The organism is Methylobacterium sp. J-092 (assembly GCF_022829325.1).
Taxonomy (GTDB): Bacteria; Pseudomonadota; Alphaproteobacteria; order Rhizobiales; family Beijerinckiaceae; genus Methylobacterium.
Window position 1 is genome coordinate 1 of record NZ_JAKSXU010000053.1, and the last position, 56,004, is coordinate 56,004.

54 protein-coding genes, 5 pseudogenes and 1 riboswitch (1 of these 60 only partly in view) are annotated in these 56,004 nt (G+C 68.5%); of the genes and pseudogenes, 35 read left to right on the forward strand and 24 right to left on the reverse strand.

The annotated features are described in order from the left end of the window. Window positions 1-472 (reverse strand): annotated as a pseudogene (locus MKK60_RS04025) (transposase); the annotation flags it as partial. A gap of 818 nt (window positions 473-1,290) precedes the next feature. Between MKK60_RS04025 and MKK60_RS04030 the strand changes: the two are divergent. The 4 genes from MKK60_RS04030 (at window position 1,291) to MKK60_RS04045 (ending at window position 6,054) form a co-directional block, all read left to right on the forward strand. Further along, window positions 1,291-1,665: a capsular biosynthesis protein gene (locus MKK60_RS04030; RefSeq protein ID WP_243984012.1), complete on the forward strand. Its 375-nt coding sequence runs from the start codon at window positions 1,291-1,293 to the stop codon at window positions 1,663-1,665. A 4-nt stretch (window positions 1,666-1,669) separates the two neighbouring features. Next, window positions 1,670-3,277, forward strand: coding sequence for an aminoglycoside phosphotransferase family protein (locus tag MKK60_RS04035; RefSeq protein WP_243984013.1), 1,608 nt, complete (start codon window positions 1,670-1,672; stop codon window positions 3,275-3,277). Next, window positions 3,274-4,029, forward strand: coding sequence for a capsular biosynthesis protein (locus MKK60_RS04040; protein WP_243984014.1), 756 nt, complete (start codon window positions 3,274-3,276; stop codon window positions 4,027-4,029). Before MKK60_RS04035 ends, MKK60_RS04040 begins: the two co-directional genes overlap by 4 nt. 153 nt (window positions 4,030-4,182) lie before the next feature. Continuing rightward, complete coding sequence (locus MKK60_RS04045) at window positions 4,183-6,054, forward strand: WavE lipopolysaccharide synthesis family protein (RefSeq protein WP_243984015.1); 1,872 nt, start codon at window positions 4,183-4,185, stop codon at window positions 6,052-6,054. Between the two features lie 175 nt (window positions 6,055-6,229). Here the strand turns inward: MKK60_RS04045 and MKK60_RS04050 are convergent. Continuing rightward, window positions 6,230-7,143, reverse strand: a pseudogene (locus MKK60_RS04050) (IS3 family transposase); the annotation flags it as partial. Window positions 7,144-7,215: 72 nt separating this feature from the next. Between MKK60_RS04050 and MKK60_RS04055 the strand changes: the two are divergent. Then, window positions 7,216-8,259: pseudogene (locus tag MKK60_RS04055) on the forward strand (IS110 family transposase). Window positions 8,260-8,519: 260 nt separating this feature from the next. Here the strand turns inward: MKK60_RS04055 and MKK60_RS04060 are convergent. Further along, window positions 8,520-8,801, reverse strand: a pseudogene (locus tag MKK60_RS04060) (transposase); the annotation flags it as partial. A 329-nt stretch (window positions 8,802-9,130) separates the two neighbouring features. On the opposite strand from MKK60_RS04060, the gene MKK60_RS04065 reads away from it, so the two are divergent. The 4 genes from MKK60_RS04065 to MKK60_RS28395 all read left to right on the forward strand — a co-directional run bounded on the left by MKK60_RS04065 (window position 9,131) and on the right by MKK60_RS28395 (window position 12,917). Beyond that, on the forward strand, window positions 9,131-9,529 hold the full coding sequence (locus tag MKK60_RS04065) for a transposase (RefSeq protein ID WP_409567362.1): 399 nt from the start codon (window positions 9,131-9,133) through the stop codon (window positions 9,527-9,529). Further along, entirely contained in the window at window positions 9,465-9,599 is a 135-nt protein-coding gene (locus MKK60_RS28640; protein WP_409567363.1) for a hypothetical protein, read from the forward strand. Before MKK60_RS04065 ends, MKK60_RS28640 begins: the two co-directional genes overlap by 65 nt. A 771-nt stretch (window positions 9,600-10,370) precedes the next feature. Next, window positions 10,371-12,479 carry a hypothetical protein gene (locus MKK60_RS04075; protein ID WP_243984016.1) on the forward strand — a complete coding sequence of 703 codons (2,109 nt, stop codon included), beginning with the start codon at window positions 10,371-10,373 and terminating at the stop codon, window positions 12,477-12,479. A 315-nt stretch (window positions 12,480-12,794) separates the two neighbouring features. Next, window positions 12,795-12,917, forward strand: coding sequence for a hypothetical protein (locus MKK60_RS28395; protein WP_279603970.1), 123 nt, complete (start codon window positions 12,795-12,797; stop codon window positions 12,915-12,917). 15 nt (window positions 12,918-12,932) lie between these two features. Here the strand turns inward: MKK60_RS28395 and MKK60_RS04080 are convergent. Beyond that, window positions 12,933-13,602: pseudogene (locus tag MKK60_RS04080) on the reverse strand (IS630 family transposase); the annotation flags it as partial. Window positions 13,603-13,778: 176 nt separating this feature from the next. Between MKK60_RS04080 and MKK60_RS04085 the strand changes: the two are divergent. After that, window positions 13,779-14,321 carry a TetR family transcriptional regulator gene (locus tag MKK60_RS04085; RefSeq protein ID WP_243984017.1) on the forward strand — a complete coding sequence of 181 codons (543 nt, stop codon included), beginning with the start codon at window positions 13,779-13,781 and terminating at the stop codon, window positions 14,319-14,321. Between the two features lie 10 nt (window positions 14,322-14,331). Here MKK60_RS04085 and MKK60_RS04090 read toward each other — a convergent pair whose 3' ends face one another. The 3 genes from MKK60_RS04090 to MKK60_RS04100 form a co-directional block, all read right to left on the reverse strand. After that, a complete protein-coding gene (locus MKK60_RS04090) occupies window positions 14,332-15,867 on the reverse strand; it encodes a malonate--CoA ligase (protein ID WP_243984018.1) in 1,536 nt (511 codons plus the stop codon). A 46-nt stretch (window positions 15,868-15,913) separates the two neighbouring features. Beyond that, window positions 15,914-17,317, reverse strand: coding sequence for a malonyl-CoA decarboxylase (locus MKK60_RS04095; protein WP_243984019.1), 1,404 nt, complete (start codon window positions 17,315-17,317; stop codon window positions 15,914-15,916). Window positions 17,318-17,499: 182 nt separating this feature from the next. Then, complete coding sequence (locus tag MKK60_RS04100; RefSeq protein ID WP_405043614.1) at window positions 17,500-17,730, reverse strand: hypothetical protein; 231 nt, start codon at window positions 17,728-17,730, stop codon at window positions 17,500-17,502. Window positions 17,731-18,029: 299 nt separating this feature from the next. Between MKK60_RS04100 and MKK60_RS04105 the strand changes: the two genes are divergently transcribed. Further along, entirely contained in the window at window positions 18,030-19,211 is a 1,182-nt protein-coding gene (locus MKK60_RS04105) for an MFS transporter (RefSeq protein ID WP_243984020.1), read from the forward strand. Here the strand turns inward: MKK60_RS04105 and cobD are convergent. After that, window positions 19,204-20,232, reverse strand: coding sequence for a threonine-phosphate decarboxylase CobD (gene cobD / locus MKK60_RS04110; RefSeq protein ID WP_243984021.1), 1,029 nt, complete (start codon window positions 20,230-20,232; stop codon window positions 19,204-19,206). The genes MKK60_RS04105 and cobD overlap by 8 nt on opposite strands. On the opposite strand from cobD, the gene cbiB reads away from it, so the two are divergent. Continuing rightward, window positions 20,212-21,201 carry an adenosylcobinamide-phosphate synthase CbiB gene (gene cbiB / locus MKK60_RS04115; protein ID WP_243984022.1) on the forward strand — a complete coding sequence of 330 codons (990 nt, stop codon included), beginning with the start codon at window positions 20,212-20,214 and terminating at the stop codon, window positions 21,199-21,201. The genes cobD and cbiB overlap by 21 nt on opposite strands. Here cbiB and MKK60_RS04120 read toward each other — a convergent pair. The 4 genes from MKK60_RS04120 to cobU all read right to left on the reverse strand — a co-directional run bounded on the left by MKK60_RS04120 (window position 21,135) and on the right by cobU (window position 25,288). Beyond that, window positions 21,135-22,514 carry an MFS transporter gene (locus MKK60_RS04120; RefSeq protein WP_243984023.1) on the reverse strand — a complete coding sequence of 460 codons (1,380 nt, stop codon included), beginning with the start codon at window positions 22,512-22,514 and terminating at the stop codon, window positions 21,135-21,137. The genes cbiB and MKK60_RS04120 overlap by 67 nt on opposite strands. Before the next feature lie 176 nt (window positions 22,515-22,690). Continuing rightward, window positions 22,691-24,127, reverse strand: a complete 1,437-nt coding sequence (locus tag MKK60_RS04125) for a cobyric acid synthase (RefSeq protein ID WP_243984051.1) — start codon at window positions 24,125-24,127, stop codon at window positions 22,691-22,693. A gap of 34 nt (window positions 24,128-24,161) precedes the next feature. Beyond that, on the reverse strand, window positions 24,162-24,764 hold the full coding sequence (gene cobO, locus MKK60_RS04130; protein WP_243984024.1) for a cob(I)yrinic acid a,c-diamide adenosyltransferase: 603 nt from the start codon (window positions 24,762-24,764) through the stop codon (window positions 24,162-24,164). Further along, a complete protein-coding gene (gene cobU, locus MKK60_RS04135) occupies window positions 24,761-25,288 on the reverse strand; it encodes a bifunctional adenosylcobinamide kinase/adenosylcobinamide-phosphate guanylyltransferase (protein WP_243984025.1) in 528 nt (175 codons plus the stop codon). The genes cobO and cobU overlap by 4 nt, the downstream gene beginning before the upstream one ends. A gap of 67 nt (window positions 25,289-25,355) precedes the next feature. After that, a riboswitch (cobalamin riboswitch) is annotated at window positions 25,356-25,637 on the forward strand. Window positions 25,638-25,673: 36 nt separating this feature from the next. On the opposite strand from cobU, the gene MKK60_RS04140 reads away from it, so the two are divergent. From MKK60_RS04140 to cobJ, 10 genes are read left to right on the forward strand one after another with little or no spacing between them, the layout of a single operon-like run. After that, a complete protein-coding gene (locus MKK60_RS04140) occupies window positions 25,674-25,850 on the forward strand; it encodes a CbtB-domain containing protein (RefSeq protein ID WP_147728670.1) in 177 nt (58 codons plus the stop codon). A 22-nt stretch (window positions 25,851-25,872) separates the two neighbouring features. Beyond that, entirely contained in the window at window positions 25,873-26,622 is a 750-nt protein-coding gene (locus MKK60_RS04145) for a CbtA family protein (RefSeq protein WP_243931939.1), read from the forward strand. Then, entirely contained in the window at window positions 26,615-26,983 is a 369-nt protein-coding gene (locus MKK60_RS04150) for a DUF1636 family protein (protein WP_147844509.1), read from the forward strand. Before MKK60_RS04145 ends, MKK60_RS04150 begins: the two co-directional genes overlap by 8 nt. Window positions 26,984-27,001: 18 nt before the next feature. Then, the gene (cobW, locus tag MKK60_RS04155) at window positions 27,002-28,036 is read left to right on the forward strand and encodes a cobalamin biosynthesis protein CobW (protein WP_243984026.1); all 1,035 of its coding nucleotides are present in this window, start codon (window positions 27,002-27,004) and stop codon (window positions 28,034-28,036) included. A 3-nt stretch (window positions 28,037-28,039) separates the two neighbouring features. After that, window positions 28,040-28,702 carry a Uma2 family endonuclease gene (locus MKK60_RS04160; RefSeq protein ID WP_243984027.1) on the forward strand — a complete coding sequence of 221 codons (663 nt, stop codon included), beginning with the start codon at window positions 28,040-28,042 and terminating at the stop codon, window positions 28,700-28,702. Between the two features lie 7 nt (window positions 28,703-28,709). Then, window positions 28,710-32,090 (forward strand): cobaltochelatase subunit CobN, encoded by a 3,381-nt coding sequence (cobN, locus tag MKK60_RS04165; protein ID WP_243984028.1) that lies wholly within the window; start codon window positions 28,710-28,712, stop codon window positions 32,088-32,090. Beyond that, a complete protein-coding gene (gene cobG / locus MKK60_RS04170; RefSeq protein WP_243984029.1) occupies window positions 32,087-33,526 on the forward strand; it encodes a precorrin-3B synthase in 1,440 nt (479 codons plus the stop codon). Before cobN ends, cobG begins: the two co-directional genes overlap by 4 nt. After that, a complete protein-coding gene (locus MKK60_RS04175) occupies window positions 33,523-34,155 on the forward strand; it encodes a precorrin-8X methylmutase (protein WP_243984030.1) in 633 nt (210 codons plus the stop codon). Before cobG ends, MKK60_RS04175 begins: the two co-directional genes overlap by 4 nt. After that, a complete protein-coding gene (locus MKK60_RS04180) occupies window positions 34,155-34,949 on the forward strand; it encodes a precorrin-2 C(20)-methyltransferase (protein WP_147728991.1) in 795 nt (264 codons plus the stop codon). The genes MKK60_RS04175 and MKK60_RS04180 overlap by 1 nt, the downstream gene beginning before the upstream one ends. After that, entirely contained in the window at window positions 34,946-35,701 is a 756-nt protein-coding gene (gene cobJ / locus MKK60_RS04185) for a precorrin-3B C(17)-methyltransferase (RefSeq protein ID WP_147728990.1), read from the forward strand. Before MKK60_RS04180 ends, cobJ begins: the two co-directional genes overlap by 4 nt. Here cobJ and MKK60_RS04190 read toward each other — a convergent pair. Next, window positions 35,677-36,441 carry a cobalt-precorrin-6A reductase gene (locus MKK60_RS04190; RefSeq protein ID WP_243984031.1) on the reverse strand — a complete coding sequence of 255 codons (765 nt, stop codon included), beginning with the start codon at window positions 36,439-36,441 and terminating at the stop codon, window positions 35,677-35,679. The genes cobJ and MKK60_RS04190 overlap by 25 nt on opposite strands. On the opposite strand from MKK60_RS04190, the gene cbiE reads away from it, so the two are divergent. The 4 genes from cbiE to MKK60_RS04210 are packed head-to-tail and all read left to right on the forward strand — an operon-like array spanning window position 36,440 to window position 40,327. Continuing rightward, window positions 36,440-37,684, forward strand: a complete 1,245-nt coding sequence (gene cbiE / locus MKK60_RS04195; protein ID WP_243984032.1) for a precorrin-6y C5,15-methyltransferase (decarboxylating) subunit CbiE — start codon at window positions 36,440-36,442, stop codon at window positions 37,682-37,684. The genes MKK60_RS04190 and cbiE overlap by 2 nt on opposite strands. After that, window positions 37,681-38,217 (forward strand): cobalamin biosynthesis protein, encoded by a 537-nt coding sequence (locus MKK60_RS04200; protein ID WP_313901110.1) that lies wholly within the window; start codon window positions 37,681-37,683, stop codon window positions 38,215-38,217. Before cbiE ends, MKK60_RS04200 begins: the two co-directional genes overlap by 4 nt. After that, window positions 38,214-39,014: a precorrin-4 C(11)-methyltransferase gene (gene cobM / locus MKK60_RS04205; RefSeq protein ID WP_147842243.1), complete on the forward strand. Its 801-nt coding sequence runs from the start codon at window positions 38,214-38,216 to the stop codon at window positions 39,012-39,014. Before MKK60_RS04200 ends, cobM begins: the two co-directional genes overlap by 4 nt. After that, the gene (locus MKK60_RS04210; RefSeq protein WP_243984033.1) at window positions 39,011-40,327 is read left to right on the forward strand and encodes a cobyrinate a,c-diamide synthase; all 1,317 of its coding nucleotides are present in this window, start codon (window positions 39,011-39,013) and stop codon (window positions 40,325-40,327) included. The genes cobM and MKK60_RS04210 overlap by 4 nt, the downstream gene beginning before the upstream one ends. A gap of 77 nt (window positions 40,328-40,404) precedes the next feature. Here MKK60_RS04210 and MKK60_RS04215 read toward each other — a convergent pair whose 3' ends face one another. Then, window positions 40,405-40,818 carry a helix-turn-helix domain-containing protein gene (locus MKK60_RS04215; protein WP_147727032.1) on the reverse strand — a complete coding sequence of 138 codons (414 nt, stop codon included), beginning with the start codon at window positions 40,816-40,818 and terminating at the stop codon, window positions 40,405-40,407. Window positions 40,819-41,225: 407 nt separating this feature from the next. Here MKK60_RS04215 and MKK60_RS04220 point away from each other — a divergent pair, with 407 nt between their 5' ends. Further along, on the forward strand, window positions 41,226-41,564 hold the full coding sequence (locus MKK60_RS04220; RefSeq protein WP_147842240.1) for an antibiotic biosynthesis monooxygenase family protein: 339 nt from the start codon (window positions 41,226-41,228) through the stop codon (window positions 41,562-41,564). Window positions 41,565-42,107: 543 nt separating this feature from the next. Further along, window positions 42,108-43,613, forward strand: coding sequence for an exopolysaccharide biosynthesis polyprenyl glycosylphosphotransferase (locus MKK60_RS04225; protein WP_243984034.1), 1,506 nt, complete (start codon window positions 42,108-42,110; stop codon window positions 43,611-43,613). A gap of 28 nt (window positions 43,614-43,641) precedes the next feature. Here MKK60_RS04225 and MKK60_RS04230 read toward each other — a convergent pair whose 3' ends face one another. Further along, entirely contained in the window at window positions 43,642-44,142 is a 501-nt protein-coding gene (locus MKK60_RS04230; RefSeq protein WP_243931927.1) for a Fur family transcriptional regulator, read from the reverse strand. A gap of 138 nt (window positions 44,143-44,280) precedes the next feature. On the opposite strand from MKK60_RS04230, the gene MKK60_RS28400 reads away from it, so the two are divergent. The 3 genes from MKK60_RS28400 to MKK60_RS04240 are packed head-to-tail and all read left to right on the forward strand — an operon-like array spanning window position 44,281 to window position 46,135. Beyond that, entirely contained in the window at window positions 44,281-44,415 is a 135-nt protein-coding gene (locus MKK60_RS28400) for a hypothetical protein (RefSeq protein ID WP_279592978.1), read from the forward strand. Further along, window positions 44,412-45,275, forward strand: coding sequence for a metal ABC transporter ATP-binding protein (locus MKK60_RS04235; protein WP_243984035.1), 864 nt, complete (start codon window positions 44,412-44,414; stop codon window positions 45,273-45,275). The genes MKK60_RS28400 and MKK60_RS04235 overlap by 4 nt, the downstream gene beginning before the upstream one ends. 35 nt (window positions 45,276-45,310) lie before the next feature. Continuing rightward, window positions 45,311-46,135: a metal ABC transporter permease gene (locus MKK60_RS04240; protein ID WP_279592983.1), complete on the forward strand. Its 825-nt coding sequence runs from the start codon at window positions 45,311-45,313 to the stop codon at window positions 46,133-46,135. Window positions 46,136-46,157: 22 nt separating this feature from the next. On the opposite strand, the gene MKK60_RS04245 is transcribed toward MKK60_RS04240, so the two are convergent. Then, window positions 46,158-46,760 carry an exopolysaccharide biosynthesis protein gene (locus tag MKK60_RS04245; protein WP_147727042.1) on the reverse strand — a complete coding sequence of 201 codons (603 nt, stop codon included), beginning with the start codon at window positions 46,758-46,760 and terminating at the stop codon, window positions 46,158-46,160. 331 nt (window positions 46,761-47,091) lie between these two features. On the opposite strand from MKK60_RS04245, the gene bcsS reads away from it, so the two are divergent. Continuing rightward, window positions 47,092-47,835: a cellulose biosynthesis protein BcsS gene (gene bcsS / locus MKK60_RS04250; RefSeq protein WP_243984036.1), complete on the forward strand. Its 744-nt coding sequence runs from the start codon at window positions 47,092-47,094 to the stop codon at window positions 47,833-47,835. A gap of 93 nt (window positions 47,836-47,928) precedes the next feature. Beyond that, complete coding sequence (locus MKK60_RS04255) at window positions 47,929-48,177, forward strand: type II toxin-antitoxin system Phd/YefM family antitoxin (RefSeq protein ID WP_187275457.1); 249 nt, start codon at window positions 47,929-47,931, stop codon at window positions 48,175-48,177. 393 nt (window positions 48,178-48,570) lie between these two features. Here MKK60_RS04255 and MKK60_RS04260 read toward each other — a convergent pair whose 3' ends face one another. Beyond that, window positions 48,571-50,145 (reverse strand): cryptochrome/photolyase family protein, encoded by a 1,575-nt coding sequence (locus MKK60_RS04260; RefSeq protein ID WP_243984037.1) that lies wholly within the window; start codon window positions 50,143-50,145, stop codon window positions 48,571-48,573. Between the two features lie 5 nt (window positions 50,146-50,150). Next, window positions 50,151-50,885: an SDR family NAD(P)-dependent oxidoreductase gene (locus MKK60_RS04265; RefSeq protein ID WP_243984038.1), complete on the reverse strand. Its 735-nt coding sequence runs from the start codon at window positions 50,883-50,885 to the stop codon at window positions 50,151-50,153. Window positions 50,886-51,038: 153 nt separating this feature from the next. Between MKK60_RS04265 and MKK60_RS04270 the strand changes: the two genes are divergently transcribed. Further along, window positions 51,039-51,905, forward strand: a complete 867-nt coding sequence (locus MKK60_RS04270; protein ID WP_243984039.1) for a formyltransferase family protein — start codon at window positions 51,039-51,041, stop codon at window positions 51,903-51,905. Between the two features lie 64 nt (window positions 51,906-51,969). Then, window positions 51,970-52,110, forward strand: a complete 141-nt coding sequence (locus MKK60_RS04275; RefSeq protein WP_243984040.1) for a DUF2256 domain-containing protein — start codon at window positions 51,970-51,972, stop codon at window positions 52,108-52,110. A 4-nt stretch (window positions 52,111-52,114) separates the two neighbouring features. Here the strand turns inward: MKK60_RS04275 and MKK60_RS04280 are convergent, their stop codons facing one another. The 6 genes from MKK60_RS04280 to MKK60_RS04305 form a co-directional block, all read right to left on the reverse strand. Then, window positions 52,115-52,705 carry an NTP transferase domain-containing protein gene (locus MKK60_RS04280; RefSeq protein WP_243984041.1) on the reverse strand — a complete coding sequence of 197 codons (591 nt, stop codon included), beginning with the start codon at window positions 52,703-52,705 and terminating at the stop codon, window positions 52,115-52,117. Continuing rightward, a complete protein-coding gene (locus tag MKK60_RS04285; protein WP_243984042.1) occupies window positions 52,698-53,723 on the reverse strand; it encodes a molybdopterin-binding protein in 1,026 nt (341 codons plus the stop codon). The genes MKK60_RS04280 and MKK60_RS04285 overlap by 8 nt, the downstream gene beginning before the upstream one ends. Continuing rightward, a complete protein-coding gene (locus MKK60_RS04290; RefSeq protein WP_243984043.1) occupies window positions 53,720-54,421 on the reverse strand; it encodes an XdhC family protein in 702 nt (233 codons plus the stop codon). Before MKK60_RS04290 ends, MKK60_RS04285 begins: the two co-directional genes overlap by 4 nt. 1 nt (window position 54,422) lies before the next feature. Continuing rightward, window positions 54,423-54,746: an XdhC family protein gene (locus tag MKK60_RS04295; protein ID WP_147728569.1), complete on the reverse strand. Its 324-nt coding sequence runs from the start codon at window positions 54,744-54,746 to the stop codon at window positions 54,423-54,425. A 183-nt stretch (window positions 54,747-54,929) separates the two neighbouring features. Then, window positions 54,930-55,796, reverse strand: coding sequence for an NAD(P)-dependent oxidoreductase (locus MKK60_RS04300; RefSeq protein WP_243931917.1), 867 nt, complete (start codon window positions 55,794-55,796; stop codon window positions 54,930-54,932). 71 nt (window positions 55,797-55,867) lie between these two features. Further along, on the reverse strand, window positions 55,868-56,004 hold the 3' end of the coding sequence (locus MKK60_RS04305; RefSeq protein ID WP_243984044.1) for an ATP-binding protein. Its footprint extends 1,249 nt past the window's final position; only the last 137 of its 1,386 coding nucleotides appear in the window; its start codon lies beyond the right edge, outside the window; it ends in the stop codon at window positions 55,868-55,870.

Below are 56,004 nucleotides of genomic sequence, written 5' to 3' on the forward strand. Positions count from 1 at the left end.
TGCGTCCGTAGCTCATCGCCTTGTGGCGGGAGGCGTTGGCCTTCACCTTGGTCCCGTCCACCGCCACGTGGGCGAACTGGACCAGACCAGCCGCACGGCACAGGCGCAGCACCTGCACGAACAGGTCCGACAGGGCCACGAGGCGGCGCTTGCGGAAGTTGGCGATGGTGCGGAAGTCCGGCCGGTTCAGCCTGGGCACCGCCATGAGGTCGACCCGTTCCTCGCAGGCCCGGGCGAGCTAACGCGAGGAGCACAGGCCGCGGCTGTAGCCGTAGAGCAGCAGCGCCACCATCGTCCCCGGATGGTAGGGCGAGTAGCCGCGCTCCTCGGTGTAGGTGTCGAGGATGGCCGAGAGGTCGAGCGCTTCTAGCACCGTGTCGCGGACGAAGTGCGCCAGGTGCCCGGGCGGCACGAACTCGTGCAGCGAGGGCGGCAGCAACCAGCCCTGATCCACATCCCAGGAGCGAAACACCCTGGCCGTGAGCCGAGTGAATCACCCTCTGACCTCGCCATCGAAAGCATTACTCGGACGGGCTCTTGGACATGGTATCCACCCCTTTCCAGGGTTCAGGATGCTTGAAGAATTTGTGAAAAGCGCGGCACAGTCGGTGAGTCATGGTCGCCCACGCACTCGCCATGGAACTTGCTCATTCACAGCGTGCTTTGAAGAGGGTAGGGACTCGCCGACACCCCCGAAGCGACTGCCGCCGAGAAAAAGGCGCCCACGTAGCCGCACAAAAAAAAGCTCGGCCCGCGTGATTGAATTCAACAATCACGCCCCCCCGCACAGCCCCGATCACAAAATCGTGTACGCGGTCATCCCGCGGGGTTCAAGTTCAAGTCGGATCGCCGCCCCGTTCCCGCGGCAACGATCTCCTTCTCAGGGAGGTGACCAGCCGCCTGCATTGGTTGAAGCATTGGCAGATCGTTGTCGCAAGGGCCGCCGCGAGAAAGGCAGGCTCGCTCCGGTCGCTGTCTGCACCCTGTCATGAACTGATGATACAGGTTGTTGCTGCGATGCCGGCGCAGCGCTCTTCAGAAGGTTGCTGTGGCGAAGGCGGGGCCGGCCGGTTGCTCGGTGAACGCCCCACGGCTTCCAGCACCAAGAGGTCGTCACCGAAGCCAGGAATCCCGTTCCTTCATCGCGCATGATTCGCTTCGACATCCCCATACGCGTGGCGCATGGCCTTCACTAGGGAGGCCTCCTGCCCTCGACGGCAACGGGTATTGCGGCAAAGGTTGGCGTCTTATATTCGTGTCCCAAGCCGTACCCACATATGAGGAAGTTCGTTGAAGCGTCTTGTGATCGATCTCGACGACACCCTGACCGTGCCCGATGCGACGCGTTCCTACGCCGACAAGGAGCCCAATCTGCCGCTGGTTGCGAAGTTGCATGCGTACAAGGCCATGGGCTTTGAGATCATCATCCAGACAGCGCGCAACATGCGAACCCACAACAACTCCATCGGCAAGATCAACGCGCAGACTCTGCCTGTCATCATCGCTTGGCTGCACGAGCACGCTGTTCCCTACGACGAGATTTATGTCGGCAAACCGTGGTGCGGACTTGATGGCTTCTACGTCGACGACCGAGCTGTGCGGCCGTCCGAGTTCGTGTCCCTCACGCCTGATGAAATCCAGGCGTTGTTTCGGACGAAGGCTTAAGACCATGGCAAGCCTACAACTCATAACCTCGGCGGCTTACGTTAACCAAGAACTCGTCGCGGAGTTCGGGCAAATTCCGCCAGCCTTCCTGCCGATGGGTACGGCTCGGCTTTACGAAATGCAGGTCGCACATCTAAAGTCCAGCGACCTGATCCATCTCACGATCCCTGCGAGCTTCCAGCCGCAGCCTCATGACATGACGCGCCTAAAGGCGCTAGGTATCCTCCTCGTGCCCGTGCCGGACGAGCTGTGCCTCGGTGAGTCAATCGTCTACGCACTCAATTACGTCGGCGCGCCGCACGGGCCGGTTACTATCCTGCACGGCGACACACTTATCGAGGACGTTCCGGCTGAGGCAGTGGATGCAATCGCCTCCCACGGAGAAGGCGATGATTACTCCTGGGCGGCCATCGACTTAGAAGATGGAGGGGTCATAGGGCTGGAGGTGATTGCCCCCGGCACCGGGCACGAAGAGGGTCGCCCGATCGCTTGTGGCTACTTCACCCTCGGCAGCACAACGTTGCTCATCCGCTCTATCACCCGGGCGCGCGGCGACTTCATCAAAGGGTTGAACTTGTATGCTCAGGAGCGAAGCCTACGGGCGGTCCCGGTCACGCGGTGGCGCGACTTTGGTCACATCCAGAGTTATTTCCGCTCCCGACGGCAGATCAACACGGCGCGGAACTTTAACACCGTGCAGATCGGCCCGCGCATTGTGCGTAAGACAAGCCGCGACGGCGAGAAGATGACTGCGGAGGCCTCCTGGTTCCGCAACCTGCCGCCGGAGATTCAGCCTTATAGTGCCCGGTTCCTAGGCGATGGACAGGACGAGAATGGCTTGTTTTACAACACTGAGTACCAGTACGCGCCGACGCTGTCGGAGCTGTTCGTGTTTTCCTCAATCGGCCGTCCCACGTGGCGCAACATCCTGCAATCCTGCCAGGAATTCCTCGACGCCTGCGCTGGCCGTTCTGGGCCTGGATCTGGCGATGCGGCGCTGGCGGAACTGGCCGTAGACAAGACCCTCGCGCGGCTGGAGCGATATGCGCGTGAGACAGGCTTCGACATCGATCGGCCTACCCGCCTCGACGGCCGCCCACTCCCGTCCCTGCTTCGCATCGTCGAGGAGACGGTGGCCCTCATCGACCTCCGTTCAGGGCGCCCTGAAACGGTGATGCACGGGGACTTCTGCTTCAGCAACATCCTCTACAACTCGCGCGCCGGCCGGATCTCGGTCATCGATCCGCGTGGTTACGTGAGGCAGGGCGTGCCGTCGCAGTTCGGCGACCTGCGCTACGACCTCGCGAAACTGTCTCACTCGATCGCCGGCTGCTACGATCACATCATCGCCGGCCGCTACAATCTTCGCCAGGACGACACCTACAGCTTCGAGATCCTGTTCGAGACCAACACGCACCACGCTTGGTTGCAGCGGGCGCTCGCCGAGTTGCGGGTTGGCTCAGTAGTCTCCAGCAGCAGCGAGGTTCGTGCGCTGACCACGGGCCTATTCCTGTCCATGCTGCCGCTGCACGCCGACCGGCCCGAACGGCAGCGAGCCTTCATCGCCAGCAGTCTGCGCCTTTATTCCGAACTCGATAAGGCCGCACTATGATCGTCATCCCGATGGCCGGGCTCTCCAGCCGCTTCACGGCGGCGGGTTACGACCGGCCGAAGTACATGCTTTCGCTGCATGGAAGCACAGTCTTCGCGCATGCCGTCGGCAGCTTCTCGGCGCTGTTTTCCACGACGCCATTCCTGTTCATCGGGCGCCCGATCATGGGCACCGAGTCTTTCCTACGAGCGGAATGCGCCACCCTAGGGATCGCTGATGCGCGCATTGTGATGCTGGACCACGAAACCTCGGGGCAGGCTGAAAGCGTGGAATTGGGCTTTCTCCGCGCCGGGGCCGCGTGCGACGAGCCGATGACGATCTTCAACATCGACACCTTCCGCAAAGATTTCGCGTTCCCCGACGCCCTTTGGTACGAGCGTTCCGCTGGATACCTTGAAGTCTTCCGCGGCACGGGTGCCAATTGGTCTTATGTCGGTCCGGAAGCAGGGGCGGACGAACCGTTGGTCGCTAGGACGACTGAGAAGGACCCGATCTCAGATCTATGCTGCAATGGATTGTACCACTTCGCCGCAGCAAAGGACTTCCTGTGGGCGCTAAGCCGCGAGCGCGAGGCACCGTCGGCTCCGGAACTCTACGTCGCGCCGCTGTACAATCGCCTGATTGCCATCGGAAAAAGGATCCACTACCGGCTGGTGTCCACCGACCGGATCACGTTCTGCGGGGTCCCATCAGAGTACGAAGCTCTGCTGCAGACGGAGCGTCCGCGGGGCGCAGACAACAGATTTCCCTGAGCTTCGGATAATTGGCGTTGCGACAGGAACGCCAACGAGACGACCGTCCGATGGGGCGAGCAATTGTCTTGTGCCGGCTAAACAAGCCAGTCCTGCCTACCTGCGGCGCACCTCGTGTCTCGAGCCACCATGTCAATTCATCCCTCGCCCTAGTTGTCTTACGTAGACCACCTTCTCCGCGCGGCCGCCATCACCACGACAGACGAAGGCACCGATGAAATGCAAAGTAGTTCAATCGAACCCGATATAAATTGGGACGAAGATGGAACGATAAGCATCGTCATACAAGGCCCGATATTTGCGTCCAACCTCATTGAAGCCGCTGTACATAGCCAACACTGGCGAGACTTATTTACAAAATCAGAAATCATATTTTCTATATCCATAACAGATTGTTTAGTTCGAGTCGAACCAGAAATAAAATCGCATTCGTTTCGACTTTCTGACGAATTTAGGGATAATACTCAACTACAGATAGCATTTAAAACCCTGGATGCATGTTGCAATGAGATCTCCCTGTCTGAGGGCGCATTGCCTTTGCCGCCGATCAAATCATTTTTGAAGCGCCCAAATAACGTCAACCTTCAAATTAGTGCAGCCAGGAATGGTCTCGCGCGGGCAAACAGTAAATTTGTCCTTCGGATCAGAAGCGATGTCGTTTTTTCAAGCCGTCAGTTCCTCGATCAATTTATCCAGGGCATGTCACTGCCACGAGGCCGTGCGGCGGTTCTGCAGCAACGAGTTCTCATATCCTGGTTGTATACCCTCAATCCTTATACGCACGAGCGATTACCCTTGCATTTCAGCGATTGGTTTCATTTTGGGTTGAGAGAGGATGTGCAAGCGCTCTGGGATGTGCCGGCTATGACCTTCGCCGACAGCGTTTATTACAAGACTCACGACGTGCCCCCTCACTCAAATTATGAAGAGCGAACCATCGTTCCAAGGCTGGCCGTCGAACAGCACGTTATGTACAATGTTTTTACAAAACATTTTGCTGATCTTCGTCTCAACTATCACAATGATGACACTTCGATAGTACTATCGAATGAGATATTAATCGATAATTTCAATGTTTGCGATATTATTTCTGCTGGATTGATTTTTGAGAAATACGACGAAGCACTCCGCCAGGATCTCAATAACATTATCTGCGTCAACCGCGTTGACTGGATCGCAATGGCGTCCTCAAAATCCGAGCCTCGCGACAAGATACTCCAAGATAATCTACTAATATACCAAAACGGGCACAATGTTAGGTTTCCCTTGCAGCTGACGACCAATCAATTGTCGACCAAGACTGGCATAAAGGGAGTCGGATACATAGCAACAAGGCGGGAAGATGGCTTAGCTATTTTCGGTCCCCATATCAAGTTACCGCCTGGTCAGTATAAAGCTGTCATCCATGTATCCCTCGCCAAAGGAATTGGCTGGTTGGAATTCAAAGCCACACTGGACGATGGGAGAACTGTGCTGTCTAATACTTATATTGACCAACCTTCAATGACGGATTCACAAATCGAGATCGCTTTCGATATCCTGGGCAAGGCCGGGGAGAGATTCGAAATACTTTGTGAAACTCGCGCGATAGATGAGTTGGTGATCACCGGCGTAACGATCCAAGAACGCAGCATTGATGCCGAGATCCGCCCATGCCGCTCGTTCCGGGGTGGAGGTGGGGGGTTGAATACGCGCATTGATCAATCCGTTACTGGTCTTCTGCAAACGGGAGCAAAAATGGGCGTCTTGTGTTTTGGTCCTTACATCGCGTTGGAGCGAGGAGACTATCGCGTCACCTGGAAATTGTACTATAATCGAACTTTCGGCTGTTCAAGATTCGACATTACCTGTAATGGAAGTAAGAAAATAATTCGATCGAACAAAAAATTTTTTATGAGCAAAGTGGCTACCGAGGTCACCTCAAGGTTTACATTAAAATCGACGACTGAGAACGTAGAGTTTCGTGTCATGGTAGATCAATACGCTGATTTTGGAATCGACCAGGTATTGTTGGAAAAGCAGTAATTCCTAGAAAACTAGATGTGTAAGTTTTCTAAATTTGTGACTGTCGCCGATCGGCCCCCACGAGGTGAACCAATAGTGAAGTTATTTCTCAGTAAGCCGTGCGGCTACAGGTAGCTTGGCCGGCGGAGCTGGTCGGTGAACTGGCCTGCCCCCATTCGGTAGCCCAGTTTCGAAGTTAGTGCATCGTCGATCGCGTGACGATGGCGGGTTGTGCGAGCGGCGCTGAGCTGCTCGGTTCCGTTGGCCAAATGACGACCTCCGGCGCAGGCGGGTGGTAGCCGAGCGACGAGTGCGGCCGGATGCTATTGTAGTGCCGCCGCCATTGTTCGATCACGACGCTGGCCTCCTCGAGGGTGTAGAACACCTCGCCGTTGAGGAATTTATCACGCAGCTTCGCGTTGAAGCTCTCGCAATATCCGTGCTCGCACGGACTGCCCGGTTCGATGTAGGCGGTCGTCGATCCAACCGCCGCGATCCAGTCCTGTACAGCCTTGGCAATGAACTCCGGCCCGTTGTCCGAACCGACATGACCGGGCACCCCGCGCAAACTGAACAGATTCGAAAGCACATCAATCACGCCCAGCGCCTTCAGCTTACGGGTGACCCGGGTGGCCGGGCACTCGCGTGTGAACTCGCTGCGCGGTCCTTCGGTTCATCGATGACGTTCTACATCCGGTATTTGCGCCCATTGTGCGTGCGGTGCTCGACGAAGTCGTAGGACCAGACGTGGTCAGGCCGCTCGGGCCGCAAGCGAAGGCAGGAGGCGTCGTTCAGCCAAAGGCGTGCCCGCTTTGGTTGGCGAGCCGGGACCTTCAGCCCTTCACGGCGCCAGATGCGTTCGACGCGCTTCACGTTCACCGTCCAGCCGTCACGCCGGAGCAAGGCCGTAATTCGACAGTAGCCGTAGCGCCCGTACTGGAGAGCCAAAGCAACGATGGCAGCCGTTAGAGCGGCCTCGTCCTCGACTAGGACGGCGACCTTGCGTTGCGTCGAACGACGCTGCCCCAGGACGCGGCAGGCGAAACGTTCGGACACACCGTGCTCGGCAACTACGTAAGCGACACAAGCCCGGCGGCGAGCCGAGCTCAGATGGGGTATTCGGGGTGCGTCGCGCTGTGGAAGCGGCATGATGGTGCTTCGATCCAACCTTGGAGCCCTGCCATGGACCAGCAGCACCACGTCGGCCTCGATGTTTCCGTGAAGGAGACCGCGATCTGCATCGTCGATCCCCACGGCAAGGTCGTGCACCGCGCCACCGTCGAGAGCCATCCCGAAGTTATCAGCCGGCATCTCATCGACCTCGGGCACAGCTACGGGCGGGTCGGCCTGGAGGCGGGGCCGCTCTCGCCTTGGCTCTACGCCGGCCTGGTCGAGGCCGGGCTCCCGGCGATCTGCGTCGAGACCCGTCACATGCATGCCGCCCTCTCGGCGCGCATCAACAAGACCGACCGCAACGACGCCATGGGCATCGCCCAGATGATGCGGGTCGGCCTGTAAAAGCCGGTCCACGTCAAGACGCCGGCCAGCCAGCAACGGCGCCTGCTCCTGACCTCGCGCAAGCTCCTGCAGCGCAAAGCCTACGACATCGAGAGCGACCTGCGCGGCCAGTTGCGCAACTTCGGCCTCAAGGTCGGCGTCGTGGGGGCTGCCGGGTTCGAGCAGCGCGTGCGCGACCTCGTGCTCGATCTGCCGTTCGTCGCGGCCGTGGTCCTGCCGCTGCTGGAGGCACGCTCCGCGCTGCGGACCCAGCTCGCCAAGCTGCACAAGATGCTGTTGGATCAGGTCCGTACCGATCCGATCTGCCGGCGGCTGATGACCGCGCCCGGCGTCGGGCCGATCGTGGCGTTGACCTACCGCACCTGCGTCGACAATCCGGCTCGTTTCGGACGCTCGCAATGCGTCGGAGCGCATTACGGCCTGACGCCGCGGCTCTACCAGTAAGGCGAGACGATGAGGATCGGACGGATCTCGAAGTGCGGGGACACGATGATGCGTGCCGCGCTGTATGAAGCCGCACTCGTCCTGCTGACCAGCCCGCGCGGCCGGTGGTCCTCGCTGAAGGTCTGGGGACTGGCGGTGGCCAAGCGCCGGGGCATGCAGAAGGCGCTCGTGGCCGTCGCCCGCAAGCTGGCAATCGTGCTGCACCGCATGTGGCGCGACGAGACGGACTTTCGCTGGTCGGCCGCGACCGTCACGGCGGCCTGAGGCCCGCACACCAGCATAACGCAACACCGAGCTCCTCCGGCGTGGAGGAGGTCCCTGTGGGGACGACGGGAGCGGGTGAGACCGAGGAAACTCGAGCGTCGGATCTGCCGAGCGCGCGGCTTAGATGGCTCCGCCCACTCCCTCTGATCCCATCATGAGGCGGCCCACGCCGACCTCGGAGAGAAGCAAGAACTCCACAGGACCGTTCACGCGCCGAACCAGGATGCGCACGAAAGAGAGTTGACCGATGAACCCCGAACAGAGAAGAAGTTTCCCGAGGCTGCCTCCTTCAGGATAAGCTTCTCCAGGGTCAGATCCGAGATCGCCCAACGAAGACGCTGATTCTCCGTCTCCAGAGACTTCAGCCGCTTGACCTGGTCACCCTTCAGACCGCCGTACTCGGAACGCCAGCGGTAGTACGTGACCTAGGTCACCTCGATGGACCGGATTGCTTCAGCAACTTTGCGGCCCTGCGAGACCAATACATCAACCTGGCGCAACTTGGCGACGATCTCTTCAGCCGTATGCTTCTTCCGTCCCATGAAACATCCTCCAAATGGCTCGAAGCCATACCTCAGGGAGGATCACTTTTCAGGAGGCAGGCCACTGCGGCTTCTAGCGGGAGTGCCTTGTCGATGTTCGAGGAGTCGCCCGCACCGTCCAGGCCCTTGCGAAGGCGCGGAAGCGGGTCGATTTCTTCGATCGCTTCAAAGCGAACAGTACGTCGAACTGCCCGGCCTTCAAGGCCTCCAGCATAGTGGACGCGGTCCGCAGCGGCCTCCGGGCAGCGGCAAGCGCTCACACCGCGGCGGGGCGCACGCTCGCCAACACCGAGGTCGGGTTCAACGAGCAGCGCACCACCGCCGAGGCGATGGTCCAGATATGCATAGTCCACCTCCTGCGTCACAGCCTCGACACGTCTCCTACAAGCTCCGCAAGGCCGTGGTGCCTGCGCTCAAAGACATCTTCGCCCGCTCGACCCCGCCACCTGCGAAGCAGCCTCGACGGCTTTCGAGTCAGGCAAATGGAGCCGGAAATACCCAGCCATCGCCCAGAACTGGCGAAGAGCCTGGAGCAAAGTGATCCCGTTCTTATTTTTCCGGGCGAGGTCCGGCGGATCCTGTACACCACGAACGCCATCGAGGCCCTGAACGCCACGCTGCGCCGGTCCGCGCGCCCGGGGTCAGTTCCCGACCAACGAAGCCGTGCTGAAGCTGCTCTACTCGGTCTTGAACCGATTCGACAACGAGTACAAGTTGGGCCCGCGTGAGTGGGTCATGGCCAAGTCGCGGTTCGCCGTCATCTTCGGCGAGGGCTTCACCCGAGCCACGGCGAATTGATGATTAACCGGCCGCCCCCATACAAGATTCTCGATAATCCCAGGCCCCAGTGGTGATCGAGCAATGGCGGATGTGCGATACCACCCACAGACCGCAATCGTCGCTCGGCTACCAGCCAGGGGTGCCAAAGGTCGTCATCTGGCCAACCGAACCAAGCCGATCAATGCCGTCCGCTCGCTCTGCCATCGTCACACGACAGACTATGCGCTAACGTTGTACCTGGGCCACCGGATGGGGGCAGGCCACCGTCAGGGTGGTTGCGCCGTATCCACCGCGTTGGGTCTGTTTGGATCGCTCAAGCGTGAAAGCCGTTTCATGTCCCGTATTCCCGTAACCGCTTTCACCACCTGTATGGTCAAAACCCTCTCCGTCCCAGCTAAGGCAGCTAAGATGAAGGTTCAAGTGCCCGACCGGTCCAATAACTTGATGTACCGAGCGCTGTCCGGCTCAATTAGTTATCTGCGTTGATCAATTCTGGTCATGCCCGCTCGGTGCTGCGACTCTACGCGACGACTAAACCCACCAGCGACCCCACCGGTGGACTAATGCCCGCCGGTGCGGTCGGGCGGCTCGTGCAACATTGCCGCTTCGGGCATCATACTAAACCCGGACTTCTTTTATGACCAGAGGAGTTCCAGGGAGCGAGTCACGGCTAACACGTCCTCAACAAGCTTAGGAACGATTATTTTGAACGCCTCATCATTCGATTACTCTAACGCTCTTACGATCGTTACGCCCAGCTTCGAGAAGCATTTTCTACAGTTTGGGCTCATGGTGGCGAGCCTCAACGAGCATTGCTGCGACCTCGACCGAGTTGAACTACTGCTGGTAGTCGAAGCGGTTAATGAGCCAATGTTCGCCGAGTTGCTCGCGCGTTATCCAATGGTGCGTTCGCGGATTCTGGTGACCGACGACATTCTTGCGGGTTTTGGTATCACCGAAAAGCCTTCTGCCTTTCTGCACCGGATCGGCAAGTTCACATTTCAAACACTGAAAAAGCTTGGCGCCTTAAGTAGCGTTCAGACCGCATGGTCGTTGGTATTGGATAGCGAGAGCCTGTTTCATAAACCATTTCTAATGATGGATCTTTTGGAAAACTACCGCACCCAGCGGTATGTCTTTTACACAAACACCGGCCCACGCGGACTATTGTGGGAGCGATCCACCGGCCATCAGGTGACGCGCAACGCGGCGGCAGCTCTCGGCATCGCTCCGCCTAATCGCTGGTACATGGAATATTTTCACTGGTTCTATGAAACGACCAAAGTTATTGACATGGTTCAAAACCGTTTGGGCCGCGCTTTTTTTGAGCGAATCGGGCATCTCAACCAAAGCCAAATTGATTATTTTGAGAACATTCTTTATTACCTGTATCTTCAACAAAGTCACGCGTCCGAGTATAATTTCATCGACTTCAAAATCGTAATAGACCAGTTTCTGCCTTCAGAAGTCGCAGCCCGGTTTCGACTCGACGAACTGCCCTTCTCTCTATTCGGCAACGAATATCTTCTAAACATTCTGACACCGCGCGATATTAGTACATTACTGCCGCTCTTCAATTATTATAAATTGCCATTCATACGACTTGAGCCTCCCTTTTTCAGTACGCGCTATTTGCCTGAGCTGAAGGCGCTGCCAAGTTTTGTTGCCACAATTTCGTCACACCACGCTGCATGGCTAAAGAAAAAAATCGCGGTTTGTATAAGTGGTGAATTTCGGCACATAATTCACCGCACGCCTGAACAGCAGGTGCGTCATCTTCTCGGCTTTCTTTCAGGTGTAGATTGCGATATCTACCTGCACGGCTGGCATAATACCAGCGAGGCACTAATAATTGATGAATTAAAGCCACGCGCTTACCGTTTCGAGAATCGGCGTAGCTTCGTCGCGATGGAACGGCGGATTGCGATCACTGAGCCAAATATTAAGCCCGGTCGCGACGCTGGCAGCCTCGCCATGTTTTACGGCATGGAGCAGGCGCATGAACTAATGATGGAAAATGCCGGCGAGTACGATTATGTGCTACGCATTCGGCCCGATCTTTACAGCGAACTGTCGCTTAAAGAGATGCTAGTGCGAATTAGCGACGAGGGCGATCTTCTTGCGGGCACAGTCTACGTTCCGCGCCAATTCCACTCCAAAGGCATTAACGACCAGATCGCGCTCGGGCCACTGCGCGAGATGGGGATCTATGCGACCACATTCAGCGCGCTTAATCATAATATTGAACAAGTGTTCTTCAACCCAGAAGCCGTGCTGCTACGTCGCCTTCTAGAAAACAATGTGGGGTTGGCTTTAGTCGACATGCCCTTTTCATTGATGAGAGAAGTCCCGTTCAAAATTGGAACTATTGCTGATCACTTGCATCGCCAGCATCATGTCTGGTGGTCAAGGACGGAAAACCTGCCACTCTATCAAGATCTTTCCGCTTTCTTTGCGGATAAGCTTGCGGCGATGGAGGCGATGATGATCGGATCGATACCTGACCTCATTTATATCCGTGCTCCGCAACGGCATGGTAGCCGCTCGGCCGTGATTCGCGCCAGGAATTTCGATAATGATCCCTCGCGTGTAGCCAGCGCGCTTGTCCCCTCAAGCTGGGGAGTGTGGAACTTTCGCCCTTTTCAGCTAGCAAACGGGCAGATCGAACTGCTTTCAGAAGCTGTCGATCGTCTACTGTTTATTTTTCCAAGAGGTGCTAATTTTGTAGTTGCTGAATGGAGGATGGAAGGCGGGCGCTTATCTGTAAACCGCCTTGTTGTGCCTCCTGCGGACATCTCCGCTAAAGCACGCTTATTTGGTATTCGAATTAAGCTGGCATTTTGGTTAGAAAACCGCCGCCGTCGACCAAGTATGTGGCGTCGCGTTTTCCGGCGCTAAGTGCTCTGCTGCCTATAGTAAGTTTTGATGTTGGATAATATGACATTTTTGTTTGTCTTGATAATGTACGATCCTCAGACGCTACTGGTCTGAGCTTGAGTTCTGACGTCGTCCCGACTTGTTACTACTCAGACTTAGAGTCTTTGAAGTACATGACTGGTGTTTAAGTGAATGGCAACGTGACCCTGGGCATGCCCCGGGCCACGTCGGCCATCAACTTGAGCGGGAGTGCTTCCCGTCAAGCTGGAGTGGGGCCCGACGGTGCCGTAGTCGTGGCACTGAGGGACCATCACGTCTCTGCACAGCATCAGTAGTGTGACGCTGTACGAGTTGGAGGCCAAGTACAGTGGTATGGATGCATCGCTGGAGCGCGAGCTGAAGCCGGCGGAAGAGAAGAAAAGCTGGCTGTCGCCGGCATGCATGACAATGCTGCATTAGAGCAGCATCTGATTGGGTTGCATCATAAGCGTCGTATTCCGCGGCAGCGATGTATTTTCGGCATTCCCTGATTATAAGGCGTTGAAGGCGTTTCTGATGACGTCCCAAAGGTCTGCAACGAAGCGCTTTGCAGCCAATCAGAGCACAGTCTTCAGCTTGGCGAAGGCCCTCTCGATCGGGTTGATATCAGGGGCTGTAGAGCAGCAGGTATAGCAGCGGGGTACCGGCGGCCTCCATGGCCTCGCGCACGTCTTTGCTTTTGCGGGTCGAGAAGTTGTCGAGGATGACGGTGTCGCCCTGCCTCAGTGCAGGGTCCAGCGTTTTGACGACGTAGGCACGGAAGCAGTTGCCATTCGTGGCCCCGTCGAAAAGCGCGGTCGCGATCAGACCGCAGGTGCGCTGGGCGGCCTTGACAGTGGTTGTCGTCCAATGTCGAAACGGCGCCGCGAACCCGAAAGGCTCGCCGCGCGGGGCGCGTCCGTAGCGCCGGACCATGCTGGTGTTGGCCGCGGTTTCGTCAAGGAACACGAGGGCGTCTGGGTCGAGGTCAAGTTGCCCCTCGAACCACCCTATGCGGGCGGCTTTCCCGTCCTCCCAATCCTGCTCGGTCGCGTGCCCAGTGTTTTTTTCGCGTGATGCCATGACGTCTGAAGAAGCGTGACAAGCTGCTCACTCTAACCCGCAGACGGTCGAACGGGCGGTACCTCGTGCTGGCGGCAACGACCAATGCGGTGGAAGCGTCTGACGATAGCGCGACCGTGGACTGCTTTAGATGACCCGTCGCATCCATATCAGATGCTACGCGTTAGCGTATCGTCCGCCGGACTGCGCGGCGGCCGCCCGTGAAACGAGGTGACGAAGATGCCGAGGGTGTCTCAGGAGCAGGCGCGGCTGAACCGGCAGCGCGTCGTCGAGGTGGCGTCGGCGCTGTTCCGCCAGCGCGGCCTTCACGGCGTCGGGGTCGCCGACATCATGGGGGCGGCCGGCCTGACGCATGGCGGGTTCTATGGCCAATTCGCCAACAAGGACGCCCTGGCCGCCGAAGCCTTCGAGTGCGCGATCAAGGAGGAATACCGCGGCAACCTCGACAGCCTAGTCGGGAACTACCTGTCGCTCGGGCACGTCCAGGCGCCCGAGAAGGGGTGCCCGCTCGCGACCCTGGCCAACGACGTCGCGCGGGAGCCCTCGGGTAGCCCGGTGCGTGCGCGGTTCACCCACGGGGTCGAACGCCTCGCCGCCATCCTTGCCGACCTGACGCCGAAGGCCTCGCGCGAGCGCCGCCGGCAGCGTTCGCTGGCGACGCTGTCGACCCTCGTCGGCGCCGTCGTCTTGGCTCGGGCCGTGGACGACGAGGCGCTTGCGAACGACCTGATCGACGCCGCGCGCGCTTCGGTCGCCGGCTGAAACCTGCTGATCAGGACGTCTTCGACGCGTCGCGATACAAATCGGCGTGGCGATCCCGCAGGGCGTTCTTCTGGACCTTGCCCATGGCGTTGCGCGGCAGGTCGTCGGCGAAGAGAACCCGCTTCGGGCATTTGAACCGGGCGAGGCGGCCTTCGAGATGGGCGAGCACCGCCGCCTCGTCCGGAGCGTCCTTCGAACCCACCACGATGGCAGTGACGCCCTCGCCGAAATCGGCGTGCGGCAGGCCGATCACCGCCGATTCGACGACGCCCGGCATCGCGTCGATCTCGGCCTCGACCTCCTTCGGGTAGACGTTGAAGCCGCCGGTGATGATCAGGTCCTTGCCGCGCCCGACGATGTGGACGTAGCCGCGGGCGTCGACCTTGCCGAGATCGCCGGTGACGAAGAAGCCGTCGACCTTGAACTCGGCCGCGGTCTTCTCGGGCATGCGCCAGTAGCCCTTGAACACGTTCGGGCCCTTCACCTCGATCATCCCGACCTGCTCGGAGCCGAGCGGCGCGCCGGTGTCCGGGTCGACGACGCGCAGGGCCACGCCGGGCAGCGGGAACCCGACGGTGCCGGCGATGCGCTCGCCCTCATAGGGGTTCGAGGTGCTCATGTTGGTCTCGGTCATGCCGTAGCGCTCGAGGATGGCGTGACCGGTGCGGGCCCGCCACGCGGCATGGGTCTCGGCCAGCAACGGGGCCGAGCCGGAGGTGAACAGCCGCATGTGCGCGGTCGCCGCCTGCGTCAGCCCCGGATCCTTGAGCAGGCGGGTGTAGAAGGTCGGGACGCCCATCATGCTGGTCGCCCGCGGCATCAGCTTGAGGATCAGCCCGGCGTCGAGGCGCGGCAGGAACAGCATGCTGCCCCCCGACGCCAGCACCGTGTTGATCGCGACGAACAGGCCATGGGTGTGGAACACCGGCAGGGCGTGGATCAGCACGTCGTCGGCGGTGAAGCGCCAGGCCTCGACCAGCGTGCGCGCGTTCGAGGCGAGGTTGTCGTGGCTGAGCATGGCGCCCTTCGAGCGCCCGGTGGTGCCGGAGGTGTAGAGGATCGCGGCGAGATCCTCCGGATCCCGCGGCACGTCGGAGCACTCCGAGCCCTGCGCGTCCGCGGCCTCGGCGGCGCTGCCCCGGCCGGCGGCATCGAGGGTGAGCACGCGGGTGGTCCCGGCGTCCCCGGCGACCGGCACCAGCGCCTCGCGCTTGGCCGGGTCGCAGACGAACAGGGCGGGCTCGGCGTCGCCGAGGAAGTAGGCGACCTCCGGGGCGGTGTAGGCGGTGTTGAGCGGCAGGAACCCCGCGCCGGCGCGCACTGCGCCGAGATAGAGGAACACCACCTCGGCGCTCTTCTCCACCTGCACCGCGACCCGGTCGCCGGGGCGGACGCCCGCGGACACCAGCGCGTTCGCGTAGGCCCCGCTGCGCGCGAGCATGTCGGCGTAGCTGTAGCGGCGCCCGTCGGGCGTCTCGATGAAGGTGCTGGCCGCCGGATCCGCCGGCAGGGCCCCGCGGATCAACGCGAAGAGATGATTCGTCATGACACAACGCTCAGCGAAACGGATGATCGGCGGCGGTCCACCCGCCTCAGGCCTCGGCGAGCGCGACGGAACGCGGCGGAGGCAGGTTGGCGCGCAACTCGCGTGAGACCGCGCCGGACGCCGAGACCGTGCCGAGGTTGGCATAGGTCTCGTGGTTCTTCTCGATCGCCGACAGGTCGTAGAGGTAGTTGACCATCAGGCCATGGGATTGCCGCAACCCCTTGCTGGAGACGTCGCCGAGGAAGTTGATCCGCTCGAGGCGCGCGCCGTTGCCGAGATGGAAGCGCGCCACCGGGTCGAGCGGGCGGCCCCGCTCGTTCTTCGCGCGGAGGAAGTAGGCGGCCGCCGCCGGCAGCAGCGCCTTGCGCACGGCATCGGACTTCGCCTTGTCGGTCGCCCAATCCGGCTCGTCGAGCAGGCGAAGCGCCTCGACGTCGTCGCGGGTCAGGCCCTGCGGCGCTTCCGCCCGGCGCTCGCGATCGAGCCAGCGCGCGAAACCCGGAACCGGCGAGAGCGTGACGAAGGTCTTCAGGGTCGGGATCTCGCGGGCGAGGTCCTCGACCACCTGCTTGATCAGGAAGTTGCCGAAGGTGACGCCGGCCAGGCCCTTCTGGCAGTTCGAGATCGAGTAGAAGATCGCGGTCGTGGCGGATTTCAGCGGGAGCGGATCGCGCGCCTGCGACAGGATCGGCGCGATCGCCGGCGCGATCGCGCTGGTCAACGCGACCTCGACGAAGATCAGCGGCTCGTCGACGAGTGCCGGGTGGAAGAACGCGAAGCAGCGCCGGTCCGCCGGCTCGATCCGGCGGCGAAGGTCGTCCCAGCCGGCGATCTCGTGGACTGCCTCGTAGCGGATGATTTTCTCGAGGATGTGAGCCGGCGTCGTCCAGTCGATGTGGCGCAGCACCAGGAAGCCGCGGTTGAACCACGAGGCGAACAGGTGCTCGAAGTCCGAATCGAGGCTGTCGGCGGCGTCGATCAGGTTGGGCTCGCCCTCGTCGCGCAGGATGCGGCGCAGGTCGAACAGGTCCTCGCGCATCCGGACCAGGCTCAGCGTGCCGTCGCGGGCAAGGTTGAGGCGGCGGATCAGTTCCTGGGAGCGCGGCTCAGCCGCCTCGTGCAGGTGCCCGAGGCGTGCCCGCGTCGGGTCCGAGCGATAGGCCTGGATCGCGGCGTCGACCGCGTCGTGGTCGGCATCGAACTCGACGGCGATCAGGCGCAGGAAGGCGTGGCGCTCGTCGGTGCCGAGCGTCGCGTAGCGGTCGAGGATCAGCCGCGCGAGGGCGACGCCCGATGCCTCGCCGCGGCGCGAGATCAGGTCGTCGCAGAGCTTGACCAGCTCGGCGGCGTTGGCCCGTGCGGCGAGATCGCCGCGGCCGAAGCTGATGAGGTCGCGACCGCGGTCGCTGATGGTCTGAAGGAGATCGCCGAAGAAAGAGATCGCCGCCATGGATCGCCGTCCGCGTCTCGCCTCGAAACCGGCCGCCGCGGAGGCTCCGGTCGTCCCGCACGGCGATGCCGGCGGCCCCACCGTTTACGGTGTGACCGCGCGCAGGGCCAGACCCTCCGTGAGGCCGCGAAGGCCGAAGCGGAACTCCGGGACGTCGTGGCCGGCTCCGCCGTGAAGGGCGCTCAGCGGCGCTCGTCGCCGGCCTGGGCCACGACGGCGCTGTCGGCACGCTCGCGCCAATCGCCCAGGCCGTATTGCCGGGCGAACTTCAGCTCGGCCGCCCGCCGCGCGCGATCGGGGTCGCGGGCACGCTGGATCTCGACGGATCCGATGGTGAACGGAAGGCCGAAGATCTGCTTCTCGAAATCCACCCGATAATTCGGCATGCAACCCTCTCTCGTCGTGTCGGTCACGCTCCGCCGCACGAATCGGTGCCACCAATCCTATGAACGGCATCAGAACCTGAATCGCCGCGATCGCCAAATCGATTGCCAGCAATCGACCCGCGCGTGGAACATCGTCCGTGGACGAAACATATGCAGGCGCAGCGGAATCGAAACCGGGTGCGCCACTCCTACGCGGCCGTGCCCTGCGCGCTCCGCCGTTGTCACCCGCCCGGTCGGCGCCTAGGCCGACCGCGATCCCTCGCAACCAGAGATACGAGTCTCATGCTCACAGAGCCGAACCGCTCGCGCGCCACGGAGCCCCGCTCGTGAGCGACATCCCCGTGCCGCATCCCGACCTGAGCACGAAGGCGCGGCTCGGGCTGACGCTGATCGCGGGCGGGGCGGTGGCCAACATCTACTACAACCAGCCGCTGCTCGGGCTGCTGGTGGCCGATTTCGGGCCGCGCGCCGCCTTGTGGGTACCGACCGGCTGCCTCGTCGGCTACGGCCTTGGCATCGTCGGGCTGGTGCCGCTGGGCGATGCCTGGCCGCGGCGCCAGCTGATCATCGCGCAGCTTCTCGCGCTGAGCGTGGTGCTCGTCGTCGCCGCGCTCAGCCCGAACCTGCCGATCCTGGCGCTCGCCAGCCTCCTGATCGGCTTCCTGTCGTCGGCGGCGCAGCAAGCGGTGCCGTTCGCGGCCGAGCTCGCGCCGGACGCCACCCGCGGCCGCATCGTCGGGCAGGTGATGACCGGCTTGCTTTCCGGCATCCTGCTCGCGCGGACCGTCAGCGGCTTCGTCGGCGCGCATCTCGGATGGCGGGCGGTGTTCTTCGCCGCCGCCGTGGTCTCGCTCGCGATGGCTGCGGTCGCGGCCGCGACCCTGCCCCGGACCGCGGCGAAGCGCCTGCGCTACCGGGCACTGATGCTGTCGATCCTGCACCTCGCCAGGACCCAGCCCGTGCTGCGCAACGCCAGCCTGTCGCAGGCGCTGCTGTTTGCCGCGTTCAACGCGTTCTGGGTCACCCTCGCCCTGCTGGTGGAGGCCGAGCCGTTCAACCTGACCGCGGCCGGCGCCGGGCTGTTCGGCGTGATCGGCGTCTGCGGCGCACTCGTCGCGCCGGTCTCGGGCCGCTTCACCGATCTGCGCGGCGCACGACCGGTGGTCGTGGGCGGAAGCCTGCTCGTCGTGGCGGCGTTCGCGGTGCTTTGGGCCGGCGGCACGTGGTCGCTCGCCGCCGTCGCCGTCGGCGTGCTGTTGATCGACATCGGCATGAACGGCGCGCTGATCGCCAACCAGACCCGCGCCTACGCCCTCGTCCCGGGCGCGCGCGGACGGATCAACACCGTGCTGTTCACGGCGATGTTCGTCTTCGGAGCGATCGGCGCCTATGCCGGATCGCAGGCCTTCCTGCTCGCCGGCTGGGGCGGGGTCTGCGCGGTCGGCATCGCCTTCGCCGTCGCCGCCCTGCTCGTCGCCGTGCTCGACCGGCGCCCGACGATCATCTGAGAATCCGCGACAGGCGGCACCAGGCGTTCCTGTCGGCGGGCAGCCCGAAGCGCAGGCGCGCCGGCGCCTCGGCGAAGCGCCGGACGTGGATTCCGGCCGCCCCGAGCCGCCGGAACAGGCCCGGCGCATCGGCAAAATCGGCCGTGCGGAACAGGACGGTTCCGCCGACCGGCGTCCCGCCCGCCCGGGCGATCATGCGGTCGAGGCGCCCCGCATCGGCGGCGCGGGCGGCTGCGGCGTCGCGGCGCCACGCGGCATCGTCGAGGGCGGCGCGGCCGATCGCGAGCGCCGGCCCGGCGACGGCCCAGGGCCCGAGCGCCCCCGCGATCCGGCGCGCGATCCCGGCTTCCGCCACGGCGAAACCGAGCCTGAGGCCGGCGAGCCCGTAGGTCTTGCCGAACGAGCGCAGGATCACGAGCCCCGGCCGCAGCCGCGGGCACAGGCTCTCGACGGCTTCGAGATCGGCGAAGGCCTCGTCCACGACGAGCAGGCCGTTGCGGGCGGAGAGGACTTCGGCGAGGGCGAGCAGCGTGGAAGCCGGCCACGTCCGCCCGTCGGGGTTGTTGGGATTGACCACGACCACGACCTGCGCGGTGCCGACCGCTTCGAGGCATGGCACCGCCGAGACGGCGTGCCCGGCCCGACGCCACGCCGCCGCGTGCTCGGCATAGGTCGGCCCGACGACGCAGACCGCGCGCGGCGAAACCAGGCGGGGGATCGTCTCGATCAGGATCTGCGTGCCCGGCGCCGGCACGATGCGGTCGGGCGCCGCCCCGTAGGCGCGGGACGCCGCCTCGCGGAGCGCGGCATGGTCCGCGGCGGAGGGCAGCCGGTGGAACAGGCTGGCGTCGATCGCCGGGCAGGGATAGGGGACCGGATTGATCCCGGTCGAGAGGTCGATCCAAGGCTCCGGCGCATCGGGAAACATCCGCCGCGCCGCATCGAGGTCGCCGCCATGGGCGATCGGCTCCGCCTCGGGCCTCCCCGGACCCCAGACGCCATGTCCACCGCGCTCGCTCATCCGCCCGATACGCTCGCCATCCTCGCCCTCGCCCTCGCGATTGAGGCGGCCTTCGGCTATCCGGACGCGCTCTACAGGGCGCTCGGCCACCCTGTCACCTGGATCGGCCGGGTGATTGCCGCCCTCGACCGCGGCCTCAACCGCGGCGGCCGCACCGCGCGGCGGCTCGGCGGGATTCTCGCGCTCGCCGTCCTCCTCGCCGGCGTCGGCGCGACCGCCCTCGGTCTCACCCTCGCGGCGGGGCTGGCCGGGCCGCTCCCGGCGATCGCGCTCATCGCCCTCCTCTGCGCCAGCCTGCCGGCCCAGCGCAGCCTGTACCAGCACGTCGCCCGGGTCGCGGAGGGGCTGCGCGGCGAGGGCCTGCCGGGCGGCCGGCGCGCGGTGTCGATGATTGTCGGGCGCGATCCCGAGAAGCTGGACGAAGCCGGGATCTGCCGCGCGGCGATCGAGAGCCTGTCGGAGAACTTCTCCGATGGCATCGTCGCGCCGGCCTTCTGGATCGGGCTCGGCGGCCTGCCGGGCGGCGCGCTCTACAAGGCGATCAACACCGCCGACAGCATGATCGGCCACCGCACCCCGCGCCACGAGGCCTTCGGCTGGGCTTCGGCCCGGCTCGACGACCTCGTGAACCTGCCCGCCTCGCGGCTCACCGCCCTGCTGATCGTCGCCGCCGCCGCGATCCATCACGGTGCCTCGCCGGGCGGCGCCTGGCGCGCGATCCGGCGCGACGCCGGCCGCCACCGCTCGCCGAATGCCGGCTGGCCCGAGGCCGCGATGGCTGGCGCGCTCGGCCTTCGGCTCGCTGGCCCGCGGGTCTATGCCGGCGTCGCGGTCGAGGATGCCTGGATGGGCGACGGCCGCGCGGCGGCGGCGGCCGACGACATCGAGCGGGCCCTGCGCCTCTATCGAACCGCCTGCGTGCTGCTGTGGGGGCTCGCCGCCGGCGCGACCGGGCTCGCCATGCTCTGATCGGCGGCGCGGCGGCCGGCATCGCGCCGCAGGGCGCCGAGCACGACGAAGACGAGGCACGAGCCGACCACGAGGCAGGCCGAGAGGAAGATCATCGGCACGAGGTCGCTGCCGCTTCGGTCGCGGATGATCGGCACGGCGTTCTGGGCGATGAAGCCGCCGAGATTGCCCACCGAGTTGATCGCCGCGATTCCGGCCGCGGCCGACGCGCCCTTGAGGAAGGTCGGCGGCAGCGACCAGAACACCGGCTGGGCCGAGAAGATGCCGGCCGCCGCCACGCACAGGCAGGCGAACTTCGGGATCGAGCCCGGCACCACCAAGCTCAGCGCCAGCGCCGACGCGGCGACGAGCCCCGGGCCGACCACGTGCCAGGTCTGCTCGCCCGTGCGCGCGGAATGCCGCGGCACCCACCACAGCGCCAGCCCGGTGACGACCCACGGGATGATGTTGATGAAGCCGTTGACGGTATTGGTGACGCCGAAGCTGCGCACCACCGTCGGCAGCCAGTAGCTCAGGCCGTAGGCGGCCAGCGGAAACGCGACGTAGACGCTGGCGAGCATCCACACGCGCCGGTCGAGGAGCGCGGCGAACGGGTTGCCGTGCTCGACCTTGCCGCCGGTCTCGCGCTCCTCCCGCAGCGTCCGGCCGAGCCAGTCGCGGCCGGCGCGATCGAGCCAGGGCGCCTTCTCCGGCCCGTCCGGCAGGACCACCAGCACGATCACGGCCAGCAGCAGCGCCGGCACGCCGGTGCTGACGAACACCCACTGCCAGCCCTTGAGCCCGAGCGCGCCGTCGAGGTCGAGCAGCGCGCCGCCGATCGCCGCGCCGACGCCGTTGGCCACCGCGCTCGCGATCATGAACCAGCCGATCATCGCCGCGCGGTGCTTCTGCGGGAACCACAGGGTCAGCACGAACAGCACGCCGGGGAAGAACCCGGCCTCGGCGACGCCGAGAAGGAAGCGCAGCCCGTAGAACATCGCCGTGTTCCGGGTGAAGCCGAGCAGCACCGTGATCAGGCCCCAGGTCGCCATGATCCGGGTGAACCACAGGCGTGCGCCGACGCGTTCCAGGATGACGTTGGCCGGGACCTCGCACAGGAAATAGCCGAGGAAGAACAGCGACGCCCCGAGCCCGAAGACGCTCTCGCTCGACCCGAGGTCGCCGACCATCTGCAACTTGGCATAGGAGATGTTCTGCCGGTCGATATAGGCGATCAGGTACATCACCCCGAGCAGGGGCATCAGCCGCCAGGTCACCGTCGCGATCGTGCGTCGGGCGAGCGCGTCGTCGGCCGCGGTCTCGGTGGGCGTCATCGGGCGTTCCTCGCGTCCCGGCGGTCGATCGCGACCGGCCGCGCTTGCGCGCGAGACTAGGCCCCGCGGCGGCGCGTGCCTATCGGCCCACGGCGATTCCCGACAGCCCGGGATGCCTGCTCGCGGACAGGACCCGCCCGGGTGTCATGCCCGATGCGCCTCATCCCCGGTGCGCCTCATCGCGCCAGGGCCAGCAGCCGGTCGCAGTCGACATGCTGCTCGAGATGCGCCGCAAGGGCATCGAGCACCCGCTCGATGCCGGCCTCGTAGGAGGCGCCGTCGGATCGTGCGCCGAGGCGGGCGAGCCATGCGGCACGCTGGCGGTCGTCGGCGAACAGGCCGTGGACGTAGGTGCCGGACACCAGGCCGTCGGCGGAGACCGCACCGTCGGCGCGTCCGTCGGCGAGGCGCAGCAGCGGCCGTTCCGCGTCGGCGCCGGTGGTGTCGCCGACATGCATCTCGTAGCCGGTGAACGGCATGCCGTCGGGCAGGCTGGTGCCGGAGACGGCTTCCAGCCGCTTCAACGGCGTCATCACCGTGTCGACGGCGAGCAGCCCGAGGCCGGGCACGGTCCGCGCCTCGCCCTCGATGCCGTCCGGATCGGACAGCGTCCGCCCGAGCATCTGGTATCCGCCGCACAGGCCGAGCACCCGGCCGCCGCGGCGTAGATGCGCATGCAGGTCCACGTCCCAGCCCTGCGCCCGGACGAATTCGAGATCGTCGATCGTGGTCTTCGAGCCCGGCAGCAGCACCAGGGCGGCATCGCCCGGGATCGCCTCGCCCGGGCGGACCAGAACCACCTCCACCGCAGGCTCGGCCCGCAGCGGATCGAGGTCGTCGAAGTTGGCGATCCGCGGAAACACCGGCACCGCGATGCGCGTCGCCGCCGGGCCGGCGGACCCGACGAGCCCGAGCACGTCCTCGGCCGGCAGGCGCGCCGCCTCGGGAAAGTGCGGGATCAGGCCGAGGCTGGCCCAGCCGGTGTGGCGCGCGATCAGGTCCATGCCGTCTGAGAACAGGCTCGGGTCGCCGCGGAAGCGGTTGACCAGGAAGCCGACGATCATCGCGGCGTCGTCGGGATCGATCACCGTCTTGGTGCCGACGAGGCTGGCGATGACCCCGCCGCGGTCGATGTCGCCGAGCAGCACCACCGGCGTATCCGTCGCGCGGGCGAACCCCATGTTGGCGATGTCGCCGGCGCGCAGGTTGACCTCGGAAGCAGAGCCCGCACCCTCGACGAGAATCAGGTCGGCCTGCGTCCTCAGGCGGTCGAAGCTGTCGAGTACCGCCTCCAGCAGGCGCGGTTTCCACGCCTGGTAGTCGCGCGCCTTCACCGTCGCGACCATGCGGCCCTGCACCACCACCTGGGCGCCGACCTCGGTCTGGGGCTTGAGCAGCACCGGGTTCATGTGGATCGACGGCGCGACGCCGGCCGCCCGCGCCTGCAGCGCCTGCGCCCGCCCGATCTCGCCGCCATCCGCGGTGACGGCGGCGTTGTTCGACATGTTCTGCGGCTTGAACGGGCGCACCCGAAGCCCGCGTCGGGTAAAGGCGCGCGCGAGCCCGGCGACGATCAGCGACTTGCCGACGTCCGAGCCGGTGCCCTGGATCATTAGGCTTCGGGTCACGGCTGAAGGGACCATTCCATCAAAACTCGATCCCCTCCTGCGCCTTCACGCCCGCCGCGAAGTGGTGCTTCACGCTGCCCATCTCGGTGACGAGGTCGGCGGCCTCGATCAGCGCGGGCTTGGCGTTGCGGCCGGTGACGACGACGTGCAGGTCCGGGCGACGGCTTTTCAGGGTCGCCACCACCGCGTCGAGATCGAGGTAGTCGTAGCGCAGCGCGATGTTGAGCTCGTCGAGGATCAGGAGACGGAGGCTCGGGTCGGCCATCAGGTCGGTCGCCCGGTTCCAGGCGTTGAGGCAGGCGGCGATGTCGCGGGCCTTGTCCTGCGTCTCCCAGGTGAAGCCTTCGCCCATCGCGTGCCACGCGACCCGGTCGCCGAAGGTCCTCAGCGCATGCGCCTCGCCGGTGTCCCACGCGCCCTTGATGAACTGCACCACGCCGACCCTGTGGCCGCGCCCCAGCATGCGCAGCGCCAGGCCTAGCGCCGCCGTGGTCTTGCCCTTGCCGGGTCCGGTGTTGACGATGAGCAGGCCCTTCTCGATCGTCTTGGCCGCGACCTCGGCGTCCTGCACCGCCTTGCGCTTCTCCATCTTCTCGCGATGGCGTTCGGCGTCGTCGATCATGGCGTTCCCTGCGGTTTGATGACGAGCGGCAGCCCGGCGACCGTCAGGACGACGCGGTCGCACTCGGCCGCGAGGCTCTGGTGGAGGCGTCCGGCCGCATCGCGGAAGCGGCGGGCGAGCGCATTGTCGGGCACGATCCCGAGGCCGACCTCGTTCGACACGAGGACGAGCGGCCCGCGCGCTTCCCGGCAGGCACTGCGGAGCGCCGCCATCTCGGCGTCGAGGTCGGCATCGGCAAGCAGCAGGTTCGTCAGCCACAAGGTCAGGCAATCAACCAGCACCGGCCCCGGCGCCTCGGCGATCGCGGCGGCCAAAGCGTTCGGCACGTCCCGAGTGATCCAGTCGCCGGAGCGCCGCGCTCTGTGGAGGGCGATGCGCGCGCGCATCTCGTCGTCCCAGGCCTGTGCCGTGGCGAGGTAGAGCCACGGGCCCGGCACCGCCTCGATCAACCTCTCGGCGTAGGCGCTCTTGCCCGAGCGCGCACCGCCGAGCACGAGGGTCGTCCGAGGCGCGGCCTGCTGCATGGCTGGAACCCATGCCCCAACCCCTGTGCGCCCGTCAAAGCCTCCGTTGTGCGGGGAGACCGGACAGGCTATGGCTGGACGCGACGGTGCCCCGGAGACGGGGTGAAAAGGGAATGCGGTGAGGGGAAACCCGATGCCGCGGCTGCCCCCGCAACTGTAAGCGGCCAGGGTCCCCACGGCGATCCGGGCTTCGTTGAACCGACCTGTCCAAGATGGGACTGCGTTGCGGATCGAAGCCCGGATCGCCGTGGGAGCCCTCAGCTCCTGCCCTCGGCCACCGATGTTTCGGGAAGGCGGCAGGCGCTGCGATCCGCGAGCCAGGAGACCTGCCGTCCCCCGCGCTTTCTCGAACGCCGCCGGCGGGGCGGCCGGAGATGTTGTCGACATGACCACCCAGACCCTCACCCAGACCGGCACCCGCGCGAACGAGGGCTTCGTCGCCATCGTCGCCGCCGCCATGCTCGGCCTCGGGCTCGTGTTCCTCGCCGGCTTCTCGCCGGCCTCGGCGCTGCACAACGCGGCGCACGACTTCCGGCACACGCAGAACTTCCCCTGCCATTGACCGCCTGAACCCAGGCGTTCCCATGCTCATCCGGCTCCTGTCGGCGGCGCTCGCCGCCGGCTTCCTCGCGGCCGTCCTCGTGACGGGGCTCGAGCTCGCGCTCACCTCGCCGCTGATCATCGCCGCCGAGCGCTACGAGACCCAGGCCGCTCCCGGCGCCGCCGCCTCGGCGGCCCCGCTGGCCGGGCGCCTGCCGATCGTGCTCGCCCATGCCGGGCACGACCACGACACCAAGGCCGAGCCGGAATGGCAGCCGGCCGCCGGCCTGCCGCGCATGCTGTTCACCGGGCTCGCGACCCTCGTCGGCGGGATCGGCTACGCCCTGCTCCTCGGCGCGGTGATGCTGGCCACCGGCCGCGAGCCGTCGCCCGAGCGCGGGCTCGCCTTCGCGGTCGCCGGCTTCCTCGCCGTGGCGCTCGCGCCGGCTCTGGGCCTGCCGCCCGAGCTGCCCGGCAGCGAGGCGGCCCCGCTGGCCGCCCGCCAGGTCTGGTGGGTGATGACGGCGTCGGCCACCGCGATGGGGATCTATCTCATCGCGATCCGCCGGGTGCCGATCACCATCCTCGGCGGAATCGTGCTCATCGTCGCGCCGCATCTGGCCGGTGCGCCGGAGGTGGCGGCGACGCCGTCCGAGCTTCCCGCCGGCCTCGCCGCGCAGTTCGCCGCGCGCTCGCTCGCCATCGCCTTCGTGTTCTGGGCGGTGATCGGCTTGGCCTTCGGGCGCGCCTGGCAGACCTTCGGCCCGAAGGCCGCGGCAGGCGCCCGTGGCTGACACGATCCTCTACGTCTGCACCACCTGCCGGATGGAGAGCGATGCGCCGGACGGCCCGCGCGCGGGCGCCCGCCTCTTCGACGCGTTGCGTGCGCTTCCCGCCCCCGACGGCGTGACGATCGAAGCGGTCGAGTGCCTGTCGGTCTGCAAGCGGCCCTGCACCGTCGCCGTGGCGGCGGAGGATCGCTGGACCTACGTCTACGGCGACCTCGACCCGGCGGATTCCGCACGCATCATTCTCGACGGCGTCGGCCTCTACGCCGGCACGCCCGACGGGATCGTGCCGTGGAAGCAGAGGCCGCAGGAATTCCGCAAGGGCGTCGTCGCCCGCATCCCCCCGTTTCCGCCGCGCGCGGCCTGAGCCATCGGCGAGATCCCCATGAGCATCGTCCAGAAGATCCCCTGCACCATCGTCACCGGCTTCCTCGGGGCGGGCAAGACGACGCTGGTGCGCCACGTGGTCGAGAATGCCGGCGGGCGCCGGCTCGCGATCCTCGTCAACGAGTTCGGCGACATCGGCTTCGACAAGTCGTTCCTCGCCGCCTGCGGCATCGAGGGCTGCACCGAGGATTCGATCGTCGAGCTTCCCAACGGCTGCATCTGCTGCACCGTCGCGGACGACTTCGTGCCGGCGATGACGGCTCTTCTCGATCGCCCGAACCCGCCCGAGCAAATCCTGATCGAGACGTCCGGCCTCGCCCTGCCCAAGCCCCTGGTCCAGGCGTTCCAGTGGCCGGCGATCCGCTCGCGGGTGACGGTCGACGGCGTCGTCGCGGTCGTGGACGGGCCGGCGGTCGCGTCGGGCGCCTTCGCCGAGGACCCCGAGGCTCTGGCCAACCAGCGCGCCGCCGATACGGCGGTGGACCACGACAACCCGCTCGAGGAGGTGTTCGAGGACCAGCTCCTCTGCGCCGACCTCGTCGTGCTCAACAAGGCGGATCTTCTCGACGCCGCCGGCCTCGCGCAGGTGCGGGCCGAGGTGGAGCGCCAGCTTCCCCGCGCGGTGAAGGTGGTCGAGACAGCCCACGGCAAGATCGACCCGCGGGTGCTGCTCGGCCTCCAGGCCGCCGCCGAGGACGACCTCGACGCGCGCCCCTCGCATCACGGCGCGGGCGAGGATCACGACCACGACGACTTCGAGACCGTGGCGCTCCCGGTCCGCACGGCGATCACCGCCGCCGACCTCGCCGCCCGCGTCGAGAAGGCGGCCGAGACCGAGGGCGTCCTGCGCATCAAGGGCTTCTGCGCCGTCGAGGGCAAGCCGATGCGCCTCGTGGTGCAGGGCGTCGGCCGCCGCATCACCCATCATTTCGACCGTCCCTGGACGGCGGCCGAGCCCCGCGACGGCACGCTGGTGGTGATCGGCCTGAAGGGCTTCGACCAGGGCGCGGTCGCCGAAGCGCTCGCCGGCTAGGGGTTGTCCGCCGCACAGGCTACACTGCGCGTTTTCACGATCACCGCAGTTTCCGGGATGCTGGACCGCCGACTTGAGCCGATGAGCATCGATGCGTTCTTCGCCTGGCAGGAAGCCCAAGCGGAGCGGTACGAGCTCGTCGGCGGCGTGCCGGTGCGGATGATGGCCGGGGCGCGCAACGTTCACGACGACATCGTCGTGAACATCCTCGCATGGTTGCGCACGGCCCTACGCGGAAGCGGATGCCGTCCGTTCACCGGGGACGGCAGCGTCGAAACGCTGCCCGGCCAGATCCGCCGCCCCGATATCGGGGTCGATTGCGGATCCCGCGATCCGAACGCGCTGAAGGCGGCGCAGCCGCGGCTGGTCGTCGAGGTGCTGTCGCCGAGCACGCGCGACTTCGATGCGTTCGAGAAGCTCGGCGAGTACCGCACGATGGCCGACCTGGAGCATATCCTGCTGGTGGAACCCAATGCGGCGGAACTCCGCCTCTGGACGCGTGATCCGGACCGGCATTGGGCTGAGACCCGTCTTCTCGGGCTCGACGCGACGGTCCCGCTCTTGGCGTTCGGGATCGCCATGCCCGCGGCCGAGATCTACGACGGCGTCGCGTTTCCGAGCCGGCCCCGCCTCGTCCCCGACGAGCCGGGCGGCTCCGCAGGCTGACCATCGCATGCACCTGATCCGCATCGATACGGTGAGCCTCGACGACGGCGAGGCGGCGGTCGATCTCGGGCAACAGCCTGGCGACGTCGTGTTCCTGTCGTTTACGGATTCCGACCTGCTCGGCGTCGCCAATGCCCACGCGGCCTGCGGCCCGGGCTTCCCGTCGCTGCGCCTGGCCAAGCTGTCGCGCCTGCGCCACCCGATGTCGGTCGATCTCTACGTCGAGACCGTGGTGGCGAAGGCGAGGATCGTCGTGATCCGCTGCCTCGGCGGCCTCGACTACTGGCGCTACGGCGTCGAGCGCTGCGCCGCCGTCGCACGGGCCGCCGGCATCCCGCTGGTGATCCTGCCCGGCTGCGACCGGCCCGACTCGCGGCTCGCCGAGCTCTCGACCGCGCCCGACCTCGCGCCGGTGCTCGACGGATATTTCCGCGCCGGAGGCCCCGAGAACCTGCGCCGCATGCTCGGGCGCCTCGCGGCCGAGATCGGCGTCCCGACCACCGTCGAGCCGCCCGAGACCTTGCCGCGCGGCTTCGCATGGTGCCCGGGCTGCGGACCGCTCGGCCTCGACGCGGCGCTCTCGCTCGGCGCCTCGCCGCTCGGCCTCGGCGCGCCCGGCGCGGCTGCGCCGCACGCGCTGATCCTGGTCTACCGCTCGGCGGCTCTCGGCGGCGACGGCGCACCCGCCAACGCGCTGGCGGCCGCCCTCCGTGAGCGGGGCATTGGAACGCTGACCCTGGCGGTGGCGAGCCTCAAGGATGCGGAGGCGGTCGACGCGGTGCGCGCGGCGATCCGCGCGCGGAAACCCGACCTGATCGTCGCCGCCACCGCCTTCTCGGCGCGCGAGGATGCCGGCTTCGTCCTCGACGCAGCCGATTGCCCGGTGCTGCAGGCCTTCACCGTCGGCAGCCCGCAGGAAGCCTGGGAGGCGTCGGCACGGGGCATGAACGCGGCCGACCTCGCCATGCAGGTGGCCCTGCCGGAATTCGACGGCCGCCTCTCGAGCTTCCCGATCTCGTTCAAGCGGGAAACGGACGCGGCCGACGGCTACACCGAGCGTCGCGCGGTGCCCTACGCGGCCGGCATCGCGGCGCTCGCCGACCGTGCCGCCGCCTGGCTGCGCCTGGCCGCGACGCCGCGCCGGCATCGCCGGATCGCCTTGGTCCTTTCCGACTACCCGTCCCGCAGCGGCCGCGCCGGCTTCGCCGTCGGCCTTGACACGCCGGAGAGCGCGCGCGCGATCGTGTCGGACCTCGCGGCGGCCGGCTACGCGGGCCCATCGCTGCCGGAGGCCGCCGCCCTGATGCAGGCGTTGACGGACGGTGCGCAGGACTTCGCGATCCCGCTGCCCGATTACGCGGATTGGCTCGCGACGCTACCGGAAGATTCGCGCGAGGCGCTGATCGAACGCTGGGGCGAACCCGAAGCCGACCCGACGTGCCGCGACGGCGCGTTCCGCTTTCGGATGGTGGATGCCGGGGGCGACACGCCCCCTCCCCCCGCAGCGGGGGAAGGGGAAGACGACGCGTCAGGCCGTATCGCAACCTTCCTCCAGCCCGACCGCGGCCGGTCGGACGACCGCAAGGCCGGGTACCACGATCCCGACGAGCCGCCGACGCACGCCTACCTCGCGTTCCATCTCGGCCTGCGCCGGCATTTCGACGCCCTGGTCCATCTCGGCACCCACGGCACCACCGAATGGCTGCCCGGCAAGGCCGTCGCGCTCGCGCCCGCATGCTGGCCCGCGCGGGCGATCGGCGCCCTGCCCGTGGTCTATCCGTTCATCGTCGACGATCCCGGCGAGGCGGCCCCGCTGAAGCGCCGCCTCGGCGGCGTCGCCCTGGGGCACCTGACGCCGGCGATCGAGGCCGGCGGCCTCGAGCCGGAGGCGGCACGCCTGCGCGAGCTCGTCGAGGAGTACAGCGCCGCGAGCGTCCTCGACCCGCGCCGCGCGACGCTGATCGCGCGCGCCATCCTCGACGATGCCGAGGCGGCGGGGCTGCTGGCGGGCGCCGGAATCGACGCCGACACGCCGATGACGGACGCGCTCGCGGCGCTCGACGCGCACCTGTGCGACCTCGGCGAGACCGCGTTCCGCGACGGGCTCCATGTCTTCGGCCGCGCACCGGACGGCGCGCCGAACGCGGTCGTCGCGAGCGCGCAGGCCGAACGGGCGGGGCTGCTCGCCGCCCTCGACGGCCGATTCGTGCCGCCGGGCCCATCCGGATCGCCCTCGCGCGGGCGCACCGACGTGATGCCGACCGGCCGCAACCTGACGACGCTCGATCCGCGTTCGCTGCCGACCCGGGCGGCGACGCTGCTCGGCGAGAAGGCCGCTGCCGCCATCGTCCTGCGCCACCTCCAGGACGAGGGCGAGTATCCCGCCCGGATCGTCATGGACCTGTGGGCCTCGCCGACGCTGCGCACCGGCGGCGAGGACGTGGCGCATGCCCTCGCTCTCATGGGCGTACGCCCGACCTGGGACCACGCGACCACCCGCGTCACCGGCTTCGAGGTGCTGCCGCTCGCCCTGCTCGACCGGCCGCGCATCGACGTCACCTGCCGCGTCTCGGGCGCGTTCCGCGACACCTTCCCGGACACCCTCGCCCTCCTCGACCGCGCCGCACGGGCCGTGGCGCAGCGCGAGGAGGAGGACGACGAGAACCCCCTCGCCGCAGCCCGCCGACGTGGCGAGGGCCAGGCTCGCATCTTCGGCGCCGCCCCCGGCCGCTATGGCGCCGGCGCCGCCGAGACGGCGCTCGACGGCGCATGGGCCGAGCGCGGCGATCTCGGGCGCGCCTATCTCGCGGCGAGCACCCATGCCTACGGCGACGCGGAGGGTGCGGATGCCGGCTTCGCCCAGCGGGTGGCGCAGGCCGACGCCTATCTCCACGCCTTCGACGTGGCCGAACGCGACCTGTTCGACGGCGATGCCGCCGCCGATGCGATGGGCGGGTTCGCCGCCGCGGCCGCCTTGGGGGGCGGCACGCCGACCCTCTACAGCCTCGATGCCGCGAGGCCGGAGACGCCGAAGGTGCGCACCGCCCGCGAGGACGCCGCCCGCCTCGTCCGCGCCCGGCTCGCGAACCCGCGCTGGATCGCCGGACAGCTGCGGCACGGCTATCGCGGCGCCCAGGAACTCGCTCAAGGGCTTGATGCGGTGTTCGTGCTGGCCGCGACCACCGACGCGGTGACCGATGCCGACTTCGACCGGCTCTACGGCGCCTGGATCGCCGATGCGGAGTCCTTCGACGCGTTGCGCACCGCCAATCCCGCGGCGACGCGGGCGATCCTGGAGCGGTTCGACGAGGCCCGCGCCCGCGGCCTCTGGACCAGCCGGCGCAATGCGATGCCGGCCGACGAATTGATGCCGCAGGCGGCGGAATGAGCGCGCCGCGTCGCGTCCTGCCGGATGCCGCGAACCGCCGCGGTTGGTGCCCCAGCCTCGCGCGGCCGATGCCGACCGGGGACGGCCTGCTCGCCCGCATCCACCCGCCCCTCGGCATCCTGACGCGCGCGCAGATCCGTGCCGTGGCGGCGGCATCCCGTGCTTTCGGCAACGGCCATGTCGACGTCACGGCGCGCGCCAACCTGCAGCTGCGCGGTGTCACCGAGGCGACCCGGCCGGCCCTCGTCGCGGTGCTGGGCGGGGCGGGCCTCGGCGACATGCGCGCCGACGGCGGCCCGCAGCGCCTCACCCTCACCAGCCCGCTCGCCGGCCTGACCGCGGACGCCGTGGATGTCAGAACCATGGCATCCGCGATCGAGGCGCACGGCCTCGCGATCGCCGGGCTTCCGCCGAAGACCCTGGTGCTGATCGAGGGCGGCGGCACCGACCTCTCGGGAATCGCGGCCGACATCCATGTGCGCGCGACCGGGCCGGGGATCGCGACCGTCGGCCTGGCGGATGAAGCGGGCGTGACGTGGATCGCGACGTGCGACGAGGCGCGAACCGCCGAGGCGGTCGCGGGGCTGCTCCGGGCGTTCGCCACCAGCGGCCGACGCCGCATCCGCGACCTTGCCGATACGGAACGAGCGAGCCTCGTGCGGGCCTTGCCCGCCATCCTCGCCGACGAGCCCCCTCCCCCCTCCGTGGGGGAGGGTGGCCCACGAAGTGGGTCGGGAGAGGGGAGCGCCGGTTCCGGAAAGGGGGCTCCCCTCTCCCGACCCTCGCTGACGCGAGGCCCACCCTCCCCCGCAAGGGGGGGAGGGAAACCGGCCTTATCCGTCGAGGCATGTTCGTTCCTCGAAGTGGAGGCACCCTTCGGCCGCTGCACGGCGGCGATGCTGGATCGGCTGGCGGAGGTCGCGGACGGTCTCGGCATCGACGAGGTCCGCGTCTCGCCGACGCGCGGCTTCGTGCTGCCGATGCGTGGCGTGCCGTCACATCGCCGCGGCGAGGCCCTTGCCGACCTCGCCGCCGCCGGCTTCGTCACCGCACCGGACGATCCGCGCCGGGCGGTGGCGACCTGCCCCGGCGCGCCGGCCTGCGCCTCGGGCTCGACGCCGACGGGCGCGGATGCCGCACGGCTCGCCGAGGCGTTCCGGCCGTTCGCCGTGAGCGGGATGACCGCGCACGTCTCCGGCTGCGCCAAGGGCTGCGCCCATCCGGCCCGCGCCGACCTGACGCTGGTCGCCCGCAACGGGCGCTACGGCGTCGTCCTCGACGGCTCGCCCGGCGATGCGCCGGCTCTGGAACTGACTTTCGACGCGGCGCTGGAGCGCGTATGGAGGGCGAAATCCGGCACGCTGGCACAGGCGTTCGGCCCCTCCCCCTCCCCTCGGCAAGCCTTCGCCGAGCCAGCCATCGGGACCACGATATGAGCGCCCGCCACGAATACCTGCGCGACGGCGGCGCGATCTACGCCCGGTCCTTCGCGATGATCCGTGCCGAGGCCGACCTCGCGCGCTGGTCCGGTGCGGCCGAGCGCGTGGTCGTGCGGATGATCCACGCCTGCGGCATGACCGACCTGCCGGCCGACGTGGAGATGTCCGAGACTTTCGCCCACGCCGGCGAGGCGGCTCTGCGTGGCGGCGCGCCGATCCTGTGCGACGTGCGGATGGTCGCCGACGGCTGCACCCGCGCCCGGCTCCCGGCCGAGAACCGCGTGATCTGCACGCTGACCGACCCGCGCGTGCCGGCGATGGCGGCCGAGATGGGCACCACGCGCTCGGCCGCCGCGATGGAGCTGTGGCGCGAGCACCTGCCCGGCAGCGTCGTGGCGGTGGGCAACGCGCCGACCTCGCTGTTCCGCCTGCTCGAATTGCTTGACGAGGGCGTCGCGCCGCCGGCGGCGGTGATCGGCATCCCGGTCGGCTTCATCGGCGCGGCCGAATCGAAGGAGGCGCTCGCGCGCGACGGGCGCGTGCCGTTCGTCGTCGTGCACGGGCGGCGCGGCGGCAGCGCCATGGCCGCGGCGGCCGTCAACGCGCTCGCCAACGAGATCGAGTGATGGACTCGGCCGAGAACCGCTTCGCGGAGGAGCCTGCCGAGCAGCCAGACAGGCCGATCGCGGTCGTCACCGGCACGCTGTTCGGCGTCGGCATGGGGCCGGGCGACCCGGACTACCTCACCGTTCGCGCGATGCGGGTGCTCGAGCGCGCGCCGGTGCTGGTCCACTTCTGCAAGAAGGGCCGGCGCGGCAACGCCCGCACCATCGCCGATGCCGTGCTCCCGCCGGACGCGACCCGCGAGTTCCCGCTGGCCTACCCCTACACCACAGAGCTCCACCCCGATCACCCGGACTACGTCGCGGCACTCGCCGCCTTCTATGATGACGCGGCCGGGCAGCTCGCCGACCACCTCGGCGCCGGTCGCGACGTGGCGATCCTGTCGGAAGGTGACCCGTTCTTCTACGGCTCGTTCATGCATCTGTGGCGGCGGCTCAAGGACCGCTTCCCGGTCGAGGTCGTGCCCGGCGTCACCGGCATGTCCGGCTGCTGGACCAAGGCCGGGACGCCGATCACCTGGGGCGACGACGTGCTCACGATCCTGCCCGCGACGCTGCCGGCCGCCGACCTCGCGGCCCGCCTCGCCACGACCGACGCCGCCGTGATCATGAAGCTCGGCCGGCACCTGCCGAAGGTCCGCGCCGCCCTGCACGAGGCCGGCCTTCTGGCGCGTGCGGTCTACGTCGAGCGCGGGACCATGGCCGGCGAGCATGTCGTGCCGCTGGCCGACAAGCCGGACGACGCGGCCCCGTACTTCTCGATGGTGCTGGTGCCGGGCGAAGGCCGCCGGCCGTGAGCGGAAGCCTCGCGGTCATCGGCCTCGGGCCGGGCGATGCCGGGTTGCTCACCGCATCGGCGCAGGCCGCGCTCGATGCGGCCGAGGACCTGATCGGCTACATTCCCTACGTCTCGCGCGTGCCGGATCGGCCCGGCCTGACGCGGCACGCCAGCGACAACCGCGTCGAGGTCGACCGCGCCCGCCATGCGCTGGAACTCGCAGCCTCCGGCCGGCGGGTGGCCGTGGTCTCGGGCGGCGATCCCGGCGTGTTCGCGATGGCGGCGGCGGTCTTCGAGGCGGTGGAGCACGGCGATCCGGCCTGGCGCCACCTTGCGATCACCGTCGAGCCGGGCATCACCGCGATGCTGGCGGCCGCCGCGCGCCTCGGCGCGCCGCTCGGCGGCGATTTCTGCGCGCTCTCGCTCTCGGATAATCTCAAACCGTGGGAGGTGATCACGGCGCGGCTCGACGCGGTGCTGCGCGCCGACTTCGTGGTCTCGCTCTACAACCCGATCTCGTCGGCGCGGCCCTGGCAGCTCGGCAAGGCCCTCGGGATCGCCGCCGAGATCCGCGACCCCGACACGCCGGTGATCTTCGCCCGGGCCGTCACCCGGCCCGACGAGGCGATCCGCGTGATGACGCTGGCCGAGGCCCGCGACGCGACCGCCGACATGGCGACGATGGTCATCATCGGTGCCTCGACCACCCGGCTGATCGAGCGCGGGCCGGGCGAGCGGCCGTTCGTCTACACGCCGCGCAGCGTCGCATGATCGCGGCCCGCGCCGACGAGCCGCTCGACGGCCGCGGCGGCATCGGCGACCGCGTCGACCATCGGCTTCCACGGCTGGCGGACGATCACCACCGGCAAGCCGAGTGTCCGCGCAGCGGCGATCTTTCCGTAGGTCGCCGCCCCCCCGGCATTCTTCGTGACGAGCACGTCGACCGACGCGTCGCGCATCAGCGCGACCTCGGCGGCGGCGTCGAACGGTCCGCGCGCGCGGATCGCCGTGAGGCGCGGGACCGGCAGCGCATCCCCGAGCGGCTCGATCGTGCGCACGACGTAGTCGTGCTGCGGCGCGGCCGCGAAGGCCGCGACTTCCATGCGGCCGACCGTGAGGAAGACGCGGCGCGGAACGTCCCCCAGCGCCGCGACGCAACCGGCCACGGTGTCGACCTCGGTCCAGGCGTCTCCAGGCTTCCGCGTCCAGGCCGGGCGGCGGATCGCCAGGAGCGGGACGCCGGCAGCTTCCGCGGCCCCATGAGCGTTCCTACCGATGCGTCCGGCGAAGGGGTGGGTGGCATCGACAAGCCGGTCGATCGCCTGCTCGCGCAGGTAGCAAGCCAAGCCCTCCGGGCCGCCGAATCCGCCGATGCGGGTCGGAACCGCGTCGACGACCGGCGCCGCGGTGCGCCCGGCCAGCGACAACGTGACGGAGAGGCCGGAATGGGGGAGAAGGCCGCGGACGAGGGCGCTCGCCTCCGTCGTGCCCCCGAGGATGAGGATCCGCATGGCCGCCTTGTCCGATAGGCCCGAACCGGTGTCGAGGCCCGATCCCTGGCTGGCGATCGTCGGCATCGGCGAGGAGGGCCGCGACGGGCTCTCCCCCGCCGCCGGCGCGGCGCTCGACGGCGCCCGCGTGGTCTATGGCGGCCGTCGTCACCTCGCGCTCGCCGGCCCGCTCAACGCGGAGCTGCGCATCTGGCCGAGCCCGATCTCCGACGCCTACCCTGAAATCCTGGCGCGGCGCGGGACGCCGACCTGCCTGCTCGCGACCGGCGACCCGTTCCACTACGGCATCGGCGCCGAGATCGCCCGGATCGTGCCGGCCGCCGAGATTCGGGCGTTTCCGCAGCCCTCGGCCTTCAGCCTCGCCTGCGCCCGCCTCGGCTGGCCGCTCGCCGAGTGCGCCTGCCTGACGCTGCACGGGCGGGCGCTCGCGCAGATCGTCCGCCACCTGCAGCCGAACGCCCGCCTGCTGGTGCTGTCCTGGGACGGCACGACGCCGGCGGCGGTCGCCGCGCTGATGACCGAGCGCGGTTTCGGCGCATCGCCGATCACCGTATGCGAGGCGATCGGCGGCCCGCGCGAGACCGTTCGGACCCGATGCGCGCGCGATTTCGACCTCGGCGACGTCGACGCCCTGAACACCCTGGCGATCGAAGTGGTGGGCGAGCCCGGCTGCCGGCCGGTCGGCCTCGCCCCGGGGCTCGACGATGCGTGGTTCGAGAACGACGGCCAGCTGACCAAGGCCGAGATCCGCGCGGTGACGCTGGCGGCGCTCCGCCCGCTCGCCGGCCAGCTGCTGTGGGACGTCGGCGCCGGCGCCGGCTCGATCGGCATCGAGTGGATGCTGCGCCATCCCGCGATGCGGGCGACCGCGATCGAAGCCCATCCGTCTCGCGTCGAGCGGATCGCCCGCAACGCGCAGACCCTCGGCGCCCCCGGGCTGACCATCGTCCACGGGGTGGCGCCGGATGCGCTGACCGGGTTGCCGACGCCGGATGCGATCTTCATCGGCGGCGGCGTCTCCGCGCCGGGCGTTCTGCCGGCGGCGCTCGCCGGCCTGCGGTCCGGCGGCCGGATCGTCGCCAACGCGGTGACGCTGGAGGCCGAGGCGGTGCTGCTCGCCGCCTTCTCGACCCGGGGCGGAACGCTGCGGCGCCTGTCGATCGCCCGCGCCGATCCGGTCGGCGGGCTGCACGGCTGGCGTGCGGCGATGCCGGTGACGCAATGGGCCTGGACCAAGCCGTGACCGGGACCCGCCTCGTCGCCGGCATCGGCTTCCGCCACGGCGTGCCCCCCGACGCGATCGTCGCGCTGATCCGGCGGGCGATCGCGCAGGCGGCGTGCGAGGGGGCGCTCGTCGCGATCGCCACCGCCGCCGACCGAGCCGATGAGCCGGCGATCCGGGACGCCGCCGGCGCGTTCGGCCTGACGCCCGTCGCCGTCGATGCCGAAGCGCTTCGCACGGTCGACCCGCGCGTGCCGACGCGCTCGGCCCGGATCGAGCGATCGCGCGGCGTCGGCTCGCTCGCCGAGGCGGTGGCGCTCGCCGTCGCCGGCGAAACCGGACGCCTGATCCTCGCCCGCATCGACGACGGACGCGCCACCTGCGCGCTCGCGGCGCTGGGCCTAGCGAGCGACGAGGCGATGCGCGAGGCCGATGAGGCCCGCGCCCTCTACCGTCCCCCCTCTGCGGGGGTAGGGAAGGAAGCGGGCGCCGTTAGCCGATCGAAGACTCCCATATCCCAGCGCGCCCGAGCGGCGCAGATCGTGACCGCATGACCGTCCATTTCATCGGCGCCGGGCCGGGCGCTCCCGACCTCATCACCGTGCGCGGGCGCGACCGGATCGCCGCCTGTCCGGTCTGCCTCTATGCCGGCTCCCTGGTCGCGCCGGAGATCCTCGGCTGGTGCCCCCCGGGCGCGCGGATCGTCGACACCGCGCCGCTCGACCTTGACGCGATCGTCGCGGAGATCGAGGCGGCGCATGCGCGCGGCGAGGACGTGGCCCGGCTGCATTCCGGCGACCTGTCGATCTGGAGCGCGCTTGCCGAGCAGATGCGGCGGCTCGACCGGATCGGGATCGCCTACACCGTCACGCCGGGCGTCCCGGCCTTCTCCGCGGCGGCGGCCCTGCTGAAGCGCGAGCTGACCGTGCCGGGCGTGGCGCAGTCGGTCGTCCTCACCCGCACCTCCGGGCGGGCGAGCGCGATGCCGGAGCGCGAGACGCTGGCCGGCTTCGCCGCCACCGGCGCGACGCTGGCGCTGCACCTCTCGATCCACATTCTGGACAAGGTCGTCGCCGAGCTCGTGCCGTTCTACGGCGCGCCCTGCCCGGCCGCCGTGGTGTTCCGCGCCTCCTGGCCGGACGAGCGGGTGATCACCGGAACGCTGGCGACGATCGCGGGGCAGGTCGCCGGATCCGGGATCGAGCGCACGGCGCTGATCCTGGTCGGGCCGGCGCTCGGCGCCGAGGATTTTCGCGAGAGCGCGCTCTACGCGGCTGACTACGACCGCCGCTTCCGGCCCGGCGGGGCGGTCGGCAGCACGGGCATCGACAACGAGGACGCGAACGCATGAGCGTTCCCGGCATCCTCGTCGCCGCGCCGCGGTCGAGTTCCGGCAAGACCACGGTGACGCTCGCGCTCATGCGCGCGCTCGCCCGTCGCGGCTTGCGCGTCCGCGGGGTCAAGTGCGGGCCCGATTACATCGACCCGGCCTTCCACGAGGCGGCGACCGGCTTTCCGAGCGTCAACCTCGACAGCTTCGCGATGGGCCCTGCCCTCCTCGACGCGGTCACCGGGTTCGCCGTGCGGGACGCCGACATCGTCGTGGCGGAAGGATCGATGGGGCTGTTCGACGGCGTCCGCGCCGGCGAGGGCCGCACCGGCGCGAATGCCGACATCGCCGCCCGCTACGGCTGGCCCGTGCTGCTGGTGCTCGACGTGTCGGGGGCGGCGCAGTCCGCGGCGGCGATCGCGCTCGGCTGCTCGCTCTACGATGCGCGCGTCAGAATCGCGGGCGTGGTGCTGAACAAGGTCGCCAGCGCCCGCCATCGCCGCCTCGTCGAAGCCGGGCTCGCCCGCGTCGGGATCCCGGTCCTCGGCGCGCTAGTGCGGGATGCGTCGCTGGTCCTGCCGGAGCGCCATCTCGGCCTCGTGCAGGCGCGGGAGACCTCCGACCTCGACGCCCGTCTCGACCGCCTCGGCGACCTCGCCGTGGAAGGTCTCGATTGCGACGCGATCCTGGCCGCGGCCGGCGGCGCGGTTTCCGCCGGCGCGGGCGCCCTCCCCCGCCCGCCGGGGCAGCGCATCGCGGTGGCGGCCGATGCCGCGTTCAGCTTCCTCTATCCGCACCAGGCGGCAGGCTGGCGGGCGGCGGGCGCGGAGATCGTGCCGTTCTCGCCGCTCGCCGACGAGGCACCGAGCCAGGGGTGCGACGTGTGCTGGCTGCCCGGCGGCTATCCCGAGCTCCATGCCGGCCGGATCGCCGCGGCGACGACCTTCCTCGGCGGCCTGCGCAGCTTTGCCGAGACACGGCCGGTGCACGGCGAGTGCGGCGGCTACATGGTTCTGGGCGAGAGCCTCGAGGATGCGGCCGGCATGCAGCATCCGATGGCCGGGCTCCTGCCGGTCGCGACCTCGTACAAGTCGCGCAAGTTGCATCTCGGGTATCGCGTCGCACATCCCATCGCCGATGGGATTCTGGGGCGGGCGGGGTTGCGCCTCGTCGGCCACGAGTTCCACTACGCGAGCGAGTCGACCCCGCCGCCCTCCGAGGACGAAGCGTTCTGTCGGGTCGCCGACGCGGAAGGGACGGATCTCGGGTTTGCCGGGCATCGGCGCGGCCGCGTCACCGGCACGTTTTTCCACCTGATCGCGCTCGACGACTGACGGACGACGACGGCGGGCCGGCGGCGCTCAGCGATTGGAGACGAGCGCCGCCCCGATCGGGGGCGGACCGTCCCGGCTCACTCGGCGGCTTCGGCCTCGGCCGTGTCCGCCTGGCCATGGCCGAGCTTGGCCACCGTCCGCACGATCGCGAGCACGTCGCGGCGCATCTGGTCGTTCTCGATCAGCGCGTAGGCCCGCAGCAGCTCGATCGCGCCGTGGGCGCTGAGGAAGCCGAACACGTCCTCCTTCGGCGCCGCACCCTCCTCCTTCTCTTCGAAGAAGGCTGAGACCGGAACCTCGAGCAGGCGCGCGATCTCGCGCAGGCGCCCCGCGCCGACGCGGTTCTGCCCCTTCTCGTACTTCTGGACCTGCTGGAAGGTGACGCCCACCGCCGTCCCGAGGGCCGTCTGGCTCAGCCCTCGCGCCTTGCGGAGCGCGGTGATGCGGAGACCGACGAGGCGGTCGACGTCGGTGGTCTGTTTGGGCATCATCGTCAGACACAATCCCATTTCGCGGTCGCGACCGGGTGGGTGACCGTCATCCTCGGACGGTCGACACGCCGACCGGGAGATTGACAGCCGGTTGCGGAGGCCGCCACCTACCTCGCGCCCGTCACGGTGCCGTGCCAACGTCTTATCAGAGCGAAGGGATAGTCACCTGAGCGCCTCAACTGAAGACAACTAGGACACGAAATAAATCTGAATGCAAGCTTAGATCGATCAGATCGAGGCCTTGTCACGACGTTTGCGCTGCGACGCTACGAGCCTGCGCTAAAACTATAGTATGTTGGTTCGACAGGTGGCGTCGGCCTACCGAAGCGGTCCTCGGTACGAATTACGCAGATTCGGGCGTTGGAATCAGGGTGGTGGCGAGATCCCACCACATCATGGAGACATCAATGTTCATTGCGATGAATCGTTTCAAAGTGGTTAAGGAATCGACAACGGATTTCGAGCAGGTCTGGCTCGGCCGCGACAGTCATCTCGGCGAGATGCCGGGCTTCGTCGAGTTTCATCTTCTGCGCGGACCCGAGGCGGAAGATCACGTGCTCTACGCCTCGCACACGATCTGGCGCTCGAAGGCCGATTTCGAGGCCTGGACCCGCTCCGAGCAGTTCCGCAAGGCGCACGGCCGCGTGCCGACGACGAAGCCGCTCTATCTCGGCCACCCGCAATTCGAGGGCTTCGAGACGATCCAGACCGTCGGCGGGGCGAGCGGCGACGTCGCAGCGGCCTGATCACACGGCCTCGGCGTCCCGAAGGCGGGACGGCCGAGGTTCGTCCATCCCGGCCGCCGGCTCGTCTCCTCCGGCGTGATGCGAGCGGGGCGCGATCGGCGCCCCCGCATCGAAAACGGTTCCGGCACGCTCGAAGCCGAAGCGCGGCGGGCCGCCGACGCATGGACGCCAAAGCGCGTCTTCGGCACGCATCGCTGCGTCCGGCCGCTTCGGCACGAGGGGCGTGCCTCCGACCCGCACCGGAACCGCCATCACTCGAACGTGAAGCTTGACCGTGAAGCCGTCGGGCCCCCGACGGCGTAGGACGGCCGCTGCGATTCGATTGCGCGTGATCGACGCGATCCTGACGAAACCGTCTCTCAGTAGTTTGCTCGCGTTGCGAGGCGCTGGTCGGACCCTTAAGGCCGAGTCATCTCGCGCAAGGTGACGGGTGTCGTGATCGCGGCCCTACGCTTGCTCCATAGTCCAAAAGTGCTCTTCTCGACGCGCGATCCGTGTCGTTTCGGGACACCGTCCGGTTCAGTTCGGAACATGGCGCGCCAGATGTTTCAAGATCGCCTGCCTGAGACTTTCCAGCCGCTGCCGACTTCGGCGGAGCGGCGACGCAATGTATGGACGGCGCTGCTCCCGCGTCGGAGCCGCGGCGCGTTCCGCATCGGCATCTCGGCCTCGGTGGCGATGACCGACATCCTGTCGATCGTCATCACGACGATGGTGGTCGAATACGGCTATTTCTTCCTTCTGAACGGCGAGATGATGCCGTTCTCGGCGAGCTGGGGCCTGCAGCTCTCCGGTCTGCTGGCGATCGTCATCGTCGCGACGTCCGCCCTGCGCGAGGAATACGCGATCGAGGCGATGCTGGCGCAGAAGGCGTCGCTGCAGAAGAGCGCGGCCCGGTGGGTCGTCGCCTGGGCTGCGGCGCTCGTGGTCGGCTTCATCACCAAGACGACGAACGAGGTCTCGCGCGTCGTCGCCCTCACCGTGTTCGTCTCGGGCCTGCCGGTCTTGATGCTGGCGCATGCGGCGATGATCGGGCTCGTGCGCCGCAGCGTGACGCCGGCGTCCGCCTCGGTGAGCCGCGTCCACCTCGTCGGCTTCGAGGACGACATCGCCCGCTTCTACGCCAGCAACGAGGCCGATTCGCTCGGCCTGCGCGTCGTCGGCACCAGCTATCTCCGCCGGGTCGACGCCCGCGCGGACGAGGCCACCCGCCATGCGCAGATGTCGGAGGATCTCGACCTCGCGGTCTCCGTGGTGCGGTTCCTGCGCCCCGACGACGTCTTCATCCTCGTGCCCTGGGCCGACACCGCCGAGGTGGAGCGCTGCATCGACGCCTTCCTGCGGGTGCCGGCGGCGCTGCACCTGCGCCCCGGTTCCGTGCTCGACCGCTTTCCCGACATGCAGGTGTCCCGGGTCGGCCGCCTCTCCGGCATCAACATCGGCCGCCGTCCGCTGAGCATGGCCGAGGTGCTGCTGAAGCGCCTCCTCGACGTGACGCTCGCCACGATCGCCCTCGTTGCGCTGAGCCCGCTGCTCGCGGCCATCGCCGTGGCGATCAAGCTCGACAGCCCCGGCCCGGTGTTCTTCCGGCAGAAGCGCTACGGCTTCAATCAGCAACCCTTCGGCGTGTTCAAGTTCCGCAGCATGAAGGCCGAGGCGGAGGCGGTGTTCAAGCAGGCCTCGTGCAACGATTCGCGCATCACCCGCATCGGTGCCTTCCTGCGCCGGTCCAACCTCGACGAGCTGCCGCAGATCCTGAACGTGCTGAAGGGCGAGATGTCGCTCGTCGGGCCGCGCCCGCACGCGCTCGCGCACGACCGCAGCTTCGAGCGGCGCATCGCCCTCTACGCGCGCCGACACAACGTCCGCCCCGGCATCACCGGCTGGGCGCAGGTCAACGGCCTGCGCGGCGAGACCCTGACCGACCTCGACATGGAGCGCCGGGTCAACCACGACCTGCACTACATCGACAACTGGTCGATCTGGTTCGACATCCAGATCATGTTCCAGACGGTGTTCTCGCGCCGCGCCTACCGCAACGCGTTCTGAGCCGGATTCCGCGAGCGACGTCCCGGGATCAGTGGGCGTCGTCGGCTTGCCGCCCGTGGCAGGCGCCGCACTCGCCCTCGACCTCGAGGATCCGGCTCGCCGGGCGGAACCCCGCCCGCTCCAGGGTGCGCCCGAGCCCGGCCTCGATCTCGGGCGAGGTGGTCTCGTCGATGCCGCCGCAGCTCCGGCAGATCAGGAACACCAGCCCCTCCCCCGCGCCGTGCTCGTGCGCGCAGGACACGAACGCGTTGCGGCTGGCGATGCGGTGGACGAGGCCGTTCTCGGTCAGGAAGTCGAGCGCGCGGTAGACCGAGACGGCGGCCACCCGGCGATCCGGCCCGCTCAGGCGCTCGGCGATGTCGTAGGCACCCATCGGCTTGCCCGTCTCCGCGACGGCCTGCAGCACGTCGTGCCGCAGCTTGGTGAAATGCAGGCTCCTGTCGCGGCAGAGCTTCTCGGCACGCGCCATCGTCGCGGCGGCGTGCTCCGCGCCGCACGCCTCCCCTTCGTGCCCGACGTGATCGTGCATCCCGATCCTTGCGGCCGGGGCGCCCCGATTGAACGCCGCCGGTGTTACAGTGTATCACCACGGATTATAGGCCGCGCCACCGGTCCGGGCAACGGATCGGCCTTCGGCGCTCGCACACCCTCGACGAAGATCGTCCCCTTGAGACCCAGATCCCGCCCGCCGGCTTCCTCGGCCGCATCGCTGTTCCAGAGCGGCCTGGCGTTCCGCCTCGGCCTCGCCGCCGCGCTCGCCGCGCCGCTCTGGCTGGCGATCGCCTGGACGCTGGGCGCGTGACCGCGCGCACGCCTGTGGCCGCCGGCGACATCCGCCTCGACGGACTGACGCTCGGCTACGACCGGCATCCGGCGGTGCACCACCTCGACGGCACCATCCGCCGCGGCGACCTGCTGGCGCTGGTCGGCCCGAACGGCGCCGGCAAGTCGACCCTGCTGAAAGGGCTGATCGGCGAGATCCCCAGCCTCGACGGGCAGATCCACCGCGGCATGCCGGCCCGCACGCTGGCCTACCTGCCGCAGGCCGACGAGATCGACCGCAGCTTCCCCCTGAGCGTCCTCGATCTCGCCAGCATGGGCCTGTGGCGCCGATCCGGCGCCTGGTTGAGCCTGCTCGGGCAGCGAGGCGCCGTGCTGAAGGCGCTCGACGCCGTCGGGCTGTCCGGCTTCGAGGCGCGGCCGATCGGCACTCTCTCGGGCGGCCAGTTTCAGCGCGCGCTGTTCGCACGCCTGATCCTCCAGGACGCGCAGGTGCTCCTGCTCGACGAGCCGTTCACCGGAGTCGACGCGCGCACCACCGCCGACCTGATCGCGCTGATCCGCACGTGGCACGGCGAGGGCCGGACCATCGTCGCGGCGCTGCACGACCTGGCGCAGGTCCGTGCGTACTTCCCGAAGACGCTCCTGCTCGCGCGGGAGCCGGTCGCCTGGGGCGCGACGGCCTCGGTGCTGTCGCCGCAGAATCTCGCCCGCGCCACCCGCCTGTCCGAGGCCTGGGACGAGGACGCCGCCATCTGCGCCCACGACCATGCCCAAGTCGCCCCGGCACCCGACGGGTCCGGGCACGACGATGGGCACGATCACACGCACGGGCATCACCATCGCCCGGCCCCACCCGAGCAGCACGAGACCGCGGCGTGATCGATCCCTTCGCGCCGTTCGTCGAGTTCGGCTTCATGCGCCGGGCGTTGGTCGGCTGCCTCGCGCTGTCGATCTCGGCGCCGCCGGTCGGCGTGTTCCTGATGCTCCGACGCATGAGCCTGATGAGCGAGGCGATGAGCCATGCCATCCTGCCCGGCGCCGCCGTCGGCTTCCTGGTGGCGGGCCTGTCGCTGCCGGCGATGACGCTGGGCGGGCTCGTCGCGGGGCTCGCGGTCGCCCTGCTCGCCGGCCTCGTCACCCGCTCGACCGTGATCCGCGAGGATGCGAGCCTGGCCGCGTTCTACCTGATCTCGCTCGCCGCCGGCGTGCTGCTGGTGTCGATGCGCGGCTCGCAGATCGACCTGCTGCACATCCTGTTCGGCACGGTGCTGGCGCTCGACGACCCGGCGTTGCTGCTGCTCGGCGGCATCGCGACGGCGACCCTGTTCGGCCTCGCGCTGATCTACCGCCCGCTGGTGATGGAATGCGTCGATCCGCTGTTCCTGCGCACGGTGAGCCGCGGCGGCGGCCCGGTGCACTACGCCTTCCTCGGCCTCGTGGTGATGAACCTCGTCGGCGGGTTCCAGGCGCTCGGCACCCTGCTCGCGGTCGGGCTGATGCTGCTTCCGGCGATCGCCGCCCGGTTCTGGGCGCGCGGGCTCGGCACGCTGATCCCGGCCTCGATGCTGATCGCGGTGGTGGCGAGCTTCTCGGGCCTGAGCCTGTCCTACCATCTCGACCTGCCGACCGGGCCGGCGATCGTGCTGGCGGCCGGCGCGCTCTATCTCGTGTCGATGCTGGCGGGCCCGCGCGGAGGGCTGCTCTACCGCTTGGTGAAGCCGCGGCATCTCGAGGCGTGAGCCGGAGCCGCACGATCGCGGTTCAGAGGTGGAACAGGCTCATGATCCCGGCGACGATCGCGTAGGCGAAGCCGGCATTGAGCAGCACGCCCAGGCTCCCGATCCCGAGACCGACCAGCACCAGGATGCCGTCGCGCTCGACCAGCCCGAGGCCGACGAGGCAGACGGCGAGCCCGAGCGGGATCTGGCCGATCACCGGCGCGGCGACGATCAGCGCCAGCGACAGCGTCAGCAGGGCGATGCCCATGCCGCGCATGCCGAGCGCCGTCTCGAACACGCTGAGCCGTGGCCGCGACCAGCGCTCCAGCCGCCGCAGCACCGGCACGGCGCGCTTGACGGCCCGCTCGACGTCCTTCCGGGCGACCGATCGTCCCAGCAGCGCCTTCGGCAGCCAGGGCGACGACTTGCCGATCGCGATCTGCACGGCCACGAGCAGCAGCAGCAGGCCGCAGACCAGGGGGATCGGCGGCGGCATCGGCAGGCAGTTCGGCAGGCCGAGCAGCACCACGAGCAGCGCGAAGGCACGGTCCCGCAGCACCGCGACGATGTCGCCGACGGTCAGGCGGTCTCCCTCTTGGCTGGCGAGAACCGTGAGGACGTCGGACGTTCGGGCACCGGAATACAAAACGTGGCCGCAGGTTGCTGTCCCGGCGCGGGCTCTAGCCGAGTTCGGCACCGCCGCCAAGCATGAGCCTCGCCCCCTCCCCGGCGGCGCACCGTCCGCGGGAAACCGACAAGCCTGGAAGCTTCAGAAAGGACATATTTCCTTCAGGTTGGCTGGGCGATTCATGCGTAACTTGAAGTTACATACTCAGAGTTGCGGTTGATTGTTTCACGGCCGAATGGTGGAAAAATTGCCGACCGTCTTTGAAACTGTCGCGACATCTCTCCTGAATCGCCCCATGTTGCGAGCCTTCGAGATATAAGATTTTCATCTTGTATTAGGAGTCATCGGCTTGGCACGGCTCGCGTCCCCGCACCGAAGGCGCCGTCTCGCGGCGTCGGTGGCGTGCCTGCTCCACGCCGTAGCGGCAGCAGCCGACACGGCTCGGGCCGGCGATCTCGACACCCTGCTGTTCGGCAGCCTGGATGCCGGCGCCGCAAATTTCCTGTCCATCGGCGCGAAGATCGCGCTCGACAAGCTCGACCGGCCGGGTTTCGTCGCGCTCGCCAGCCTCGGCGGCGGGCGCCGCAACGAGATGGCGTGCTACTGCGATTCGTGGGGCGTCGCTCGCCTGTCGCGCTACACCGTGCTCGGTGCGGCGCTGGCGGGCTATCAGTGGTTCCCGGATTGGGGCGTCGTCGCGCTCTATGCCGGGCCGGAGGGTGCGTACGAAGCCCTGACGGACGGGCGCAGCGTGGCGACGCTTCCGATGCGTTGGGGTCTACGCCTGCACGGCGAGGTCTGGGCGCGCCCGACCGACGGGAGCCTGGTTCAGGCGACCCTGGTCCTGGGCTCGGCGCGCGATTCGGCCTGGTCTCGGATCGCCCTCGGCTATGGCGCCTGGGGCTTCTACCTCGGCCCCGAAGTCAGCCTCTACGCCGACCGGACCGGCTATACGAAGTGGAATTTCGGCGCCCACGCCACCGATTTCGCAGTCGGCAGCTACAGTTTTCGCGTGTCGGGCGGCGTACAGGTCGAGAGTACCGAAAGGCGGCCGAGCCCGTACCTCGCGTTGTCGGTCTGGACGCCGTGGTGAGCGATGCTCGACCCATCCGCGGCTGGCCGAACCATGCTACGATTGCCAGCAGCAGACGCAGCGGAAACGCGACGTCGTTCGGTTGGTGATCGTATGGACGCAATCAGCATCTTCGACGCAGAAAGTTCGCTCGGCTCACTTCTCGATGCGCTCGAGGCTGGCCAGGACGTGCTCGTCCTGCGCGACGGCAAACCCGTCGCACGGCTCGTCCCGCCGACCCGTGAGGATACCACGGCCCTGACGGTTGGCGGGCTGCGCGCGTTGCGCGATCGCATCGCCGCCCGCGGTGAAACGTTCAGCCCAGATGAGATAGAGATTTTTCGTAGCGAAGACCGCCGGTGAGCCTCTGCATCCTAGATGCGTCGATGGCCCTCGCTTGGGTCCTGCCGATCGAGAGCGATGCGAGCGATATTCTCGAACAGGTCGCGGCAAAAGGTGCGATCGTGCCTGGCCTCTGGGCTCTCGAGGTCGGGCACGTCCTTCTTACGGCTGAGCGGAAGCGCCGCATCGTAACGGCAGAGAGGACTCAGGCTCTCGAGCTTCTCGCAGCCCTACCGATCTCGATCGATACCGAGACCGCGCGACATGCCTAGTCGGCGACGATGACGCTCGCCGCCAAGCACGGGCTCTCGCTGTACGATGCGAGCTATCTCGAATTGGCGATTCGGTGTTCACGCCCCCTCGCCTCGCGCGATGCGAAGCTCCTTCGCGCCGCGTCCGCCTGCAGCGTTCCAGTTATCGTTTAATCTCGCCCGCCGGCGCATCGGCGCTCAGCCCATCGAGGAACGACGCCGCGTCCGCCGCGATCTCGGCCTTGCGCGCGGGCGGCATCGCGGCGAGCGTGCGATAGGGCATCGACAGGCGCGGGTTGCCTTCGAGGCGGTCGGCGTTGGCGATGAGGAAGTTCCAGTACAGGTAGTTGAACGGGCAGGCGTCCGGGCCGGCCTTCTTCGCGACGTCGTAGCGGCAGGCGGCGCAGTAATCGGACATCCGGTTGATGTAGGCACCGGAGGCCGCGTACGGCTTCGATCCCATCACGCCGCCATCGGCCCACAGCACCATGCCGTGCACGTTCGGCAGCTCGACCCACTCGTAGGCGTCGGCGAAGACGATCAGGTACCATTCCTCGACCTGCGCCGGCGAAAGCCCCGCGAGCAGGGCGAAGTTGCCGGTGACCATCAGGCGCTGGATGTGGTGGGCATAGGCATGGGCCCGCGTCTCGGCGACGACCTGCGCGAGGCAGTTCATCTCCGTCTCGCCCGACCAGTAGAACCACGGCAGGTCGCGCCGCGCGTCGAGGGCGTTGGTCTCGGCATAGGCCGGCATCCGCGCCCAGTAGAGGCCGCGCACGTATTCGCGCCAGCCGAGGATCTGGCGGATGAAGCCCTCGACGCAGTGCAGCGGGGCCGCGCCCTCGCGATAGGCGCGCTCGGCGGCACGGCAGACTTCCTCCGCGGTGAGCAGGCCGGCATTGAGCGGCGGCGAGATCAGCGCGTGGTACAGGAACGGCGCGCCGGTCTTCATCGCGTCCTGGTAGTCGCCGAAGGTCGGCAGGCCGTCGGCGATGAAGTGCTTCAGGGCCTCGAGCGCGTCGCGGCGGGTCACCGGCCAGCCGAAGCCGTCGAGGTCGCCGAAATGCCCGGCGAACGCGCGGGCGACGAGGTCGAGCACCGCGCGCGTCGTCGCGTCCGGCTCGAAGCGCAGGCGGCTCGGGACGGCATGGCCCCGCGGCAGCTTCTTGCGGTTGTCGGCGTCGAAGTTCCACTGGCCGCCGACGGGATCCTTGCCGTCCATCAGCAGGCCGGTGCGGCGGCGCATGCCCCGGTAGAACGTCTCCATGCGCAGCGCCCGGCGGTCCCCGGCCCAGTGGGCGAAATCGCGGCGCGGGCACAGGAAGCGGTTGTCGTCGCGGATCTCGACCGGGACGGCGAGGTCTTCGCGCCACGCCTGCATCATCGACCAGACCCGCCATTCGCCGGGTTCGGTCACGACGACACGGTCCGGCGCGTGCCGGGCCACCGCGCGCGCGAGCTCACCGGTGAAGCTGCCGCTGTTGCCGGGATCGTCGAGGCGGACGTAATCCACCGTGACGCCCTCGGCTTCGAGCTCCGCCGCGAAGTGGCGCATGGCCGAGAACAGGAAGGCGATCTTCTGCTTGTGATGGCGGACGTAGGTCGCCTCCGCCATCACCTCGACGATGAGCACCACGTCGGGCGCATCGAGATCGACGAGGCTCGACACGCGCCGGCTGAGCTGGTCGCCCAGCACGAAGCGCAGGGTCTTCCGCCCTGCGGTGTTCCGCGTTGCCAAGCGCCTCAGCCCTTGGTGCGCAGCATCGAGCGGCCGCCGTCGGCGCCGATGATCTGCCCGGTGATCCAGCCGGCCTCGGCCGAGACGAGGAAGGCGGCGAGCCCCGCGATGTCCTCCGGCGTGCCGAGGCGCTGCAGGGCATGCATCGCGGCGATGCCCTGGGCCAGGGTGGCGTTGCCGGTGATCGCGGCGGCGAGCGGCGTCCGGGTCAGCGAGGGTGCCACCACGTTGATGCGTACGTGCGGCGCGAGCTCGGCCGCCAGCGACAGGGCGAGGCCTTCGACCGCCCCCTTCGCCATGGCGACCGAGGCGTGGGCCGGAAACCCCTGCGCCACCGCGACAGTGGAGAACAGGACGACGCCCGCGCCCGCCTCGCCGGCACCGGCCTTCAGCGCGCCGGCCGCTGCCTGGATCGCCGAGAAGGCGCCGAGCGCGTTGATCCGGAAATCGGTCTCGGCGTCCGTCCGGGTCAGGCGGGCGAGCGGGCGCAGGTTGATGGTGCCGACCGCGTAGACGAGGCCGGCGAGGCGATCGCCTGCCTCCGCGGTGGCCTGAGCGAAGAAGTCGGCGTCGGCGACGTCGCCGGCCGTCACGGTGGTCTCGCCGAGTTCGGCCGCCGCGGCTTCGAGCCGGCCGCGGTCGCGCGCCGCGAGGTGGAGGCCGTAGCCGCGGTGGCGCAGCGCCTCCGCCGTCGCCCGGCCGATGCCGCCCGTGCCGCCGTAGATCAGAACCCGTTGCATGCTCGCCCCCGTCGCCGCCGAACGCCCCTTGCCGGCGGGGGCGGTTCGACAAGATGAAGCTAAGGCGTCGTGGAGGACGGAGGAGTCGGTCGAGACCGGCGCGGCCGTTCCACATGGTCGCATCCCATCGAGACCGCCGGAGAACCCAGGTTCATGAAGTTCGCCTTCGCCGGCATCGATTTCCTCGGCGGCGTGTTCGAGGGCCTGATCGAGGCCGGCTGGACCCCGATCAAGCTGTTCACCCGCCCCTGCGACGGGCTCTACGATCACAACGACGTGGTGGTGGCGCGCGCCCGCCAGCTGCGCCTGCCGATCCAGCTCTCGCGGCTGAAGGCCGAGGATCTCGACGCGCTGAACGCCGCCCACGGCCGCGACTGGGCGCTCGTCGTCGCGGGCTATCCTTGGCTGATCACCGGATGGCGCACCCGCGCGGCCTTCGGCTTGAACATCCACCCCTCGCCGCTGCCGACCGGGCGCGGCCCCTACCCGCTGTTCCGGGCGGTGGAGGAAGCCTACGAGACCTGGGGCGTCACCGCCCACGTGCTCGCCGAGGAGGGCTTCGACACCGGCGACATCCTCGCGCAGGACCTGTTCCCGCTCGACGCCCAGGAAGACCACGAGACGCTGCTCGCCAAGTGCCAGATGGCGGCGCGGCGGCTCGCGATCGGGCCGATCGGCCGCGATCTGCCGGCGCGGTGGCGGCGGCCCGAGCCGCAGGGCGACGGCTCGTACTGGGCGCGCGCGAGCGACGTCGACCGCACCCTCGACTTCCGCGCCGACGTCGCCGCGATCCTGCGTCGGGTCCGCGCTTTCGGATCGATCGAGACGCTGGCGCGGCTCGGCGACGCTCGCGTCTACGTCGCGCAGGCCGGCGGCTGGCGGGAGGCGCACAAGCATCTGCCCGGCACCGTCGTCCATCGCCACAGGCGCCACGTCGTGGTCGCGGCCCGCGACGGCTACATCCAGATCACGCGGTGGTCGCCGGTGGGGCTGGCCGAAGCCGGACAGATCGGGCGCTGACCGGATGTCCAGGCGAAGCGGGGGCGATTCCGAAAACAAGACTTCGGGCCGGACATCGGGGAAGATGATCCGCAAGGGCGACCTGCCGACCAAGCTGTGCGCGCAGTGCGGGCGGCCGTTCGCCTGGCGGAAGAAGTGGGAGCGGGTCTGGGACGAGGTCCGGTTCTGCTCGGATCGCTGCCGAAGCGAGGCGAGGAAGGCCTGAGCCTTCAAAGCCGAGCCAGCATCTCCGGCGTGTCGACGTCGAGCGCGGTCCCGGGCTCTCCCGGAATTTCCAGGACGTCGGCGCGACCCTTCAGCAGCGGCCCGGCGCCGTGATCGCCGGACAGGCTGGCGAGGGCGTCGCCGAGCACGCGCCGATCGAGCAGCACCGGGTTGCCGCGGCACCCCGCGATCGTCGGCACCACGGCACTCGGAGCCGGCTCCGCGGCCCGGTAGGCGGCGGCGAGGCGATCGATCTGCGCCGGCGTCACCCGCGGCATGTCGCCGAGCAGGATCACCGCCGCATCGGTCTCGGCCGGCAGAGCGGCGAGTCCCGCCCGCAGCGAGGTCGAGAGGCCGGAACCGAACGCGGCGTTCTCGACGAAGACGAGGTCGAGATTGTGAAGGACGGCGCGCACGGCCACCGCATGGGCCCCGAGCACGACGACGACCGGACGGGCCCTGGACGCGAGGGCGGCTTCCGCGGCGTGGCGCACCAGCGGCGTCCCGTCGAGCCGCGCGAGCAGCTTCGGTTCGGCACCGAAGCGGGTGCCGCGCCCGGCGGCGAGCAGGACGGCACCGATTGCGATGTCAGGCATCGTCGGCCGCGCTCGGTTCGCCCGATCGCGGCTGCGGCCGCGAGACGATCTCCATCAGCAGTCCGCCGACACCGAGCGCGACGATGTCCGCGCGGGTGACGGGCAGGTCCGCGAGCAGGCGGTGCAGCACCCAGTCGAACCCGTTCTCCTTGGGCGAGCGGGCGCAGCCCGGCGCGCCGATCACCGGAACGTCCCCCAGCGCTCCGAGCAGCAGCAGGTTCCCGGGATCGACCGGCATGCCGAAATGGATCACCGCGCCGCCCGCAGCCGCGATGCCGGCCGGGATCACGTCGCGGCGGTCGGCGATGGCCGAGGCGCCGAACACGATCGCCAGGTCGGCGCCGTCCAGCGCGGTCGCCGCGGCCAGCGCCTCGGCGACCGCGCCGGCCGCGTGCGGAACGCGACGGTCGGCAACGATCTCGGCGCCGGTCGGCGCGAGCCGATCCGCGAGGGCGGTCAGGGTCCCGTCGACGGTGGTCTCCTTCAGGCTCGGCAGCCGCGTCGAGACCACGCCGACCCGGCGGCGGCGATAGGGCGAGACCCGCAACGCGCCGACCGGCGCGGCGGCGCACGCATGCGCCAGGACCGTTCCCGGCACCGCGTAGGGGATGATCTTGATCGTCGCGACCATCTCGCCGGCCACCACGGGCTTGAACGGCGGCAGCGTCGCCGCGGTGATCGCCTCGTCGACGTCGTTAACCGCATCGATGCCGGCTCGATCCACGACCAGAACGCCGGGCGCGACCGCGAAGAGGTTGCAGCGTCCGGTGAACGGCGGCTCGCACCGCAGGCCGGTCCCGGCGAGGTGCCGCGCCAGGGTCTCGGCGGCCTCGTCCTCGCCGACGTCGCCCGGCTCCAGGGAAACGGCCACCAGATCGCGCACGCCCTCGGCCGCGAGGCCTGCAATCGTTTCGGGCGAGATCGCCCGGCCCTTGCGCAGGGTCGCGCCGCCCGCCTTGATGGTGTGGGCGGCGATGAGGCCGAGCGCGGATCCGACCGGAACCGGCCCGAACTTCACGAAGCTGCCTCGCGCGGCGCCCGACGCAGGGCGGCGACGATCTGCGCCATCACCGACAGCGCGATCTCGGCCGGGCTGACCGCGCCGATGGCGAGCCCGATCGGGGCGCGGATGCGGGCCAGCTGCGCCTCGGAATAGCCGGCCTCAATCAGCCGGACCGCGCGCGCCGCGTGGGTTTTCCGCGAGCCGAGCGCGCCGATGTAGAAGCACTCCGCCGAGAGCGCGGCCTTCAAAGCCGGATCGTCGATCTTGGGATCGTGGGTCAGCGCGGCGAGCGCGCAGTAGCGATCCAGCGGCGGCACAGCGCCGCCGAGGGCCGCGTCCGGCCAATCCGCCACCAGCGCGACGCCCGGAAACCGCTCGGGGCTGGCGAAGGCGGTGCGCGGGTCGATCACCGTCAGCGCAAGATCGAGCGCGGCGGCCATCGGCACCAGGGCCTGGGTGATGTGCACGGCTCCGACCACGACGAGCCGGACCGGCGGCACCTGGACCGTGAGGAACAGCGTCCGGCCGTCCGCCTCGACGAGGCCGCTCCGGCCTGCGGCGAGGTGCCGACCGAGCGGTTCGGCGAGGGCGTCGGCGGCGATATCGGCCTCCCGCACCAGGCGCTGCCCGCCGTCGGCGATGTCGGTGACGAGGATCGCGGCGCGGCGGGCGGCGCGCTCGGCGTTGAGGCCTTCGAGGATGTCGGCGCGCATGTCAGTCGATCCGCTCGACGAAGATTCGGATGCGGCCGCCGCAGGAGAGCCCGACCCGCCACGCGGTCTCGTCGGCGACGCCGAACTCGATCACCCGCGGCTTGCCGTCGGCGATGGCGTCGGCGGCTTCCGTGATGACGGCGCCCTCGACGCAACCGCCGGAGACCGAACCGAGAAAGTTGCCCTCGCCGTCGACGACGAGGTGGCTGCCGACCGGACGCGGCGCCGATCCCCAGGTCTCGATCACAGTCGCGAGCGCCACGTCGCGGCCGTCGCGTCGCCAGGACGCGGCGGTGTTCAGGATGTCGGCTTCGGTCGAGATCATCGGCGTGCCTCGAAGGCCGCGCGCGCCGGCCTCAGGATGCGGGAGCCCAGTCTCGGGCCGAGAGGTTCAGGTATGGCATCGTGGGCGGGGCGCAAGGCGCGCGCAGCGGCGGTGTTGCACGGAACGCATGACGACCGACTTCACGCGTCGGTGCAAACGCCGGCCGTCGCCGCGTCCAAGCGTTCAGCGCCCGCTGCGCCGGGTCGCCACGGTGGCGAGCGCGGCCAGGTCCTTGTCGCCGTCGCCGTGCGCGATCGCGTCGATGAGGTTGTCCCGAAGGACGCTCGCGAACGGCATCGGCACGTTCACCGCCGCCGCGGCGCCGAGGGCGAGGCCGATATCCTTGGCGCCGAGGCGGAGGCCGAAGCCCGGCGGCTCGTAGCGGTTCGCGGCGATCGACGCGCCGTAGCCCTTGTAGACCGGCGAGGCGAACAGCGTGCCGGTGAGCATGTCCAGAAGGTCGGCGCCGGCCACCCCATGACCTTCGGCGAAGGCGGCGGCCTCGCCCATCGCCTCGATCGCCGAGACCAGCATGAAGTTGCCGGCGAGCTTCACGGCATTGGCCTGATGCGGCTCGGTGCCGAAGCGCCACGTCTTCGTGCCCATCGCGTCGAGGAGCGGGGCTGCGCGGTCGATCGCGCCGGCATCGCCCGCGGCGATGATATTGAGGGCGCCCGCTGCGGCCGCGTCCGGCCGCCCGAACACAGGGGCGCCGACATAGGCGATGCCGGCGCGCGCGTGGATCGCGGCCAGTTCCTGCGCCAAGGCGACGGAGATCGTGCTCATCGACAGGTGGATCGCCGGCCGGCCTGCGCCGTCGAGCAGCCCGCCCTCGACGATGACGGAGCGCAGTGCCGCGTCGTCCGACAGCATGGTGATCGCCGCGTCGCCCGCGAACGCCTCGGCCGCGCTCGCCACCGGCGTCGCGCCGGAGATCCCGTGCGCAGCATCCGGGGTCCGGTTCCAGACGCGGACGGTGTGCCCGGCCTCGACCAGCTTGGCCGCCATGGCGCGCCCCATGCGCCCGAGCCCTATGAATCCGACGTCCATGCGCTTCCTGCCTTCCGATGCCCGCTCGGCCTCAACGCCGATCGCGCCGGTCCGATGCAAGGCTCGGCCGTTCATTCCGCCGCGGCGGCGATCCGGGTCTCGGCGGGTTCGGCCGGGATCGCGGCGGCCAGCGGCAGCTCGATCGCGGCGGAGAGGCCGCCTTCCGGGCGATTCGTCAGGGTGAGCCAGCCGTCATGCGCTTCGACGA

Coding starts and splice junctions, on each gene's coding strand:
- cobO (WP_243984024.1), bottom strand. CDS start 24,764: ATGATCGACGACGCCGAACGCCATCGCGAGAAGATGGAGAAGCGCAAG.
- MKK60_RS04210 (WP_243984033.1), top strand. CDS start 39,011: ATGAGCGTTCCCGGCATCCTCGTCGCCGCGCCGCGGTCGAGTTCCGGC.
- MKK60_RS04175 (WP_243984030.1), top strand. CDS start 33,523: ATGAGCGCCCGCCACGAATACCTGCGCGACGGCGGCGCGATCTACGCC.
- MKK60_RS04145 (WP_243931939.1), top strand. CDS start 25,873: ATGCTCATCCGGCTCCTGTCGGCGGCGCTCGCCGCCGGCTTCCTCGCG.
- MKK60_RS04300 (WP_243931917.1), bottom strand. CDS start 55,796: ATGGACGTCGGATTCATAGGGCTCGGGCGCATGGGGCGCGCCATGGCG.
- MKK60_RS04270 (WP_243984039.1), top strand. CDS start 51,039: ATGAAGTTCGCCTTCGCCGGCATCGATTTCCTCGGCGGCGTGTTCGAG.
- MKK60_RS04225 (WP_243984034.1), top strand. CDS start 42,108: ATGTTTCAAGATCGCCTGCCTGAGACTTTCCAGCCGCTGCCGACTTCG.
- cobM (WP_147842243.1), top strand. CDS start 38,214: ATGACCGTCCATTTCATCGGCGCCGGGCCGGGCGCTCCCGACCTCATC.
- cobN (WP_243984028.1), top strand. CDS start 28,710: ATGCACCTGATCCGCATCGATACGGTGAGCCTCGACGACGGCGAGGCG.
- MKK60_RS04220 (WP_147842240.1), top strand. CDS start 41,226: ATGTTCATTGCGATGAATCGTTTCAAAGTGGTTAAGGAATCGACAACG.
- MKK60_RS04065 (WP_409567362.1), top strand. CDS start 9,131: ATGGTCCAGATATGCATAGTCCACCTCCTGCGTCACAGCCTCGACACG.
- cbiB (WP_243984022.1), top strand. CDS start 20,212: ATGTCCACCGCGCTCGCTCATCCGCCCGATACGCTCGCCATCCTCGCC.
- MKK60_RS04090 (WP_243984018.1), bottom strand. CDS start 15,867: ATGACGAATCATCTCTTCGCGTTGATCCGCGGGGCCCTGCCGGCGGAT.
- MKK60_RS04085 (WP_243984017.1), top strand. CDS start 13,779: ATGCCGAGGGTGTCTCAGGAGCAGGCGCGGCTGAACCGGCAGCGCGTC.
- MKK60_RS04290 (WP_243984043.1), bottom strand. CDS start 54,421: ATGCGCGCCGACATCCTCGAAGGCCTCAACGCCGAGCGCGCCGCCCGC.
- MKK60_RS04140 (WP_147728670.1), top strand. CDS start 25,674: ATGACCACCCAGACCCTCACCCAGACCGGCACCCGCGCGAACGAGGGC.
- MKK60_RS04265 (WP_243984038.1), bottom strand. CDS start 50,885: ATGCAACGGGTTCTGATCTACGGCGGCACGGGCGGCATCGGCCGGGCG.
- MKK60_RS04295 (WP_147728569.1), bottom strand. CDS start 54,746: ATGATCTCGACCGAAGCCGACATCCTGAACACCGCCGCGTCCTGGCGA.
- MKK60_RS04190 (WP_243984031.1), bottom strand. CDS start 36,441: ATGCGGATCCTCATCCTCGGGGGCACGACGGAGGCGAGCGCCCTCGTC.
- cobW (WP_243984026.1), top strand. CDS start 27,002: ATGAGCATCGTCCAGAAGATCCCCTGCACCATCGTCACCGGCTTCCTC.
- MKK60_RS04280 (WP_243984041.1), bottom strand. CDS start 52,705: ATGCCTGACATCGCAATCGGTGCCGTCCTGCTCGCCGCCGGGCGCGGC.
- MKK60_RS04215 (WP_147727032.1), bottom strand. CDS start 40,818: ATGATGCCCAAACAGACCACCGACGTCGACCGCCTCGTCGGTCTCCGC.
- cobD (WP_243984021.1), bottom strand. CDS start 20,232: ATGAGCGAGCGCGGTGGACATGGCGTCTGGGGTCCGGGGAGGCCCGAG.
- cobG (WP_243984029.1), top strand. CDS start 32,087: ATGAGCGCGCCGCGTCGCGTCCTGCCGGATGCCGCGAACCGCCGCGGT.
- MKK60_RS04040 (WP_243984014.1), top strand. CDS start 3,274: ATGATCGTCATCCCGATGGCCGGGCTCTCCAGCCGCTTCACGGCGGCG.
- MKK60_RS04255 (WP_187275457.1), top strand. CDS start 47,929: ATGGACGCAATCAGCATCTTCGACGCAGAAAGTTCGCTCGGCTCACTT.
- MKK60_RS04180 (WP_147728991.1), top strand. CDS start 34,155: ATGGACTCGGCCGAGAACCGCTTCGCGGAGGAGCCTGCCGAGCAGCCA.
- MKK60_RS04120 (WP_243984023.1), bottom strand. CDS start 22,514: ATGACGCCCACCGAGACCGCGGCCGACGACGCGCTCGCCCGACGCACG.
- MKK60_RS04230 (WP_243931927.1), bottom strand. CDS start 44,142: ATGCACGATCACGTCGGGCACGAAGGGGAGGCGTGCGGCGCGGAGCAC.
- MKK60_RS04035 (WP_243984013.1), top strand. CDS start 1,670: ATGGCAAGCCTACAACTCATAACCTCGGCGGCTTACGTTAACCAAGAA.
- MKK60_RS04075 (WP_243984016.1), top strand. CDS start 10,371: ATGGTGGCGAGCCTCAACGAGCATTGCTGCGACCTCGACCGAGTTGAA.
- cobU (WP_243984025.1), bottom strand. CDS start 25,288: ATGCAGCAGGCCGCGCCTCGGACGACCCTCGTGCTCGGCGGTGCGCGC.
- MKK60_RS04095 (WP_243984019.1), bottom strand. CDS start 17,317: ATGGCGGCGATCTCTTTCTTCGGCGATCTCCTTCAGACCATCAGCGAC.
- MKK60_RS04125 (WP_243984051.1), bottom strand. CDS start 24,127: ATGATCCAGGGCACCGGCTCGGACGTCGGCAAGTCGCTGATCGTCGCC.
- cbiE (WP_243984032.1), top strand. CDS start 36,440: ATGGCCGCCTTGTCCGATAGGCCCGAACCGGTGTCGAGGCCCGATCCC.
- MKK60_RS04275 (WP_243984040.1), top strand. CDS start 51,970: ATGATCCGCAAGGGCGACCTGCCGACCAAGCTGTGCGCGCAGTGCGGG.
- MKK60_RS04240 (WP_279592983.1), top strand. CDS start 45,311: ATGCGCCGGGCGTTGGTCGGCTGCCTCGCGCTGTCGATCTCGGCGCCG.